This is a genomic window from Franzmannia pantelleriensis, from assembly GCF_900102875.1.
In the GTDB taxonomy this organism is placed as follows: domain Bacteria; phylum Pseudomonadota; class Gammaproteobacteria; order Pseudomonadales; family Halomonadaceae; genus Franzmannia; species Franzmannia pantelleriensis.
The window spans coordinates 1-57,671 of record NZ_FNGH01000004.1 but is presented as its reverse complement, the minus strand read 5'-3'; the positions used below and the strand labels follow the sequence as shown (position 1 = coordinate 57,671).

General features: G+C 65.3%; 43 protein-coding genes (1 of these 43 running past the window's edge). 24 read left to right on the top strand and 19 right to left on the bottom strand.

Annotated elements, in window-relative coordinates; genetic code table 11:
* The 5 genes from BLT16_RS05990 to doeA form a co-directional block, all read right to left on the bottom strand.
* Window positions 1-1,130, bottom strand: partial view of a biotin carboxylase gene (locus BLT16_RS05990; protein ID WP_089657633.1) — the 5' portion only. 337 nt of this gene lie to the left of the window's left edge; 1,130 of the gene's 1,467 nt are visible here — the first part of the coding sequence; its start codon is at window positions 1,128-1,130; the stop codon falls past the left edge of the window.
* 174 nt (window positions 1,131-1,304) lie between these two features.
* Window positions 1,305-2,180, bottom strand: coding sequence for a carbon-nitrogen hydrolase family protein (locus tag BLT16_RS05985; protein ID WP_089657632.1), 876 nt, complete (start codon window positions 2,178-2,180; stop codon window positions 1,305-1,307).
* A 197-nt stretch (window positions 2,181-2,377) separates the two neighbouring features.
* Window positions 2,378-2,848, bottom strand: a complete 471-nt coding sequence (locus tag BLT16_RS05980) for an Lrp/AsnC family transcriptional regulator (RefSeq protein WP_089657631.1) — start codon at window positions 2,846-2,848, stop codon at window positions 2,378-2,380.
* Window positions 2,849-2,875: 27 nt separating this feature from the next.
* The gene (gene doeB / locus BLT16_RS05975; RefSeq protein WP_089657630.1) at window positions 2,876-3,889 is read right to left on the bottom strand and encodes a N(2)-acetyl-L-2,4-diaminobutanoate deacetylase DoeB; all 1,014 of its coding nucleotides are present in this window, start codon (window positions 3,887-3,889) and stop codon (window positions 2,876-2,878) included.
* A gap of 238 nt (window positions 3,890-4,127) precedes the next feature.
* A complete protein-coding gene (gene doeA, locus BLT16_RS05970) occupies window positions 4,128-5,327 on the bottom strand; it encodes an ectoine hydrolase DoeA (RefSeq protein ID WP_089657629.1) in 1,200 nt (399 codons plus the stop codon).
* A gap of 327 nt (window positions 5,328-5,654) precedes the next feature.
* On the opposite strand from doeA, the gene BLT16_RS05965 reads away from it, so the two are divergent.
* The 5 genes from BLT16_RS05965 (at window position 5,655) to BLT16_RS05945 (ending at window position 10,447) form a co-directional block, all read left to right on the top strand.
* Window positions 5,655-6,581: a 2-hydroxyacid dehydrogenase gene (locus BLT16_RS05965; RefSeq protein ID WP_089657628.1), complete on the top strand. Its 927-nt coding sequence runs from the start codon at window positions 5,655-5,657 to the stop codon at window positions 6,579-6,581.
* A 105-nt stretch (window positions 6,582-6,686) separates the two neighbouring features.
* Window positions 6,687-7,247, top strand: coding sequence for an isochorismatase family protein (locus tag BLT16_RS05960; RefSeq protein ID WP_245701504.1), 561 nt, complete (start codon window positions 6,687-6,689; stop codon window positions 7,245-7,247).
* A complete protein-coding gene (locus BLT16_RS05955) occupies window positions 7,244-8,596 on the top strand; it encodes a nicotinate phosphoribosyltransferase (protein ID WP_089657626.1) in 1,353 nt (450 codons plus the stop codon). The genes BLT16_RS05960 and BLT16_RS05955 overlap by 4 nt, the downstream gene beginning before the upstream one ends.
* 102 nt (window positions 8,597-8,698) lie before the next feature.
* On the top strand, window positions 8,699-9,388 hold the full coding sequence (locus BLT16_RS05950; protein ID WP_143025046.1) for a hypothetical protein: 690 nt from the start codon (window positions 8,699-8,701) through the stop codon (window positions 9,386-9,388).
* Between the two features lie 132 nt (window positions 9,389-9,520).
* Window positions 9,521-10,447, top strand: coding sequence for a LysO family transporter (locus BLT16_RS05945; protein ID WP_089657624.1), 927 nt, complete (start codon window positions 9,521-9,523; stop codon window positions 10,445-10,447).
* A gap of 144 nt (window positions 10,448-10,591) precedes the next feature.
* Here the strand turns inward: BLT16_RS05945 and BLT16_RS05940 are convergent, their stop codons facing one another.
* A complete protein-coding gene (locus BLT16_RS05940; protein ID WP_089657623.1) occupies window positions 10,592-12,076 on the bottom strand; it encodes a carbohydrate porin in 1,485 nt (494 codons plus the stop codon).
* A 453-nt stretch (window positions 12,077-12,529) separates the two neighbouring features.
* Between BLT16_RS05940 and BLT16_RS05935 the strand changes: the two genes are divergently transcribed.
* The 11 genes from BLT16_RS05935 to BLT16_RS05885 all read left to right on the top strand — a co-directional run bounded on the left by BLT16_RS05935 (window position 12,530) and on the right by BLT16_RS05885 (window position 27,260).
* Window positions 12,530-13,801, top strand: a complete 1,272-nt coding sequence (locus tag BLT16_RS05935; RefSeq protein ID WP_089657622.1) for an ABC transporter substrate-binding protein — start codon at window positions 12,530-12,532, stop codon at window positions 13,799-13,801.
* A gap of 15 nt (window positions 13,802-13,816) precedes the next feature.
* On the top strand, window positions 13,817-14,797 hold the full coding sequence (locus BLT16_RS05930) for a carbohydrate ABC transporter permease (RefSeq protein ID WP_089657621.1): 981 nt from the start codon (window positions 13,817-13,819) through the stop codon (window positions 14,795-14,797).
* Entirely contained in the window at window positions 14,794-15,636 is an 843-nt protein-coding gene (locus tag BLT16_RS05925) for a carbohydrate ABC transporter permease (RefSeq protein WP_089657620.1), read from the top strand. Before BLT16_RS05930 ends, BLT16_RS05925 begins: the two co-directional genes overlap by 4 nt.
* Window positions 15,637-15,861: 225 nt before the next feature.
* Window positions 15,862-17,481 carry an alpha-glucosidase family protein gene (locus BLT16_RS05920; protein ID WP_089657619.1) on the top strand — a complete coding sequence of 540 codons (1,620 nt, stop codon included), beginning with the start codon at window positions 15,862-15,864 and terminating at the stop codon, window positions 17,479-17,481.
* A gap of 81 nt (window positions 17,482-17,562) precedes the next feature.
* Window positions 17,563-18,663 (top strand): ABC transporter ATP-binding protein, encoded by a 1,101-nt coding sequence (locus tag BLT16_RS05915; RefSeq protein ID WP_089657618.1) that lies wholly within the window; start codon window positions 17,563-17,565, stop codon window positions 18,661-18,663.
* 115 nt (window positions 18,664-18,778) lie between these two features.
* On the top strand, window positions 18,779-19,828 hold the full coding sequence (locus tag BLT16_RS05910) for a LacI family DNA-binding transcriptional regulator (protein ID WP_176817173.1): 1,050 nt from the start codon (window positions 18,779-18,781) through the stop codon (window positions 19,826-19,828).
* A 124-nt stretch (window positions 19,829-19,952) separates the two neighbouring features.
* Entirely contained in the window at window positions 19,953-21,212 is a 1,260-nt protein-coding gene (locus BLT16_RS05905) for an efflux RND transporter periplasmic adaptor subunit (protein ID WP_089657617.1), read from the top strand.
* A complete protein-coding gene (locus BLT16_RS05900) occupies window positions 21,212-24,310 on the top strand; it encodes an efflux RND transporter permease subunit (protein WP_245701502.1) in 3,099 nt (1,032 codons plus the stop codon). Before BLT16_RS05905 ends, BLT16_RS05900 begins: the two co-directional genes overlap by 1 nt.
* Window positions 24,310-25,755, top strand: coding sequence for an ATP-binding protein (locus tag BLT16_RS05895; protein ID WP_089657615.1), 1,446 nt, complete (start codon window positions 24,310-24,312; stop codon window positions 25,753-25,755). The genes BLT16_RS05900 and BLT16_RS05895 overlap by 1 nt, the downstream gene beginning before the upstream one ends.
* A complete protein-coding gene (locus BLT16_RS05890) occupies window positions 25,739-26,437 on the top strand; it encodes a response regulator (RefSeq protein ID WP_089657614.1) in 699 nt (232 codons plus the stop codon). The genes BLT16_RS05895 and BLT16_RS05890 overlap by 17 nt, the downstream gene beginning before the upstream one ends.
* A gap of 109 nt (window positions 26,438-26,546) precedes the next feature.
* Complete coding sequence (locus tag BLT16_RS05885) at window positions 26,547-27,260, top strand: hypothetical protein (protein WP_089657613.1); 714 nt, start codon at window positions 26,547-26,549, stop codon at window positions 27,258-27,260.
* 87 nt (window positions 27,261-27,347) lie between these two features.
* On the opposite strand, the gene BLT16_RS05880 is transcribed toward BLT16_RS05885, so the two are convergent.
* From BLT16_RS05880 to BLT16_RS05870, 3 genes are all read right to left on the bottom strand, one after another.
* A complete protein-coding gene (locus BLT16_RS05880; RefSeq protein WP_089657612.1) occupies window positions 27,348-28,667 on the bottom strand; it encodes a TRAP transporter large permease in 1,320 nt (439 codons plus the stop codon).
* Entirely contained in the window at window positions 28,664-29,260 is a 597-nt protein-coding gene (locus BLT16_RS05875; RefSeq protein ID WP_089657611.1) for a TRAP transporter small permease subunit, read from the bottom strand. Before BLT16_RS05875 ends, BLT16_RS05880 begins: the two co-directional genes overlap by 4 nt.
* A gap of 98 nt (window positions 29,261-29,358) precedes the next feature.
* A complete protein-coding gene (locus BLT16_RS05870; protein ID WP_245701500.1) occupies window positions 29,359-30,573 on the bottom strand; it encodes a TRAP transporter substrate-binding protein in 1,215 nt (404 codons plus the stop codon).
* A gap of 531 nt (window positions 30,574-31,104) precedes the next feature.
* Here BLT16_RS05870 and betT point away from each other — a divergent pair.
* The 3 genes from betT to dauA all read left to right on the top strand — a co-directional run bounded on the left by betT (window position 31,105) and on the right by dauA (window position 36,280).
* The gene (gene betT, locus BLT16_RS05865; protein ID WP_089657610.1) at window positions 31,105-33,135 is read left to right on the top strand and encodes a choline BCCT transporter BetT; all 2,031 of its coding nucleotides are present in this window, start codon (window positions 31,105-31,107) and stop codon (window positions 33,133-33,135) included.
* A 152-nt stretch (window positions 33,136-33,287) separates the two neighbouring features.
* A complete protein-coding gene (locus tag BLT16_RS05860; protein WP_218124417.1) occupies window positions 33,288-34,355 on the top strand; it encodes a L,D-transpeptidase family protein in 1,068 nt (355 codons plus the stop codon).
* Between the two features lie 146 nt (window positions 34,356-34,501).
* A complete protein-coding gene (gene dauA / locus BLT16_RS05855; RefSeq protein ID WP_089657609.1) occupies window positions 34,502-36,280 on the top strand; it encodes a C4-dicarboxylic acid transporter DauA in 1,779 nt (592 codons plus the stop codon).
* A gap of 82 nt (window positions 36,281-36,362) precedes the next feature.
* Here dauA and exaC read toward each other — a convergent pair whose 3' ends face one another.
* Window positions 36,363-37,883, bottom strand: a complete 1,521-nt coding sequence (gene exaC / locus BLT16_RS05850; protein ID WP_089657608.1) for an acetaldehyde dehydrogenase ExaC — start codon at window positions 37,881-37,883, stop codon at window positions 36,363-36,365.
* Between the two features lie 166 nt (window positions 37,884-38,049).
* Between exaC and BLT16_RS05845 the strand changes: the two genes are divergently transcribed.
* Together BLT16_RS05845 and BLT16_RS05840 are read left to right on the top strand one after the other, a co-directional pair.
* Window positions 38,050-38,691 (top strand): response regulator, encoded by a 642-nt coding sequence (locus BLT16_RS05845; RefSeq protein WP_089657607.1) that lies wholly within the window; start codon window positions 38,050-38,052, stop codon window positions 38,689-38,691.
* Window positions 38,692-38,830: 139 nt separating this feature from the next.
* A complete protein-coding gene (locus BLT16_RS05840) occupies window positions 38,831-40,114 on the top strand; it encodes a PQQ-dependent sugar dehydrogenase (RefSeq protein ID WP_245701496.1) in 1,284 nt (427 codons plus the stop codon).
* A gap of 28 nt (window positions 40,115-40,142) precedes the next feature.
* Here the strand turns inward: BLT16_RS05840 and BLT16_RS05835 are convergent, their stop codons facing one another.
* The 3 genes from BLT16_RS05835 to BLT16_RS05825 all read right to left on the bottom strand — a co-directional run bounded on the left by BLT16_RS05835 (window position 40,143) and on the right by BLT16_RS05825 (window position 44,469).
* Window positions 40,143-41,657 carry an ATP-binding response regulator gene (locus BLT16_RS05835; protein WP_089657605.1) on the bottom strand — a complete coding sequence of 505 codons (1,515 nt, stop codon included), beginning with the start codon at window positions 41,655-41,657 and terminating at the stop codon, window positions 40,143-40,145.
* Entirely contained in the window at window positions 41,596-42,774 is a 1,179-nt protein-coding gene (nosP, locus tag BLT16_RS05830) for a nitric oxide-sensing protein NosP (RefSeq protein ID WP_245701494.1), read from the bottom strand. The genes BLT16_RS05835 and nosP overlap by 62 nt, the downstream gene beginning before the upstream one ends.
* 66 nt (window positions 42,775-42,840) lie before the next feature.
* The gene (locus BLT16_RS05825) at window positions 42,841-44,469 is read right to left on the bottom strand and encodes an alpha/beta hydrolase (protein ID WP_089657604.1); all 1,629 of its coding nucleotides are present in this window, start codon (window positions 44,467-44,469) and stop codon (window positions 42,841-42,843) included.
* Window positions 44,470-45,197: 728 nt separating this feature from the next.
* Here BLT16_RS05825 and BLT16_RS05820 point away from each other — a divergent pair.
* Complete coding sequence (locus tag BLT16_RS05820; RefSeq protein WP_089657603.1) at window positions 45,198-46,880, top strand: methyl-accepting chemotaxis protein; 1,683 nt, start codon at window positions 45,198-45,200, stop codon at window positions 46,878-46,880.
* A 96-nt stretch (window positions 46,881-46,976) separates the two neighbouring features.
* On the opposite strand, the gene BLT16_RS05815 is transcribed toward BLT16_RS05820, so the two are convergent.
* From BLT16_RS05815 to ptsP, 4 genes are all read right to left on the bottom strand, one after another.
* Entirely contained in the window at window positions 46,977-47,555 is a 579-nt protein-coding gene (locus BLT16_RS05815) for an antibiotic biosynthesis monooxygenase (protein WP_176817172.1), read from the bottom strand.
* A gap of 267 nt (window positions 47,556-47,822) precedes the next feature.
* A complete protein-coding gene (locus BLT16_RS05810; protein WP_089657602.1) occupies window positions 47,823-49,565 on the bottom strand; it encodes a PTS fructose-like transporter subunit IIB in 1,743 nt (580 codons plus the stop codon).
* Window positions 49,562-50,536, bottom strand: coding sequence for a 1-phosphofructokinase (pfkB, locus tag BLT16_RS05805; protein ID WP_089657601.1), 975 nt, complete (start codon window positions 50,534-50,536; stop codon window positions 49,562-49,564). The genes BLT16_RS05810 and pfkB overlap by 4 nt, the downstream gene beginning before the upstream one ends.
* The gene (ptsP, locus tag BLT16_RS05800; RefSeq protein WP_089657600.1) at window positions 50,536-53,403 is read right to left on the bottom strand and encodes a phosphoenolpyruvate--protein phosphotransferase; all 2,868 of its coding nucleotides are present in this window, start codon (window positions 53,401-53,403) and stop codon (window positions 50,536-50,538) included. Before ptsP ends, pfkB begins: the two co-directional genes overlap by 1 nt.
* Before the next feature lie 264 nt (window positions 53,404-53,667).
* On the opposite strand from ptsP, the gene cra reads away from it, so the two are divergent.
* Entirely contained in the window at window positions 53,668-54,678 is a 1,011-nt protein-coding gene (cra, locus tag BLT16_RS05795; protein WP_089657599.1) for a catabolite repressor/activator, read from the top strand.
* A gap of 133 nt (window positions 54,679-54,811) precedes the next feature.
* Window positions 54,812-55,717: a cation diffusion facilitator family transporter gene (locus BLT16_RS05790; RefSeq protein WP_089657598.1), complete on the top strand. Its 906-nt coding sequence runs from the start codon at window positions 54,812-54,814 to the stop codon at window positions 55,715-55,717.
* On the opposite strand, the gene BLT16_RS05785 is transcribed toward BLT16_RS05790, so the two are convergent.
* Window positions 55,712-56,416, bottom strand: a complete 705-nt coding sequence (locus tag BLT16_RS05785; RefSeq protein ID WP_176817171.1) for a response regulator — start codon at window positions 56,414-56,416, stop codon at window positions 55,712-55,714. The two genes, BLT16_RS05790 and BLT16_RS05785, sit on opposite strands and share 6 nt — an antisense overlap.
* A gap of 34 nt (window positions 56,417-56,450) precedes the next feature.
* Window positions 56,451-57,569 carry an ISAs1 family transposase gene (locus BLT16_RS05780; protein ID WP_089657596.1) on the bottom strand — a complete coding sequence of 373 codons (1,119 nt, stop codon included), beginning with the start codon at window positions 57,567-57,569 and terminating at the stop codon, window positions 56,451-56,453.
* Window positions 57,570-57,671 lie beyond the last annotated feature (102 nt).

Here is a 57,671-nt window from a genome sequence, read left to right as displayed (position 1 = left end):
AGCAGGTCAATGCTCTCGTCAGTGTGCTTGATGACCAGTTGGCTCCAGCTGTCGATGCTGTCGGGATGCGCCCAGCGCTCGTTGATCTCGGCAATGTCGATATCGAAGTCGACGTCAGAGAACTCCAGTAGATGAAACAGGAACAGCGGTACGTCAGAGTGGGCGAAAGCCGCGACGTTGGTCAGCGAGCTGGCGCCGGTGACGCGCGGGTTGAGCTCACCGAGGTAGACCTCCTCGGTGTCCATGTCGATCAGGAAATCGAGCTCGAAGTAGCCGCGATAGCCCTCCTCACGCAGCGCCTCACCGAACTTGAAGGTGTAGTCGCGGGCCTTGTCGCGAACGTCCTGGCTGAAGGCGCCGGCAAACATCTCGTTGCCACACCAGCCGCCCTTGTAGGGGGTCAGGGTCTTGAAGCCCACCAGCTCGGTCATCAACGGGCCGACCACGGTGCCGCAGCGTGTGGTACAGGCTTCAATGGCCGAGCCGCGGCAGTTGATACGCTTCATGATCTTGACCTCGGGCTCGGCCTCGATCTCCTCGGCATACTTGTAATACTCATCCTCGTTGGAGACGAAGAAGGTGGTGTGCCCGGAATCCCCGTAGGCGGACTGGATCACCAGATCCTGGGTGCCCAGCTCGGCGCTGACCTCCTGCAGATGCGCATAGCTGTCGACCTTGGCAAGGACGTTGGGCACGCTGGGCACGCCCACCTTGTTGCCGATGCGCACGGTCTCGATCTTGTTGTCCATGCGCGAGCGCAGCGCCGCCGGTGGAAACGCCACCTTGAGACCGAGCTGCTCGCACACCTCCTCGGTGTGCTCGTCGAACATCAGAAAGGTCGCGGTACCCTCACCGCCGCGCGACTTGAGGAAGTCGATGACCTCCTTGTGCTCGAGCAGGTAGTTGTTGATGTCCTCGATGCTTTCGAAGTCGCGGGGAAACTTCTGCTTGGGCACGAAGACATTCTTCTGACGCCCGTCGAAGCAGTCGATGTAGTTGATATGGCGAAAGTTGCCCACCCAATCGCCGATGCCGAGCAGATTGAAGTTGGTCGCCGAAATGAAGTAGATCGGCGTCTTGTTGTTGTGAAAATAGCGGCGAACATCGGAAATGCTTGTGATCTTGTTCATTTCTCTTGCTCCTTGGGGAGGATGCTCCCTGTGCGTGGGCGACTCGGCCGCGGCCGACGGCGAGTCCTGGCGGCCGCCCCCCTGAGCGGACAGCCGCATAAACAGTTGGCGCAGCTGGCGAATCATTCTTATCAGCATCGAGTGGCTCTCCCTGCTGCAGCGCCAGCGGCGCAATCAGATATCGTGATGGCCGTTGTCAGGCCGACGTGGCTTGACCAGTGGCCCTAGCGTATCGAGGAACGGCGCTGGCGCGTTCTCGCTGCGATAGACGCCGAAGTCGACGCTGCGGTCGCGAAAGCTCTTGAGCGGCTGGCCGAGCCCACGCAGGCCCACCTCGCGCTCGCGGCGCACCCGGTTGAGATCGATCTCCAGCGGGATGATCTCCTCACCGATACCGGCCTGGTGAATCACGTCGCCGGCCGGGCCGACCACGATGGAGCGACCATTGCCCATGGCACCCGCGCCGTTGATATCGAAGAAATAGCACTGGTTGATCGCCGCATTGGTGCGCGCGATGGAGAGCTCGATATCGCGGTCGATGGTATCGGTCATGGTCGGATGCAGGATCACCTCGGCGCCCATCGCGGCCAGGGTGCGGGTGGTTTCGGGGAACCACATGTCGTAGCAGATCGAGACCCCGAAGCGTCCCACCTGGGGCACATCGAAGACCACGAATTCAGTACCCCCCTCGACACCCTCCTCGAAGGGGCGGAACGGGAACATCTTGCGAAAACGGGCTACCACTTGCCCCTGGGGGTTGATCACGCTGAGGGTGTTGTAGATCTTGTCGCCTTCGCGCTCGAACATCGAGCCGGGAATCAGCCAGATGCGATGCTCCTCGGCAAGCTGACAGAACATCGCCTCCATGTTGCTGGGCATCGGCTCGGCGGTATGAGTAGAAGCGCCGGTGGCTACCAGCTCGCTGAACAGCACCATCTGCACGTTGGGAAAACGCCCCATCAGCAAGTTGATGCGGTGGCGCATGGCATCGGTATTGTCACCGTGGTGAAGGGCATGCAGCTGTACCCCGGCAATCGTGAAATAGGACATGCAGTTCCTCTCGAATGGCGAACGCCCGGTAAAAAATGACATCGTTGGGGCTTGGCCCCTGCAAGGCGGAATCGCCACAGCTCGCGTACCTGAATCAGCTTATGCCAAATTCAACGGGCGTGTAACCAACGTTAACCACTTGACGTCGGGGCGAGGCTGGGCTTTACCTACAGGCGACATCGGACATCGCCGCCGGTTTAGCGGCTATCCACTTGAATCGGTGGGGCTTGTTGCTTGACCGTCTTGGTGACGATATAGGTGAAATAGCGCTCGATGCCGATATCCGAGACCAGCCAGGCGTCAATCAGGCGTTGATAGGCATCGATGGAATCGGCTTCGACCTTGAGCAGATAGTCGACGCCGCCCCCCACTGCCACGCATTCGGTGACCTCGGGGGTGGCGTGAACCAGCGCTTCGAAGCGCTGAAAACTCTCGGCACTGTGCTGCTTGAGTTCGACCTGCACCCACACCGGCGTGCGCTTGACCAGCACCCCTGAGTTGATGCGCGCCACATAGCCCTCGATGACCCCGGCCTTCTCGAGGCGGCGCACCCGCTCCCAGCAGGGGCTGACCGAGAGATTAATGGCCTCGGCCAGCTTCGACTTGGTGATACGGCCATCGCGGGCCAGAATCTCGAGGATTTTCAGATCGTAGCGATCGAGCTTCATGCGCCTTCCAGGGTGGAGTTGAGTACTTCAGCCGAGCGAGTCGACGATATCGGCGATTACCGCAATGGTATCACCCATGTTGACCAGCGACGGATGGCGGCGCGCCGCCAGCACACCGCTGCGACTGGCGTGATACTCCACCGGGGCACTGCCGCTGCGGGTCATGTCGTAGACCCGCGCCACCACCTCGCCCTTCTCGACCGGCTCGCCCAGTGCAAAACAGAGCTCCAGCACGCCGGAGTGCTCGCTCTGTACGTAGCAGCTGGCGTCGGGCATATCCAGGTAGACCTGCGGCTCGGCAGGCATTTCTATCTCGCCGGCCAGCAGGCCGTAGTGGATCAGAAAGTTGCGCACGCCGCGCTCGGTGATGGCCATGCTCTCAGGGGTGGAGGTGCCACCACCGCCGAGCTCGGTGGCGACGAATATCTTGCCCTGGCTCTCGACGGCAGTGTCGAACAACGCCGCGGCGTCGAGCTCGAACATCATCATCGCGTAGGGCGCACCGAAGGCCTTGGCGCCTTCCAGGGCACGCCGCTGCTGCTCGGGGTCATCGAGCACGTGAGAGGCGCCGAAGGGGATGATATCCAGGGTGCGCCCGCCGGAGTGCAGATCGAGTACTACGTCACACAGTGGTGTGATCACTCGGGTGAAATAGTCGGCGATCTTTTCGGTGACGCTGCCGTCGGGGTCGCCGGGGAAACTGCGGTTGAGGTTACCGCCGTCGAGCCCCGAGGTTCGCTTGCCGGCCATCACCGCCGGGGTGTTCATGCACGGCACGATGATCACCCGACCCGACACGTCTTCGGCGCGCAAGCTGCTGGATAGCTTGAGCAGCGAGGTGATGCCCTCGTACTCGTCGCCGTGGTTGCCACCGGTAAGCAGCGCGGTGGGGCCGTCGCCGTTCTTGACCACGGTGACGGGGATCATTACCGCCCCCCAGGCAGAGTCGTCCACGGAGATCGGCAGCTTGAGGAAACCGTGCTGGACGCCGTCGGCGTCGAAGTCGACGGTGGCACTTATCGGGCTAGGGCGCTTGGACATAGGTACTCTCCTTGTGCTTGTACGGGTTGCTGCGTTGCAATTCTCGAGGCTGCTCCTGCGGCAACTCCCAGCGCTCGGAGCTGATCAGACGGGACGCCTACATCGCCCGGGCCTTTTCTGGCGGCAAGCCTATGAGGAGGCGCTGTAAATACATCCCTGTACGCTACTTATGCCTTCCCTGGCAAAAACCTCCTCTTCGGCTTGCCCCCAGCGCCCCTTCGTTGGTGGTGTATCGACATCAGCGCACGAATAGCTGGCGCGGGAAATCGGCCAGGGTCTCGCAGCCGGTTTCGGTAATCAGGATGCTCTCGGTGATCTCCAGCCCCCACTCGTCCTCCCACAGGCCGGGCATGAAGTGGAAGGTCATGCCCGGCTGCAGGATGGTCTCGTCCGAGGGACGCAGACTCATGGTGCGCTCGCCCCAGTCCGGCGGGTAGGAGATGCCGATCGGGTAGCCGCAGCGCGCGCCGCCGCGGTCGAAGCCGTACTTATCCATGGCCGCGCCCAGCGCCATGGCGATATCCGCAGTGCGATTACCGGGCTTGGCCACCGCCAGGCCGTTATCAATGCCCTCGAGCAGCGCCGACTCGGCGCGTACGAAGTCCCTGGGCGGCTTGCCGAGAAACACCGTGCGCGACAGCGGCGCATGGTAGCGCTTGAACACCCCAGCGATCTCGAAAAAGGTGCCTTCACCCTCGCGGAACGGCGTATCGTCCCAGGTCAGGTGCGGCGCGGCCGCGTCCTTGCCGGTGGGCAGCATCGGCACGATGGCGGGATAGTCGCCGCCGTACACCTTACCGTGCTCGTCGACCCAGCCTTCGATGCCAACGCGGTAGATCTCCGAGACCAGCTTGCTCTTCGGCAACCCCGGCTCGATCACCTCGAGAATGCGCGAGTGCATGCCCTCGACGATCTTGCCCGCCACCCGCATATAGGCAATTTCCTGGGGCGACTTGATCGCCCGGCACCAGTTGACCAGCGCATTGGCATCCATGAAACGTGCATGGGGCAGTTCACGCAGCAGACTCTGGTACGCCTTGGCCGAGAAGTAGTAGTTGTCCATTTCCATGCCCACCACGCCCTGGTGCCATCCGCGGTCAGGCATGATCGACTGGGCCAGGTAGTCCATGGGGTGCATGTCCGGATTCTGCACATAGTAATCCGGGTAGTAGGTGATGTTGGACGGGTCGATCCAGCAGGTGCGTAGCGCACCGTTGGCGTCCATGCGCCGCCCGTACCAGACCGGCTCGCCTTCCAGTCCCAGCAGCACGCACTGGTGGACATAGAACGACCAGCCGTCGTAGCCGGTGAGCCAGGCCATGTTGGAGGGGTCGCTGATGATCAGCACATCGATGCCACGATTGGCCATCTCCGCACGCACCTTCCATACGCGGCTGGCATACTCTTCACGAGTGAAAGGCAGGGTTACCTGAGTCATGTGGCCACTCGCCATTACCGAAAATCACCAAAACCGGCACTTTTCACGCGGAAAAGACCGAGCCTGAGCATTGACCTGCTTGCGCTACCTGCGTCGGACCGCTGTTCGAGCACTGTTGGCAAGACAACCGGTGACCGCGGCGAGGGCTCCCTGCCGGCGGGCACGATATCGGAGGGGGTTACGCCCCATCAACATCCTGGCGACGATACTAGCACCATCGCCAAGCCCGCCGTCAAAGGCTTTATTGACCGAACCGGCGCGGCGACTTTACTCCATGCACCGACCCGGCCGATGATGCCTGTCAGACACCGTGACTCAGGAGACATCATGCGCATTCTGGTACACATCGACGATGCCGCCGGCTGGCAGGCCGCCCTCCAGCAACGACTCCCCAACGCCGAGGTCTTCACCAGCGATCAGACGGTCGAGAATATCGACTACCTGGCGGTATGGAAGCCGCCCGCCGAACTGCTGGAACGCCACGCCGGAGCCCGTGGCATCATCAACCTCGGTGCCGGGGTCGACGCCCTGCTCAGTAACCCCGGATTGCCAGCGAATACGCCAATCGTCAAGCTGCGCGACGCCGGCATGGGCGAGCTGATCGCCGACTACTGCCTCTACGGCCTGCTGCACGTGCAGCGCGACTTCGACCGCTACCGCGACCAGCAGGCTCGCGCCGAGTGGCGAGAGCACCAGGTAATCGACAAAAGCGACTGGCCGGTGGGCGTGCTGGGGCTGGGCGCCATTGGTCGCCACGTCGCCGGGCGCATCGCCACGGCGGGCTTTCCCGTCCACGGCTGGAGCAGGTCGCCCAAGACCCTCGACGGCATCAGTTGCCATCACGGCGAAGAGGGCCTCTATGACCTTCTCGGCCAGGTGAGCACGCTGGTCACCCTGCTGCCCAACACCCCCGAGACCCACCACCTGATCAACGCCGAGACGCTGGCTGCCCTGCCCGACGGCGCCAGCCTGATCAATCCCGGCCGCGGCACCCTGATCGATGAGACCTCGCTGCTCGAGGCGCTTGGCGACGGTGAGCGCGAAGGCCGCCTGCGCAGCGCTCTGCTCGACGCCTTCCCCAGCGAGCCGCTGCCCAGCGACAGCCCGCTGTGGCAACACCCGCGGCTGTTGATCACCCCCCACATGGCGGGCCCAACGCCGCTGGGTGCGGCCCTGGACCAGGTGGTCGAGACGCTCGAGGCCTGGGACGCAGGCAACGAGGTGCCGACTATCGATCGCGACGCGGGCTACTGAACTGCACCTGGGCCTACTCCTGTGCGGCCTAGGCTTCACCATCGCGACGTGGAAGACTAGGCTGCAAGCTACCACTCACTGATCGTGGCGAGGTAGGCGATGACCATGCACATCGATTACGGCCCCAACGACGCCCTGCTGGTGGTCGACATGCAGAATGACTTCTGTGAAGGCGGCGCCCTCGCCGTGGCCGGCGGTCGCAGCCTGCTGCCAGGCATCAACGCCGAGATCGCCGCCGCCGATGCAGCCGGCGCTATGGTGGTCGCGTCCCGCGACTGGCACCCGGTCGACCACGCAAGCTTTTCCCATCGCGGCGGCACCTGGCCGCCCCACTGCGTTCAGGATACCCACGGCGCCGCCTTTCACCCTGACCTGGCACTGCCCGGCGAGGCGATTCGCGTCAGCAAGGCCACCGCCTTCGACGTTGATGCCTACTCGGCCTTCGATGCCACTGGCCTGGCCGGCTACCTGAATGAACGAGGCATCACCCGAGTGGTGATCTGCGGCCTGGCGCTGGACGTCTGCGTTCGCGCGACGGCCCTCGATGCCCGTCGCGCCGGCTTCGCCACCCTGCTGCTGGCGCCGCTGAGCGCCGCGGTCGAGCCAGACCAGGCCGAGGCCTGTTTGGCCGAACTCGAGCACGCCGGGGTCGAGGTACGCCGATGAGCGATGCCCCGTCGCTGCAGGTTGCCGACGATGATCTGGCGCTGCTGACCGACCTCTACCAACTGACCATGCTGCAGGCCTACTGGAAGGAGGGCTTGGGCGCGCGTGCCACCTTCAGCCTCTACTTCCGCAAGCTGCCCGACAGTCGCCGTTTCATGCTCGCCTGTGGCCAGCAGCATGCCGCCGACGTGGCCAGCCGGCTACGCTTCCGCGCGCACCACCTCGAGCAGCTGGCCAAGGCCGGTCCGTTCGAGGACGCGTTCCTCGACTGGCTCGGCGAGTGGCGCTTCAGCGGCGATATCTGGGCGTTGCCTGAAGGCACCCCGGTGTTCCCCAATCAGCCGCTGATGGAGGTGGACGCACCGATCGCCGAGGCCCAGCTGCTCGAGAGCCTGATCATGAACCTGGTGCAGCTCGAGACCCTGCTGGCGTCGAAGGCGGTTCGCCTGGTGCTAGCCGCCGACGGTCGCCCAGTGGTCGACTTCGGGATGCGCCGCATGCACGGCGTCGATGCCGCCGTGCGCGGAGTACGCGCCTATCGCAGCGCCGGCCTGGCCGGTACCAGTAACGTGCTCGGCGGGCTGCGCCACGACCTGCCGCTGCGCGGCACCATGGCGCACAGCTATATCCTCGCCCACGACAGCGAGCGCGAGGCGTTTCGCGCCTTCCTGCGCCACTACCCCGGCACTACCCTGCTGGTGGATACCTACGACACCCTGGACGGCGTGCGCGACCTGATCGCGCTGCTGGACGCCGAACCCGAGCTGCGCCTGGGCGCCATCCGTCTCGACTCAGGCGACCTGGGCGCGCTGGCCAAGGCCTCGCGTCGCCTGCTCGACGACGCCGGTCACACCCAGGTCAAGATCGTCGCCAGCAGCGGCCTCGACGAACACCAGATCGCCGCGCTGGTGGCGGAAGCGGCGCCCATCGACGTATTCGGCGTCGGTACCCAGTTGGGGGTCTCCGCCGACGCCCCGGTCATCGATCTCTCCTATAAGCTGGTCGAATACGCTGGGACGCCTCGCGCCAAGCGTGCACCGGGCAAGCTCAACCTGCCCGGCCGCAAGCAGGTCTACCGACGCTACGATGACGCCGGGCAGCTGGCAGGCGACACCCTCGCCCTGCGCGACGAAACGCCGCCGCCCGGCATGCCCCTGCTGGCACCGCTGGTCGAGCGCGGATGCCTCGATGCCAGACAGATGGCCCTCGCCGAGCAGGCACCACAGCGGGTCGCCGAGACGCTGCCGCGGCTGCCGATATCATTGAGCAGGCTGGAGAACGGCGAATCCGGCTATCCCCTGACGCTCGCCCCCGAACTGGCGCGTCTGGCCGAACGCTATCGCCACTGAGCCCAACATCGCGCAAACATTGCGCAACCCCACTGCCAGCGGGAACCTGACGCCAGCGCGGTGCTCTCAGAACGTGTCGTTCATTATTCCCGGGAGTCCCAGGTGTCGAGCCTCCGCGTTTTACATGTCGTGCTAATCACCTCGCTGCTGGCCGGCGCAAGCGCCAGCGCGAGCGCCGCACAGGGCCTCCCCGAGCCTACCCCGTTCACCGCGCACTACCAGCTGCAGATCAGCGGCTGGCCCAACGCCCGTGTCGAGCACCGTCTGAGCCAGCACGGTGAACAGTGGCAGAGCGATATGCGCGCGGCGATCGCCGTGGCTCGTGGCAACGAGCGCAGCCGCTTTCGCGTCAACGCCGACGGGGTGCGGCCCAGCGCCTATTCCAGCGGCTACTCGCTGCTCGGCATCGGCGGCGACTATCGCCTGGGCAGCAGTGAGCTAAGCTCACTGCCCGACCGCCAGGCGGCGTTGTTCGACCTATCGCGACGCAGCGCAGTGCCAGGTAACTGCGAAGGCCAGGAGGCCACCCCCTGCGAGCTGCGCTTCGTCGACCACAAGGGCGAGCGCGAGACGCTGCGCTATCGCGTATTGGAGCGAGGGCAGGTGGAGAGTCCCGCCGGTACCTTCGATGCCGTCAGCGTCGAGACCTGGGATCCAGAGACGCCAGAGCGTCTGCTGGTGTTCGACTTCCACCCCGACCTGCCCGGCCTGCTGCTCGGCGTCGATTATCACCGCGATGGCGAACGCCGCAGTCGACTGACGCTCAATGCCCTGGAAACCGCCACACCCTGAGCATCGATGCCGCTAATGCAGCATCAGCGAAAATGGCTTCCCCGCCGCCCGACCAATCCGTAAAGTACCCCCGGCAGCCTACCTGGCTGCCTTTTTATTGCCCTGCCCGCCCGTCGATGGAAAAGGAACGCCATGTTCACCGGCCTGCTGATCGTTCTCCTCCCGCTACTGCTGGGTTACCTGGTACCGGTGCGCCATGCCGGCGCCATGGCGCTGATCAACCGCGGGGTCAACGCGTCGGTCTATCTGATCCTGCTGCTGATGGGCGTGAGTCTGGCTGGGCTCGACAACCTCGCCGGCCAGCTGTCGCAGATGGGCGTTCAGGCCGGCATTCTGTTCACCATCACCGCCAGCCTCAACCTGGTCGGGCTGATATGGCTGTCGCGCCGCCTGCGGATGAACGTCAGCGGTTCGCCGGTGGTGGCCAATGCGCCGACTAGCAAACTTGCCGCGATGCTCGGCTCGCTGGCGTTGGTTGGCGTAGTCGTCGCCGGGGTGCTGATCGGCCTGCTGCTCGGCTGGCTGGTCGGTGAACCCGCCTATACCTGGGCCGAGCAGCTCGCCGAGTGGGCGCTGTATGCGCTGCTGGCACTGATTGGCTGCCAGCTGCGCAACTCTGGCATGTCGCTCAGGCAGATCCTGCTCAACCGCTTCGGCCTGGCGATCGCCACCACCGTCGCCGCCTGTTCGTTGCTGGCCGGTCTGCTGGCCGCGCCGCTGCTGGGGTTGAGCTGGAATCAGGGCCTGGCGATGGCCTCGGGGTTTGGCTGGTACTCGCTGTCGGGGATTCTGATCGGCGACCAGCTCGGGCCTCTGCTGGGCGGCGTGGCCTTCTTCAACGACCTGGCCCGCGAGCTGCTGGCATTCGTGCTGATCCCGCTGCTGATCCACCGCGCCACGCCGCTGGCGATCGGCTACGGCGGCGCCACCTCGATGGACTTCACCCTGCCGGTGATCCAGCAGCATGGCGGCGTGGCCTGCGTGCCCATCGCCGTGGTCAGCGGCTTTATCCTATCGCTGCTCTCGCCGCCGCTGATGCTGTTCTTTCTGTCGCTTTAGATAGTGCTTCCCCCTATGCCATCACCAGCCTGGTGAGCCGGATCGCAACCAAGCCGGTGGACGTATCTGAGGCAAACACAAAGAGCCCGCGTCGAGAGACGCGGGCAAGGATCGAAACGGCTAGCGGGGGTTGACGAGCTACCCTCAGAACCACACCTCGGTCTGTACGCCAAAGCTCCACTGACCTCCGGTGAAGCCCTCCTCGCCGAAGCTGCCACCGAAGTGGTTGAGGTCCTCGTCCCAGTCGGTATAGGACGCAAACAGGCGAATCTCGGGGCGCTGCCAGAAGCCCCCCACCTGGGGCTTGAAGGTGGGCGCCACGGTGAACTTGCCGAAGTCGCCCTTCACGGCGCTGCCGCCCTCCCCCTGATCGAGGTCCATGTACTGGTAGCTGGCCTCATACTGCATCTCGAAGTTCTGGGTAATCTCGTTGGCCAGACGCACGTTGAGGCCCGCCCAGTTGAACTCATCACCCTGGACGTAGCGATCCTTGCTGGTCTCGGCCAGGAGCGAGGGCGCCACGCGCCAGGTCGGCGCCAGGTAGGTGGTACCGTACAGGCCGAGGCGGGTCGCCTCGGCGTCATCGGTGAGGTTGCCGTCGGCACCCAGTACCTTGGCCTCGGCGCCAAGGCCCTGGCCGTGGATAAGGGCCGCCTTGAAGTTGCCCTCACCGAGGCCGAAGAAGCTGTCGCCGTGGTATGCCACCATGGTGTGAAAGCCGCTGTCGGCGGCGGTCTGGCCGGCGGCGATGTCGCGTTCATCGTTATCCGCCGCGGAGAGGCCGCTGAGCATGAACTGCCAGTTACCGACGTAGTTGTTGGACGTCAGGATCAGACTATCGGTGCTACCCGGATCTTCGCTGCCAATGATCTCGAAATCGCTGAAGCTACGGCCGTAGAGTGACAGGTTGGAGGTCCAGTCGTCGGCCAGCTGCATATCGTAGATCCCCGCCCCGGTGCCGGCCAGGAACACAAAGTCGCTATCGATCCAGTGGATGTCGAAGTTGTCGCGATCGAAGCGCTTGCCGGCCCAGATCGAAGCGTTCTCGAACACCCCGGTGAAGCTCGGCAGATCGCTGAATTCCGCGAAGACCTGGCGCACGTTAAGGTTCGACTCATCGGCGGTCCAGTCGTTACTGGTGCTGACGGAGTCAGCCAACATCATGCGATAGAGGGCCCTGGCACCGTTGTCGTAGCGCGTGCGGTAGTTGAAAATGCCCTCGACATAGGTGTCCCCTTCGTTGCCCAGACGCCCCACGGCACCACCCAGCGAACCGGCGGGCGTCACATAGGGGCCTCCCGGAATGCTCTTGCGGTCTTCGCCGAGCAGCAGCCCTGAGCGAGCATAGGCACCGAATGAAAAGCCCTCCTCGCCGCTGGCCTGGCGCTCGACCTTGGCCAGACGCTCCTCCACCGCATCGCTGGAGAGGCGCGCCTCGGCCTGGGCCTCAGCGAACTCGGCACGCTGTTCAGCGGCGTCGGCACGCTCCTCGGCAGCAGCGATACGCGCCTCGAGATCCGCCAGGCGTGACTCCAGATCGGCCGACTGGGCGCTGGCGGTACCGGCAAGGGCCATACCAGCGGTCGTGATCGCGATGGCAAGCGGTGTCCTGAAGGTGGTGGGATTCATCTTGGTTAATTCCCCTATTGTTGTGTTTGATGGTGTGCCATGGAAATGCCTGTGACGCCTCCCCAGCGTCGTCGACGGGCGCCTTCACCTTCCTAACGGCACGCCCGGTGACAGCGCTTGGCGAGTGAACTGTATCGTTTAAGTCCAACGACCCATTGCGGGCCTGGGAAGGCGAAGCACTCGGCCGAAACTTAATCGTTTAAGAACCTCCTCTCAACGCCAATCGAGAAAATTTCGACCAATGTCTATGCACTAACGGCTGGCTGGCACAGCTTGAAGACGCTCGATGAAGGGAGATGAAGGGATAGGCACGCCCCTGGGCAGGCACTCAGCGTGACGATAGACAAAAGTCTAGGTTGATGAGGCCAAGACAGTGGTTTTAACTAAGCCCCGAACTTAATCGTTTAAGATTGCTGCTTCATAACAACAACACAACAACCGCGAGGACCCCAAATGCTCAAGAAATCTCTGCTCTCCGCCATCGCCATGGGTTCCGCCGTCATGGCCGGAGCCGACCAATCTCAGGCCGCCGACCTGACCATCTCCTGCGGCGCCGTGGGCGCTGAGCTAACCCTCTGCCAGGAGGGTGTCCACGCCTGGGAGGCGGCGACCGGCCACAGCGTGGATATCGTTTCCACCCCCAACTCCTCCACCGAACGGCTGTCGCTCTACCAGCAGATCCTCTCCGCCAATTCCAGCGATATCGATATCTTCCAGATCGACGTCATCTGGCCGGGCCTGTTGGCCAATCACCTGCTCGATCTCGCCGACGTATTGGGCGAAGACGCCGCGGAGGGCCACTTCCCGGCCATCATCGAGAACAACACCGTGGACGGCCGCCTGGTAGCCATGCCCTGGTTCACCGACGCCGGGGTACTCTACTACCGGACCGACCTGCTGGAGCAGCACGGCTTCGAGCCCCCCGAGACCTGGGAACAGCTAACCGAGATCGCCCGCGACATCCAGGACGCCGAGAGGGCAGCCGGCAACGAGCGCATGCACGGCTTCGTCTTCCAGGGCCGCGCCTACGAGGGCCTGACCGTCAACGCCCTGGAATGGGTGGCCAGCCACGGCGGCGGCAGCCTGGTGGAGCACGATGGCGAGATCAGCATCAACAACGCGCGTGCTGCCGCAGCGCTGGGCCTGGCCGCCAGCTGGATCGGCGAGATCACCCCGAACGGCGCGCTCAACTACACCGAGGAGGAGGCCCGCGGGGTCTTCCAGGGCGGCAATGCGGTGTTCATGCGCAACTGGCCATACGCCTGGTCACTTGCCCAAAGCGAGGGCAGCGAGGTGCGCGGCAAGGTGGGTGTGACCCAACTGCCGGCCGGCGCCGAGGGCGCCAGTGCTGCCGGCCTGGGCGGCTGGAACCTGGCGGTCTCCCGCTACAGCGACAACCCCGAACTGGCTGCCGAGCTGGTGGCCTTCCTCACAGGCCTGGAGGAGCAGAAGCGTCGCGCCATCGAAGGCGCCTACAACCCCACCCTGGCGGCCCTCTACGAGGACGCGGAAGTGCTCGAGGCGGTGCCCTTCTTCGGCGAGCTCTACGACACCTTCGTCAATGCCGTGGCCCGCCCCTCGGCGGTCACCGGCGATGCCTACGGCCGGGTCAGCAACGCCTTCTTCAGCGCCACCCACGACGTGCTCTCCGGCAGCCGGAGCGGCGAGCAGGCGGTGGCCGATCTGGAACGCAACCTGTCCCGCGTCAAGCGTCGCAACTGGTAACCCGGGAGCCCTCCCATGAGTACGACCCTCGACGATAGCGCGCCCACCGCGGCGCGCCTCCCGGCCAAGGCCTACCGCAGCACCAAGGTGCGTCGTCAGCGGGTCAAGGCCGCCTGGCTATTCCTGGCGCCGATGCTGGTAGTCCTTGCCATGGTGGCCGGCTGGCCGCTGCTGCGCACCTTCTACTTCAGTTTCACCGACGCCTCGCTTTCCGATCTCAGCGATATCCTCTTCATCGGCCTGGAGAACTACCTGGTCTATGACGACGGCCGCTGGTACGGGGTGCTCGCCGACCCCATCTGGTGGCGCTCGGTGTGGAACACCTTCTACTTCGCCATCGTCTCGGTATCGCTGGAGGTGGTGTTCGGGGTGATCGTGGCGCTGATCCTCAACGCCGAGTTCAAGGGCCGTACCTTCGTGCGCGCCGCAGTGCTGATACCCTGGGCGATTCCCACCATCGTCTCGGCACAGATGTGGGCCTGGATGCTCAACGACCAGTTCGGGATCATCAACGAGATCCTGATGGCGCTTGGCATCATCGGCGACCCTATCGCCTGGACCGCCGACGCCGCCTACTCCATGTGGGCAGTAATCATGGTCGACGTCTGGAAGACCACCCCCTTCGTGGCCCTGCTGGCGCTGGCCGCCATGCAGATGCTGCCCAAGGACTGCTACGAGGCCGCCGAGGTCGACGGTATCCATCCGGTCAAGGTGTTCTTCAAGGTGACCCTGCCGCTGATCACCCCGGCGCTGATGGTGGCGGTGATCTTCCGCCTGCTCGACGCCCTGCGGGTGTTCGACGTCATCTATGTGCTGACCTCCAACTCCACCAGCACCATGTCGATGTCGATCTACGCTCGCCAGCAGCTGGTGGAATTCCAGGACGTGGGCTACGGCAGCGCCGCCTCGACCCTGCTGTTCTTGATCATCGCGCTCGCCACCATCGCCTACCTCTACCTGGGCCGAAAGCAACTCAACCTGGGAGGTGACGCATGACCTCGCGCCAGTTCAACAAGCTCGCCACACGCATCGGCTTCTGGCTGCTGGTGGCCTTCGTGACGATCATTGCGGTGTTTCCCTTCTATTATGCCGTGATCACCTCCTTCACGCCCTCCAGCGACCTATTCCGGATCGAGCTGTGGCCTAGTACCTGGAGCCTTGCCAACTATGTCCAGGTGTTCACTCAGAAGAGCTTCCTGCAGGCGATCTTCAACTCCATCCTGATCGCCACCAGCGTGGTGTTCATCGCCCTGCTACTGGGTATCACCGCCTCCTACGCTCTGGGTCGGGTGCGCTTCCGCGGCCGCACCACGGTGCTGCTAGTGATCCTCGGCGTCTCCATGTTCCCCCAGGTGGCGGTGCTCTCAGGGCTGTTCGAGGTGATTCGCGCGCTGAACCTCTACAACAACCCGGGCGGCCTGATACTGAGCTACACCATCTTCACCCTGCCCTTCACCGTCTGGGTGCTGACCACCTTCATGCGTCAGCTGCCGATGGAGCTGGAGGAGGCAGCAATCATGGACGGCGCCACGCCCTGGGTGACCATCACCAAGGTATTTCTGCCCCTGATGTGGCCAGCCATGGCGACTACCGGGCTACTGGCCTTCATCGCCGCCTGGAACGAATTTCTGTTCGCCCTGACCTTCACCCTCACCGACAGCCAGCGCACCGTGCCGGTCGCCATTGCCCTGCTCTCCGGCGGCAGCGCCTACGAGCTGCCCTGGGGCCCGATCATGGCCGCCTCGGTGGTGGTTACCGTGCCCCTGGTGGTGCTGGTGATCATCTTCCAGCGGCGCATCGTCTCCGGCCTCACCGCCGGCGCCGTGAAGGGCTGATTCCACCATCATCAGCATCGGGCCCGAGCCTCTGAGGGACGCCGAGGGCAGGTCGAAGCGAAGGTCTTTTGCCATGGATGGCAAAAGTAGCGCCCAGGGAAGGGTTCACAGCGCCTTCGCGATGGTCCGGCACCCCGGGGCCTGCCGTCGGATCAGTCCCGGTGTCGGGAAACTGATGGCGACCTCAATGAATACCAAACGCTTTCCATGACCCAAGGATTCAAGATGCAAGACAACACCCTATGGTGGCGCGGTGGCGTCATCTACCAGATCTACCCGCGCAGTTTCATGGACGCCAATGGTGATGGGATTGGTGACCTGGCCGGTATCACCGCGAAGCTCGACTATGTGGCGAGCCTCGGCGTCGACGGCATCTGGCTGTCGCCCTTCTTCACCTCGCCGATGCTCGACTTCGGCTACGACGTCAGCGACTACCGCGATGTCGACCCGATGTTCGGCACCCTGGACGACTTCAAGGCGCTGCTGGCCCGCGCCCACGCACTCGGCCTCAAGGTGATGATCGACCAGGTGATCAGCCACTCCTCGGACCAGCACCCCTGGTTCCAGGAGAGCCGCGCCGATCGCCACAATGCCAAGGCCGACTGGTACGTCTGGGCCGACCCCAAGCCGGACGGCACCCCGCCCAACAACTGGCTGTCGATCTTCGGCGGCCCGGCCTGGACCTTCGATTCACGGCGGCGCCAGTACTATCTACACAACTTCCTGACCAGCCAGCCGGACCTCAACTTCCACAACCCTCAGGTCAGAAAAGCCCAGCTCGACAACATGCGTTTCTGGCTGGCGCTCGGCGTAGACGGCTTCCGCCTCGACACCGTCAACTTCTACTTCCACGATGCCGAACTGCGCGATAACCCCCCGGTACCGGCGGGAGAGGCCAAGACCCTGGGCGCTCCAGACACCAACCCCTATACTTGGCAACGCCACGTCTATGACCTGAGCCGCCCGGAGAACCTCGACTTCCTGCGCGACCTGCGCGCGCTGATGGACGCGTTCCCCGGCACCACCACGGTGGGCGAGATCGGCGACGATAATCCCCTCGAGCGCATGGCCGAATACACCGAGGGCGGCGACAAGCTGCACATGGCCTACACCTTCGACCTGCTCAACGCCCCCCACTCAGCGGCCTATATCCGGGAAGTGATCGAACGCTTTCAGCGCCTGGCCGGCGACGCCTGGCCGTGCTGGGCGCTCTCCAACCACGACGTGGTGAGAAGCGCCACCCGCTGGGGTGCGGACGAGGACCCGCTGGCTTATCCCAAGGTGGCGCTGGCCATGCTCTTCTCGCTGCGCGGCAGCGTCTGCCTCTACCAAGGCGAGGAGCTGGGCCTACCCGAAGCCGAGGTGCCCTTCGAGCGCATCCAGGACCCCTACGGCAAGGTACTGTGGCCGGAGTTCAAGGGCCGCGACGGCTGTCGGACCCCCATGCCCTGGGAGAACGCCGAGCATGGCGGCTTCAGCGCCGCGGGCGTCGAGCCCTGGCTGCCAGTGGAAGCCCGCCAGCTGCCGCTGGCCGTGGCCGAGCAGCAGGACGATCCGGCCTCGGTGCTCAGCGCCACCCGTCGCCTGCTGACCTTCCGCACCGCCCATCCGGCCCTGGTCGATGGCGACCTCGCCCTGGTGGACGTCGGCAACGACCTGCTCGGCTTCGTGCGCGAGCAGGACAACGAGCGCATCCTGTGCGTCTTCAACCTGTCCGGCGAGCCTCAGGCGGCCCAGCTGCCCATGGCGATCCAGGCTCCACTGGCGGGCCATGGCTTCGCGGCCGAGCTCGACGGCGAGACCCTGCGCCTGCCGCCCTACCAGGCCGCCTGGTTCGCGCTCTGAGTCACACTCATCTCAGCACTCATAACAACAGGCCGGCCCGCGGCGAGCCCCTTTCTCACCGGGCCGGCAAGGAGACACCCCATGGCAAGTGTTACCCTCGACAAGGTCAACAAGGTCTTCGGCAGCACCCACATCATCAAGGATGTGGACCTGAACATCGGTAACGGGGAGTTCGTGGTCTTCGTCGGCCCCTCCGGCTGCGGCAAGTCGACCCTGCTGCGGCTGATCGCCGGGTTGGAGTCGATCAGCGACGGCGAGCTCTGCATCGGCGACAGCGTGGTCAACGAGCTACCACCCCGGGAGCGCGGCGTCGGCATGGTCTTCCAGTCCTACGCCCTCTATCCGCATATGACGGTCTACGAAAACATGGCCTTCGGCCTCAAGCTCGCCAAGATGGTCAAGGAGACCGTCGACGATCGCGTCATGGCCACCGCCCGCATCCTGCAGCTCGAGGAGTTGCTGCAGCGCAAGCCCAAGGAGCTCTCAGGGGGCCAGCGCCAACGCGTGGCCATGGGACGCGCCATGGCCCGGGAGCCGCGCATCCTGCTGTTCGACGAGCCGCTCTCCAATCTCGATGCCTCACTGCGCGTGCAGATGCGCAACGAGATCGCCCGCCTGCACCAGCGCCTCGAGTCCACCATGATCTACGTCACCCACGATCAGGTGGAGGCCATGACGCTGGCCGACAAGATCGTGGTACTCAATGCCGGCCGCATAGAGCAGGTCGGCTCGCCCCAGGAACTCTACCAGCGTCCTGCAACCAAGTTCGTGGCGGGGTTTATCGGCTCGCCGACCATGAACTTCATGCCCGCAACGCTGGCCGCCAGTGGCCGCGAGGGGTGCCGGGTACATAGCCCGGGCCTCCATGAGCTGGCCCTGCCCCAGGACGCCACGGACCATGCCGACGGCGCCGCCCTGACCCTGGGCGTGCGCCCCGAGCACCTGCGTCTGGACGAGGCCTGCGGCGACAACGCCTTCGAGATCGTCAACGTCGAGTACCTGGGCAACGAGGTCTATGTCTACCTCGAGGCCGGCGATACCCTGCTGATCCACCGCAGCGAGGCGCCCAGCAAGTGGCAGACCGGCCAACGAGTGGCCCTGACGCCGGATCCCGAGCACGTCCATCTCTTCGACGCCCAGGACCGTGCGCTACCGGCAATGCGCACCCGGGCGGCGGCGTAATACCCTGGACGCCGCCTCACGTGGGGCTGCGTCCATGGTCGCACTGGCCAAGGAGCACTACCGAGCCTATGATAGCAAGCTAACTGAATCGATAAAGATGGCGAAGGAAGCGCTCGTGTCCGTCCCCCACCGCATCACGCTGAAAGACCTGGCGCTAGAGCTTGGCGTCTCCACGGCGACCATCTCCAACGCCTTCAACCGCCCGGATCAGCTGTCGCCGGCCCTGCGCGAGCGCATTCTCGGCGAGGCCAAGCGCTTGGGCTATCGCGGGCCCGACGCCAAGGCGCGCAGCCTGCGCACCGGTCGCTCGCGAATCATCGCGGTAGTACTCGCCGAAAGCCTGACCTACAGCCTCAACGACGCCGTGGCCAGCGAGTTTTTGTCCGGCGTTGCCGAGGTTCTCGATGCCCACGGCCACACCATGCTGCTGCTTCCCGGGCGTGAGCACGCCTCCCAGGCGCCGGGGTCGGCCAACATCGCCGACGGTTTCATCGTCTACGGCCTGATGCCGACCCTGGCCCTGCTCGGTGACCTGCCGGCCCAGCGGCCGCTGGTGGCGGTGGACTTCGATATCGAAGGGCGTCCGGCGGTGCACGTCGACAACCAGGCAGCGAGCCGGGCCATCGCCCACCACGCCCTGACGACGCCGACCCAACGTCCGGCGGTGATCAATCTGCGCCTCACCGCCGAGCCCTGCAATGGCCGGGTCACCCCGGAACATACCCTGCTACCGGGCAACCGCACCATCACCCGCTCGCGGCTCGACGGTTTCTACCAGGCGCTGGAGGAGCGAGGTTTCACCCCCGCGGACGTGCCGCTGTGGAACGTCGAGGAGAATACCTTCGAGGTCTGTTCGCCGGTGATCGAGGCGATCCTCGACCTGCCCGACGCCGAGCGTCCCGACCTGCTGCTGTGCATGTCCGACCGCATCGCCCTGACCGCCCTGACGCTGGCCGAGCAGCGTAGCCTGCGGGTACCCGAAGACCTGCGCCTGGTCGGCTTCGACGGCATCGCCGAAGGCCAGTACCGCGCGCCGCGGCTGACCACGGTGCGCCAGGACAGCGTCGAAAAGGGGCGCATCGCCGCGCGCATGATCCTGGGTCTGACGCCGGCCGTCGACAGTCTACTGTCAACCGAGCTGATGATAGGCGAAAGCTGCCCATAGTCGCGGCGCCAGGGTCGGTATCGACAGTTGCCAACGCTTGCACCTTGCTTGCACAGTTCATGACCAATAGCTGCATCCCCTACGGCGATGCTGTGTGCTGCCACTCTCTCGTCATGAGCCGTCCATGTCCGTCACTTCAGTTCCCCCCAGCTCGACCCAACGCCTCCGCCAACGGGGGCGTATTCGGCTGGGGGCAAGCGCGGCACTGCTGGTGTTGGCGGTCGGCCTGGGCGTCGCCTACTGGCTGATCAGCCAGCCGCCGCGGGTCGAGCGGCGTCCGCCACCCGAGGTGCCGCCGCCTGTGGTCGACGTGATCGAGGCCACTCGCGGCCCGGCCGCGCCGCAGATCCACGGCTACGGCCGGGTCCTGGCCGAACGCGAGACCTTCCTCTCGAGCCGCGTCGCTGGCCACCTCGACGCCTTCGCTCCAGGGGTGGTTCCCGGCCGGGTGGTGGCGGCCGGCGAGCCACTGCTGGCCATCGACGATAGCGACTACCGCCTGGCGCTGCGCGCCGCCCAGGCCGAGCTCAGCCAGGCCGAAGCCGAACTCGCCACCGAGCGTGGCGAGCAGCTTCGCGCACAGAGCGAGTACCAGTCGTTCGGTCGCGAGCTACCCGCCGAACGCCGCGCCCTGGTACTGCGCGAACCGCAGCTACGCGCCGCCGAGGCCGGCGTGGCACGCGCCCGGGTAGCCCTGGAGCAGGCCGAACTCGACCTGTCGCGCACCCAGTTGACCAGCCCCTACCGCGCCATGATTCAGGCGCGTCTGGTAGGGAGCGGTAGCGAAATTTCCGCCGGCACCGAGCTACTGCACCTGGTCGATGTCTCGCACTTCTGGGTCCAGCTCTCGCTGCCCGGTGAGGCCCTGAGCTGGATCGATGCCGGACAGACCGAAGACGACGCAACCAGCGGTGCCGAGGTGCGCCTGACCAGCCGCGGCTGGCCGGCGGGGGCAGAGCGCCGCGGCCGAGTGCTGTCGGTGCTGCCGGCGCTCGACGAGGGCGGCCTGCAAACCCAACTGCTGGTGCAGGTCGACGACCCGCTGGCGCTGGACAGCGACGGCCCGGCACTGCGCCTTGGCGATCTACTGCGCGCCGAGATCATCGCCAGCCCCCGCGACGACCTGTTCGCGCTGCCGGCCCAGGCGCTTCGGCCCGGCGACGAGGTGTGGCAGCTCGACGACGAGGACCGCCTGCGACGCGCGCGGGTCGAGGTACTCCACCGCGGTGAGGACCAGATTCTGATCAGCGCCGGGCTCGAAACCGGCGAGCGGATCGTGGTCTCCAATCTCGGTCAACCCCGTGACGGCATGCGGCTGCGGCCGCGCACCCTGGGCAGCACCGAGCTTGCCAGGCAGTTCGGTGAAGCGGGGGACGAATCGTGATGCGGCGCGGCCCGATCGCCTGGATGGTGCACCACGGTGTAGCCCCCAACCTGCTGATGCTGCTGTTGATCGTGGGCGGCCTGATGGCCTCGCTGACGATCAAGAAGGAGGTGTTCCCCAGCTTCGATATCGAAGTGGTGCAGATCTCGGTCAGCTACCCCGGGGCCACTCCCGAGGAGGTCGAGCAGAGCATCCTGCTGCCGGTGGAGGCCGAACTCGCCGACATCGAGGGCATCGACGAGGTCACCGCCACCGCCAGCGAGGGCAGCGCCAGCCTGCGCGCCACCCTGATCGACGGCGTCGAGGTGATGCGCGTCTACCAGGACATCCAGCAGGCGGTGAACGCCATCACCACCCTCCCCGCCGCCGCCGACCCGCCGCGTATCAACCTCGCCGGACGCTCGCGCAGCGTGCTGCGCCTGCAAGTGCACGGCAACGTCAGTGACCGCGCCCTGCACGACGCCGCCGAGGAAGTGCGTGCCGAACTGATCGCCAGCCGGGGTATCGCCAAGGCCGAACTGTCGGGCAACCGCGAGCGCGAGATCCAGGTGTGGCTCGACGAAGAGGCGATGCGCCGGCTGGGCATGACCCACAGCCAGCTCGCCGCACGTATCGGCGAGGAGGCCCTCGACCTGGCCGGCGGGCGGCTCTCGACCCAGGAAGGCGAGTGGCTGATCCGCTACCAAGGGCGTCGCGACGATGCCGTGGCGTTCGCCGAGCTGCCGGTGGGCAGCACCGCCAACGGCGGCACCATTCGCCTTGGCGATGTCGCCGAGGTGCGCGACGGCTTCGCCGAGAGCGACCGCGAGGTCCAGTACAACGGCCAGCCGGGGCTGACCATCGACGTCTACCAGATCGGCGACCAGACCCCGCTGGGCATCTCCGAAGCGGTCCACGCCGAGCTCGACCGGCTGATCGCCAACCTCCCCGAGGGCGTGACCCTGAGCGTTGCCCGCGACAGCTCCGAGGTCTATCGCGACCGTCTCGACCTGCTGCTCAAGAACGCCTGGCTGGGTCTGGCCATGGTGATGGTGATGATGGCGCTGTTCCTCGAAGCACGGCTGGCATTCTGGGTCACCCTCGGCATCCCTACCGCCTTCCTCGGCGCCATGCTGTTTCTGCCGTGGATCGGCGTATCGATCAACATGATGTCGATGTTCGCCTTCATCATCGCGCTGGGCATCGTGGTCGACGACGCGATCATGGTCGGCGAGAACATCTACAGCTACCGCGAACAGGGGCACTCGCTGCGCGAAGCGGCGGTTCGCGGCGCCCGTGAGCTGGCCACGCCGATCACTTTCGCCATTCTCTCGAATATCGTCGCCTTCCTGCCGCTGCTGTTCCTGCCCGGCTTTCTGGGCATGATCTTCGCCATGGTGCCGCTGGTGGTGATCACGGTGTTCGTGATGTCGCTTGTCGAGGCGCTGTTCATCCTGCCCGCGCACCTTGCTCACGGCGCCAGCCGACGCCCCACACCGCGCTGGCAGCAGCCGCTGGAACGCGTGCGACGCAGCCTGCAGGGCGGCCTGACGCGATTCACCCAGCAGCGCTTCGCCCCGCTGCTCGAGCGCGCCCTCGACCAGCGCGCGCTGACCATCAGCCTGGCGGTGGCGATACTGGCGGTGGCGCTGGCCTACGCCATGAGCGGGCGGCTGGGCTTTTCGCTGATGCCGCGGGTCGAGTCCGACCAGGTCCAGGCCAGCGTGACCCTGCCGGTGGGTAGCCCGATGGCCGACGATCGCCGCGTTCGCGACCAGCTGCTGGAGGCCGCCGAACGCCTCGGCGAACGCGACGACGGGCCACACTTTACCGGCACCCGTACCCGGCTCGACGGCGACAGCCTGGAGGTCCTGCTGCAGCTCGACCCCGCCAGCCTCGACGCCTGGCCGCCGTCGCGGGTGGCCCGGGAGTGGCGAGAACTGACCGGCGAACTGACCAACGTCCAGGCCGCGCGCTTCGAGTCCGACGTCGGCGGGCCCGGGCGCGGCGCCGGCCTGACCCTGCGTCTGTCGCATCCCGACAGCAATGTACTCGAAGCGGCCTCTCAGCGGCTCGCCGACGAACTCGGCCAGTTCGGCGGCCTCACCGATATCGATAGCGGCCTGGGCGATGGCCTGCCGCAGCTCGACGTGCGCCTCTCCGCCGAGGGTCGCGCCCTGGGACTGAGCGGCAGTGACCTGGCCGCCCAGCTGCGTGGGCCGCTGCAGGGCGTCACCGCCGTGGAGCAGCACGCCGGGCGCACCTCGGTGAGCGTCGAGGTGCGCCTGCCGCCGCAGTCCCGCGACAGCTTGAGCGAGCTCTATCAGCTGCCGATCCGTACCGCCGAAGGACGCGAAGTGCCGCTGTCGCGGGTCGCCGATATCGACATCGGCCGCGCCTCCACCACCCTGCGGCGTACCGACGGCCGACGCGACATCACCGTGACCGCCGACCTCGAAGGCGATGCACAGGTCAATCAAGTGCTCGCCACCCTGCAGGAGCAGGTCTTCCCCGGCGTCGAGGCCGCCTACCCGGGCCTCGAGATCGGCCTCGGCGGCCGTCAGCAGGACACTGCCGACAACCTCGCCACGCTCAGGACCGCGATGTGGCTGACCCTGGCGGCGATTTACTGTCTGCTGGCAATCCCGTTCCGCAGCTACCTGCAGCCGCTGCTGGTGATGGCGGCGATCCCGTTCGGCGTGATCGGCGCAGTAGGCGGCCATCTGATCATGGGCTTCGGGCTGTCGATCGTCAGCCTGCTCGGCATGCTGGCGCTGTCCGGGGTGGTGATCAACGATGCGCTGGTGCTGATCGACTACGCCAACCGTCGCCGCCGCGAGGGCATGGGGGCCCGAGAGGCGATTGTCGCCGCCGCCACACGCCGCCTGCGACCGATCATGATGACCACCATGACCACCTTCCTGGGACTGGCACCGATGATCTTCGAGACCTCGCGCCAGGCGCGCTTCATGATCCCCATGGCCATTTCGCTGGGCTTCGGCATGCTGTTCGCCACGCTGATCCTGCTGATTCTGGTGCCGGTGCTGTACCTGAGCCTCGAGCGTCTGCGCGAGCGCCTAGCCCACCCTGCCGCCGCCCACTCTCAGGAGGCCCACTGATGCCCGCCTACTCATCCCGTCGCCGCCCGGTGGTGTCGCGCCTCGGCGTCAAGCTGTTCGTGATCATCCTGGTGGTCAACGTGCTGATCGCCGGTCTGGTGTTCCTGGCCGTCTCGCGCAGCATCGACCGCGGCTTCATCGACTACCTGGAAACCACCCAGACCACCCGCGCCGAGACCCTCGCCGAGGGCCTCGCCGAGGAGTGGCAGCGACGCGGCGACTGGCAGTGGCTGCGCGACGACATGAGTGCCTGGCAGCGGCTGGTACGCCGCCAGCTGTGGCCCGGCGACGGCCCGCCGCCGCAGGGTATCGACCGCCGCCTCGGCGACCCGGATGACTTCGTACTCCACGACGCCAACGGCCTGCCGGTGATCGGCCTGCGACCCGCCGACGAGGACCAGCAGAACGGCTCCGAGCTGCACTGGCTGCCGATCATCAGCCAGGGCGAGCAGGTCGGAGCACTGGGCTACCGCCCGCCGCAGCAGTTGATGGCGCGCATGGACCGCATCTTCCTGTCGCGCCAGCAGCGCAACCTGGGCATCATCGTCGCCTCGCTGTCGCTGGCCTCGCTGCTGCTGGCCGGTGGCTTGTCGTGGTGGCTGGGCGGGCGTACCGGCCACATGGCACTGGCCACCCGGCGCCTCACCGAAGGCGACTACGGCATTCGCCTGCCGGAGCACGGCGGCGACGAGCTGTCGCGACTATCCCATGACTTCAACGTACTCGCGGCGACACTGGAGGCCAATCGCGAAGCGCGCCAGCGCTGGGTCTCGGATATCGCCCACGAGCTACGCACGCCGCTGGCGGTACTGCGCGGCGAGATCGAGGCGATGCAGGACGGCATTCGCCCGATGAACGACGACAACCTGGGCTCACTGGCCCAGGAGGTCGGCCAGCTCGAACGCCTGGTCGCCGACCTGCGGTTGCTGGCCCAGAGCGATGCCGGGGTCCTCGACGTGTCGCTGGCCCCCCTCGATCTGGCCGAGACGCTGGCATCACGCCTCGAGGAGCGCCGCAACTGGCTAGCCGACCAGGGAATCACGCTCGAGCTAGAGGTCACCGGCCAGGCGCCGATCCGCGGCGACCTTCAGCGACTGCGACAGCTGTGGCATAACCTGCTCGACAATACCTGCGCCTATACTCAGCCACCCGGTCGACTACGCGTCAGCCTCGAATGCGACGCGGATATCGCCCGTATCACCTGGGAGGACACCGCCCCCGGAGTGCCCGAGCAGGAGCTCGTCCATCTCACCGAGCGCCTCTACCGAGTCGAGGGCTCGCGCAATCGCGCCAGCGGCGGCAGCGGGCTCGGCCTGTCCATCGCCACCGCTCTGGTGACCGCCCACGGCGGCAACATGCGGGCCTCGAATTCCGCCCTCGGCGGGTTATGCTGGACCCTCGAATTTCCACTGCTCAGGGAGGACGTGCATGAGCACCGCGTCTAAGGAAACCGTTCTGATCGTCGAGGACGAGCCCAAGATCGCCAGTCTGGTCGCCGACTATTTGGAGGGCAGCGGCTTCGCCTCGCATCACCTCGACCACGGCGACAGCGTGGTGCCATGGCTCGAGCAGCAGCGTCCCGACCTGGTGCTGCTCGACCTGATGCTGCCCGGCACCGATGGCCTCACCCTGTGCCGCCAGCTACGCGAGCGCTGGCCGCGGCTACCGGTGATCATGCTCACCGCGCGGGTCGAGGAGGTGGACCGCCTGCTGGGGCTGGAACTGGGCGCCGACGACTATATCTGCAAGCCGTTCAGCCCCCGCGAAGTGGTCGCGCGGATCAAGGCGGTGCTGCGCCGCAGCCGCGCCGCGGAGGTACCGGGCAGCACCGATGGCGCCGCACTGAGCCTCGACGACGACGGCTGGCGGGCGCTGGCCGACGGCCAGGACCTGGGATTGACCGCAGTGGAGTTCCAGCTGCTCAAAGTGCTGATGAACGCACCGGGGCGGATCTTCTCCCGCGACCAGTTGATGGACCATATGTACCGCGATCATCGCATCGTCTCCGAGCGCACCGTCGACAGCCACATCAAGAAGCTGCGCAAGAAGATCAGCGACGTGTGGCCCGAGCGCGAGATCATTCGCTCGGTCTACGGCGTGGGCTACAAGTACCAGCCGGAGGAGTGACCCATGCCGTGCAGTGCTTGCCTTGCGCGATGGTTGCACCCTTGCTGCAACCTGATTGCACGGCAGCGGGCGACAGTGTCAGCGTCCCACTTAGGAATCAGGAGTCACCATGATGCGAATGACCGTACGCAAGTCGCTGATGCCGGCGCTGATGGCGCTGGCCATCGCCCCGCTATCGCTGGCCGCCTCGGCGGGCAGCCACAGCGACGATGCCATCAAAGGCGAGCGCTATCAGCACAAGCACGCCGAGCACCTCGACGCCATGCAAGAGCATCTCGGCTTCGACGATGACACCCGTGCCGAACTGGAAGCCGCCCACGCCGAACTGCGCGACGCCCACCGCGAGCTCAAGGCACACGAGTTCGCGTCCCGCGACGAGCGCCACGAGGCCTACCACGAACTGCATGAACAGCACCGCGCCGCCCTCGACGAGATTCTCACCGACGAGCAGCGCGAGGAGCTGCGTAGCGCCATGCGCGAGAAGATGCAGGAACACCACGCTGAGCGCCGCAAGGCGATGCAGGAGCGCCTCACCGCCCTGGTCGACAGCTGGGAGTTGAGCGACGACGAGCGGGAGGCCCTCACCGAAGTGCGCGAAAGCCTGTATGCCGATATGCGCGAACTGCGCGAGCAGGCGTTCGACTCCCGCGAGGAGCGCCGCGACGCCTACCGTGCACTGCGCGACGAGCATCACGCGGCGCTGGCCGAGCTCCTTGACGAGCAGCAGCTGGAAGAGCTCAAGGCCACCATGCAGCCCAAGGGCCGCAAGCACGGCCATCGCCACCACGGCACGCGTGGCCATCACCCAGAGCGCAACGCCTGACGGACGCGACGCCGCTGATCCCGTCAGCGGCGCCGCGTTAGGCTATCCCCCATACGCCCGACACGCGCTGTCGGGCGTTGTCGTCTATCAGCCGTAGAGGACCCCCGGCAGCCAGAACACGATACCCGGCACCATGTAGAGGATGAACATCGCCACGAACACCATCAGCAGGAACGGCGCGATACCGATAAAGATATCGTTGAGCTCGATCCCCTTGGGCGATATGCCCTTGAGGTAGAAGGCCGACATCGCCATCGGTGGCGTAAGGAAAGAGGTCTGGATATTCAGCGCCACCAGCACCCCGAAGAACAACGGATCGATGCCGAACATGTGCAACAGGGGCAGGAAGATCGGCACGAAGATGATGATGATCTCGGTCCACTCCAGCGGCCAGCCGAGGATGAAGATCATCAGCTGGGCGAGCAGCAGGAACTGCAGCGGCGTCAACGACAGGCTGCTAATCCAGTGCTCGATCAGCGAATGACCGTCTAGCAGCGAGAACACCGACGAGAAGATCCACGAACCGACGAACAGCCAGCACACCATGGCGCTGGTGCGCGCGGTGAGAAACACCGCCTCGCGCAGCCGCGCGAAGGTCAACTGGCGGTAGGCCGCGGCCAGCAGGATCGCCCCCAGGGCGCCGATACCCGCCGCCTCATGGGGCGTGGCGAGGCCAAACAGAATCGCTCCCAATACCGACATGATCAGCACGAATAGCGGCACGAAGGAGGTCAGCAGTCCCCAGTAGACCCTACCCAGCGGCACATTCAACTGCTCGACCGGCAGCTTCGGCGCCACCTTGGGGTTGAGCATCGCACGCCCCATCACGTACAGGATGTACAGCCCGGCCAGCAGCAGCCCGGGTATCAGCGCCGCGGCATACAGGCGCACGACCGAGACCCCGGCCATGGCGCCATACAGGATCAGCATGATGCTCGGCGGGATCAGGATGCCCAGGCAGCCGCCGGCACAGATCACACCACTCGACATGCGCTTGTCGTAGCCGGCATTGAGCATCGCCGGCAAGGCCAGCAGCCCCATCAGGGTAACCACCGCACCGACGATGCCGGTGGCCGTAGCGAACAGCGCGCAGGTGATCAGACTGGCCACCGCCAGTGAGGCCGGCATGCCCCGTGCCGCCAGCTGCAAGCTGGAGAACAGTCGGTCGAGAATATTGGCCCGCTCGACCATATAGCCCATGAACAGGAATAGCGGCACGGCGATCAGCACGTCGTTGGACATCACGCCATAGGCGCGCTGTACCAGCAGCGAGAAGATGATGTCACCGATGGCGAAATAGCCGAAGGCGATGCCCATGGCGATAAGCGTGAAGGCGATGGGGAAGCCGAGCATGATCAGTAAGACCAGCATGCCCAGCATCAGGATACCGATTTCCGGTTCGCTCATTGCCGATCCTCCGGAGGTGTCTGCTGGGCAGAAAGAATCTCATCCTGCTTGTTGATCGGAATGGCGATCTCCTCCACGTCGCCAAGGCGGCGCGGCCATTTGCCGTGCTTGAGGCACAGCACGCAGCGGCTGACCTCGGCCAAGCCCTGCAGTGCCAGTAGCGCCGAACAGGCGGGGATCACGAACTTGTAGGGATAGACCGGCGGTCCGCCAGGCGTGTAGGAGCTGTGTTCGTTTTGGCGGTAGGAGAGTGCAAAGAAATCCCAGCCGTAGAACAGCAGCGCCAGGATGCCGGGGTAGAAGAACACCAGGTAGAGCGCCAGATCCATGCCCGCCTGCACACGCACCGGGAAGTAGCGCGACACCACGTCTGCCCGCACGTGCGCGTTATGCGCCAGGGCATAGGCCCCGGCCATCATGAACAGGGTGCCGTAGAGCATGTAGCTGGTGTCGTACGCCCAGGTGGTCGGTGCGCCCATCACATAGCGCATGAACACCTCGTAGCTGACCACGAAGGTCAGGATCAGGATGGACCAGGCAAATACCTTACCCATCCAGGTACTGATATGGTCGATGAAGAAAATGACGCGCATGACAACCTCTCACCATGGGCGGCACTGCCACATCATGGGCAGTGCCGCCGATCGACGTCCCCCTGCCTCCTGGCAGCGGGTGAGTAGGGCCCGCAGGCCTAGAGGATGGTCGAGGTGTCGGTGGGTTCCTTGCCGTAGAAGTGGCGGTAGGCGGGTTCCTTGGGTGTGGTGTGCTCGAGGTGGAAGCCGACCACGCGATCGCAGTATTCACGCTGGTGCTCGACGACACGGCGGAATAAGTCGTCGTTGGCCGATTCGCGCTCGATGACCGTATCCCAGGCAGCCAGCTGCGCCTCGAGCACCGAATCGGGCGTAATATAGGTTTGCACGCCCTGCTCCTCGCGCATCGCCTGAAGGTCTCGCGGATAGCGTTCCATGGCCTTCCAGTACATCTCGGACGAGGCCGCCTTGGCGGCATACTGCAGGATCGCCTGGAACTCCTCGGGCATCTCATCGTGCCGACGCTTGTTGAGGATGATCTCGAAAGATTCGCAGTCCTGGTGGTAGCTGCGCAGCATCCATGTCTTACTGACATCGGGGAAGCCCAGCAGGCGATCCGACGACGGGTTGTTGAACTCGGCCCCGTCGAGCAGGCCGCGGTCCATGGCCGGCACGATGTCGCCGCCCCCCATGATCGTCACCGCCGCACCGAACTCGTTCATCAGATCGGCGGCCAGGCCCACCGTGCGGTACTTGAGCCCGCGCAGGTCGTCGGCGCTGCGAATCGGCTCTTTGAACCACCCCAGCGCCTGAGTCGGCATCGGCCCGGTGAGATAGCCGACCAGCGGCAGCTCCATCTGTTCGAGCAACTCGTTGTAGAGCGCCATGCCACCACCGTTCCAGAACCAGGCCAGGAACTGATGGGCATCCCAACCAAACGGCGGCGGCGTGCCGAACAGCGAGAAGGCCTTATGCTTGCCGTACCAGTAGGCGGAAACCCCGTGGCCGCCGTCGAGGGCACCGGAAATCACCGCATCCTGCATCTGCAAGGCGCCAACCACCGCACCGGCGGGCAGCAGGTTGAGCCGCAGGCGGCCACCGGACATCTCATTGACGATGCGCACGTAGTCCGCTGCGAACTCATGGAAGATGTCCTGGTTGGGCCAGGTGCTCTGGAAACGTAGCGTGGTGGTCTGGGCCACGGCGATGCTGGGAAAGCCCACTGCGGCGGCGGCACCGACAGCCGCTGCCGAGCCGGTCAGAAAACGTCGCCGTGACGTGTTGAGTGATGTGCTGGCGGAATCGGAAGATGGCGTCGTGGTGGCTGTTTCCACAGACGATGCAGCAGCATTCTTGGACGTATCGTGAGTCATTGGGTTCTCCAACGAGGCGTTATCGTTATTGGTATGACCTTCGCTGAACCGGGTCTCCTTCCCCAGAGGAGCGGTCTGGCTACCGATCGCTCGTCGCCGGGGCATCCCGCACCCATCGCCTGACATATCACGATCAGTTACATCAGGTATAGCCGGGTAAACCCGGATTGCAAGGCGCCCCCCACGCCTAGCGTTGAATTACAGTCAAGCCTGGCAATCCCCCACCAAGGGTTGAAGGTGTTGCTCGAGTCGCGTATTTTATTTTGAACAATCAATTAACAAAACGACCCTGTCTGCTATCGCCTGGCCACGCTCGGATAGCGACGGCCAGCGCATCGCGACCTCGTGCACCCTAAGTGCCAAAAACGTCTCGCAGCATGTCCCAATGCGGCATGCACCGCGTCCTTGGTGGGCAAGCGAAGGCTATTGGCGTTATTTTAATTGCTCAAGCAATCAAAATAACAGCAGCGTCACATGCCCCATACGCCGCGCCGCGAGAATCATGCCAACAACCCTCAGGGAGTCTGCCCCATGGCGCATGACACACATACACCCGAACGACGCGACCGGCTCAACCCGGCCGTATTCCACGGCTCGGTAGCCGGTATCCTGGTCTTCCTGGTCATTACCATGACCTTCACCGAGCAGGCCGGCGCCTTCTTCGATGCTGGCCTGGCCTGGGTCAGTGCTACCTTCGGCTGGTACTACATGCTGGCGGTGGTGGCCTATCTGGTATTCGTGGTGCTGATCGGCTGCTCGCGATTCGGCAGCATACGCCTCGGCCCCGACCATTCGCGGCCCGAGTTCTCGCTGCTCTCCTGGTCGGCGATGCTGTTCGCCGCCGGCATCGGCATCGACCTGCTGTTCTTCAGCGTCGCCGAACCGGTGGCCCACTACCTGGCGCCGCCCGACCTCGACCCCGAGAGCCAGGCGGCGATGCGCGCCGCCGTGGTGCAGACGTTCATGCACTGGGGGCTTTCCGGCTGGGGGTTATACGTGCTGATGGGCATGGCGTTGGCCTACTTCAGCTATCGCCACCGGCTGCCACTGGCGATTCGCAGCGCACTCTATCCGCTGCTCGGCAAGCGCATCTACGGCCCCATCGGCCACGCGGTCGACATCACCGCAGTGATCTCCACGGTGTTCGGTATCGCTACCAGTCTCGGCATCGGGGTGATGCAGCTCAACTACGGCCTGACCTATATGTTCGACGTGCCTGAGAGCCTCTCGGTGCAGGTCATCCTGATCGCGCTGGTAGTGGTAATGGCGACCATCTCGGTGGTCAGCGGCGTCGAGAAGGGCATTCGTCGGCTGTCCGAGTTCAATATGCTGCTGGCGCTGGCACTGCTGCTGTTCGTGCTGTTCCAGGGCCATACCCTGCAACTGCTCGATATGGTGGTCAACAACGCTGGCGACTACCTGTCCGGGTTCATCGCCAAGAGCTTCGATACCTACGCCTTTGCCGGTGAAGAGGCCCAGGAGTGGAAGATGTGGTGGACGATCTTCTTCTGGGGCTGGTGGATCGCCTGGACGCCGTTCGTCGGCCTGTTCCTGGCGCGCATCTCGCGCGGCCGTACCATCCGCGAGTTTGTCGCCGGTGCACTGGGCATCCCGCTGGCGTTCATGATGGTATGGATGTCTGTGTTTGGTAACAGCGGCATCGAACTGGTCGCCAACCAGGGCGTCGCCGAGCTCGGCGAGCAGGCCCTGAGCACCCCACAGACCACCCTCTACACCCTGCTCGAGCACTACCCCTGGGTGGGCCTGACCGCCGCGGTGGTCACCGTGCTCGGCATCGTGTTCTTCATCACCTCGGCGGACTCCGGTGCGCTGGTGCTGGCCAACTTCACCTCGATCCTCTCCGACGTCAACCACGACGCACCGGTGACCCTGCGCATCTTCTGGTCAGCGGTGATCGGCCTGATCACCATTGCTCTGCTGATGGCCGGTGGGCTGGCGGCGCTGCAGAGCGCAGTGGTCATCACTGCCCTGCCGTTCTCGCTGGTGATCTTCGCGATCATGGCCGGTATGTACCGGGCGCTGCGCATGGAAGGCGACAAGGCCGACGCTCGCCGCCGCATCGCCGGCACCGCCCCCGGCGGCGACTGGCGCGAGCGTCTCGACCGCGCGCTGGACACCTCCAACCGCGCCGGCGCTGCGGCGACCATCGAGCACTCGATTCGCCCGGCGATGACCCAGTTCGCCCAGGAACTGGAAGGTCGTGGCCAGGTCGCTAACGTCAGCGAGGAGCAGGTCGAGGACGAGCCGCTGCCGCGCTTGACGCTGCAGGTCGAGCTCGAAAATGCGCCGCACTTCGTCTACCAGGTGTGCCCGCACCGCCTGCGCACTCCGAGCTTCCTGCCGGTGGACGACGACTACTATGTGCGCCTCGACGTCTACCTCGCCGAGGGCGGCACCGGCCAGGATCTCAACGGCTATACCCGCGGCCAGGTAATCGGCGACGTACTCGCCGAGTATGAGCGCCACCTGCACTTCCTGGCGCTGGCCGGCGAGAACGGCAGCGTTCCCGCCATGCCTGGCGCGGTGGGCGACACGCCCTGACCTGATCCACGCATAGCAGCAAGCAAGCGGCGACTCTTCGGGGTCGCCGCTTGCGTTGGCCAGCATGTCACCGACAGTTGCACCCCCGCAAGCTGCGTGGAACACTGTTCGGCAACCTTCTTCCACGGCCACTGGCCGATACTCGGACTATCGTGACGACATCATTTTCCGCATCACCCCGCCCCCTGTGGCTCGCCCCGCTGGCACTGAGCATCGCGCTGGCCAGCGGCTCGCTGCTGGCCGACGACGATAGCGACTGGCCGCTGGGCCACTATCCGCTGCCCGAGGACGGCAACATCGTCGGCGAGCGCTACACCGTCGAAGTCGAGGGCGACGAGACCCTGCTCGATATCGCCCGGGCCAACAACGTGGGTTATGAAGAGATCCGCGCCGCCAACCCCGATATCAGTATCTGGATCCCCGGTGACGGCACCGAGGTGGTGATCCCGGCCAAGCATATTCTGCCCGATGCCCCGCGCGAGGGCCTGGTGGTCAATCTCGCCGAACTGCGGCTCTACTATTTTCCGCCTACCGGCAACGGCGAGACGCCGCGGGTCGAGACCTACCCCATCGGCATCGGCCGTGAGGGCTTCAACACCCCGCTGGGCACCACCGAGACCACCATGCGCCTCGAGGACCCGGCCTGGTATCCGCCACGCTCGATGCGCGAGGAGGCCGCCGAGCGCGGCGAGCCGGCACCCGCCGTGGTGCCCCCGGGCCCCGACAATCCGCTGGGCCGGCATGCCATCCTGCTCGACATCCCCGGCTATCTGATTCACGGCACCAACATGCCCGACGGTATCGGCATGCGCGCCAGCCGCGGCTGTATCCGCATGTACCCGGAGGATATCGAGCACCTCTACGGCAATATTCCCAACGGTACCGCGGTCAATATCATCGACGACCACTTCAAGGTGGGCTGGGAGGAGGACACCCTCTATGTCCAAGCCTTCGCCCCTGCCGAGCAGCGTGACGATGCCCTGACCCACCTGCTCGATCCCTTCGATAGCCTGCATCGAGCGCTGGGCGATGACCTGCCAGACATCGACTACGGTCAGCTGCGCGAGATCATGGAGGCCGCCAATGGCGACCTGGTGGCCGTCTACCCGCCGCCGGAGCCGGTCGAGGAAGAGCAGCCCGAGGCGCCCGAGCCGGGCGGCATCTATCGCCAGGTACTGGATGCCCCGGGCGGCATGTATCAAGAGCTGGTGGCCGGCTGAGCCGCCGCCTGCAAACGTCATGAAGACTATGCAACGGCGCCCCCATGAGGGCGCCGTTTTTTTATCATCATTGCCTGCGGTTCACTTGTGGCAGTGCGATAGGCAGGAGTAACGTTAGGGATATCTAAATCGACTTCGGCACCCCTATGTCACGACGACACAAGCGATCCCGCTACTCCCTGCCGCAACCCGGAAGTGCGCTGTTGACCAGCTGGCGCCTGGGCTATGGGTTGACAGAGCTCAAGCGCGACCTACTGGCCGGCCTGACCATCGGCATCGTCGCGGTGCCACTCTCCATGGCCCTGGCCATCGCCACTGGCGTACCGCCCCAGCACGGCTTGTACACTGCTATCGTGGCGGGAGCCATCATCGCCCTCACCGGCGGCTCGCGTTTCAATGTTTCCGGCCCTACCGCGGCCTTTGTGGTTATCCTGTTCCCCATCGTCGCCAGCCATGGCCTTGGTGGCCTGCTGATCGCCACGCTGATGGCGGGACTGATTCTGGTCGCGCTAGGGCTGGCACGGCTAGGCAACCTGATCCAGTTCGTGCCCTATCCGGTGGTACTGGGCTTCACCGCCGGCATTGCCGTCGTCATCGCCTTGTTGCAGTTGCCCGACTTCCTCGGGCTCGCGGAGGTCGACATCGGCGATAGCACGCTGCACAACCTAGCCGCCATCGCCCATGCCGCGCCCTCGTTGGCCCCTGCCGAATTCGGCATCGGCTTGTTGACGTTGGCCAGCCTGATCCTGTGGCCACGACTGAAGACACCCGTGCCGGCACCGCTGGTCGGGCTGGCGGTAGGCACCCTGGCGACACTGGCGATCGCGCCGCTGGGCGTAGAGATCGACACCATCGCCTCGCGCTTCAGTTGGGAGCATCAGGGCCAGACCGGTAGCGGCATCCCCCCCTTCGCCCCCACCCTGCTGCTACCCTGGCGCCTGCCTGGAGCGGATGGGACACCGCTGACGGTGGACTTCGCCCTGATTCGCGAACTACTCGGCCCGGCACTGGCCATCGCCATGCTGGCGGCCATCGAGTCACTACTCTGTGGGGTAGTCGCCGATGGCCTGACCCGCACCCGACACGACCCCAATGCCGAGTTGATCGGCCAGGGACTCGGCAATATCGCCGTACCTTTTTTCGGCGGCATCACCGCCACCGCCGCGCTGGCGCGCACCGCTACCAATATTCGCAGTGGCGCCTGCTCGCCACTGGCCGCAGTAGTCCACGCGCTGGTGGTACTGCTGGCGGTGGTAGCGCTGGCCGAGGTACTCGCGCTGGTGCCGATGGCAGCACTTGCCGCGCTGCTATTCGTGATCGCCTGGAACATGAGCGAGGCGCGCCACTTCGTGCACACTCTGAAGAGCGCACCGGGCAGCGACGTGGCGATCCTGGTGATCTGCTTCCTGCTCACGGTGGTATTCGACATGGTGCTGGCGGTGGCAGTGGGCATCGGCCTTGCGGCGGCACTGTTCATCCGCCGCATGGCCCACCTTACACACGCCCGCCGTCTTGAACCCGACAGTGACGAACAGACCCGGGATCTACCCCCCCAGGTGGCACTCTATGACATCAACGGCCCGCTGTTCTTCGGCGCCGCGGAAAAGGCCGTGTCGACCCTGCGGGTAGTAGACCCCGAGGTACGCGTGGTGATGCTCGACATGCGCGATGTCCCGAGCCTGGACGCCACGGCGATCGTCGCCCTGCAGTCGCTGGTCGAGGAGCTGGCAACGCGCCAGGTGGGGCTGATCTTCATCGGCATGCCGGCACGCATGGTGCTCAAGCTCAAGCGCGCCGGCGTCAGGCGTCAGGCGGGCCACCTGGCCGCCGTGCGTCATCCGCCACAGGCCAGGCGGCTGGCCAAGCGCTGGCTGGTATCGACACCTGACATCTCAATGGGGGAAACTCGCCGCCTGGCCGAATGAGTTCTGAGGGATACACCACTCTCGGCATGTTCAGCATGTGCCGCCCGGCAAGACCGGGCGGCGCAGTTCACGGCAAGCAGGCTTAGAAGAAGCCGAGTGGGTTGATGTCGTAGCTGACCAGCAGGTTCTTGGTCTGCTGGTAGTGCTCCAGCGCCATCTTGTGGGTTTCGCGACCGACGCCGGATTTCTTGTAGCCGCCGAAGGCAGCGTGGGCCGGGTACTGGTGGTAGCAGTTGGTCCACACCCGTCCGGCCTGAATGGCACGCCCCATGCGGAAGGCAACATTCATGTCGCGGCTCCAGAGCCCGGCGCCGAGACCAAACTCGGTGTCGTTGGCGATCGCCAGCGCCTCGGCCTCGTCCTTGAAGGTCGTTACCGCGACCACCGGGCCAAAGATCTCCTCCTGGAATACCCGCATGCTGTTGTTGCCCTTGAGCAGGGTCGGCTGGATGTAGTAGCCCTTGTCATAGGCCGGATCGAAACGCTCCTTGTCGCCGCCGGTGAGGAACTCGGCGCCTTCATCGCGGGCGATATCCATGTACGACATGATCTTGTCGAACTGCTCCTGAGACGCCTGGGCGCCCACCTGGACATCGGTATCCAGCGGATTGCCCCGCTTGATCGCGCGGGTGCGCTCCATCACCTTGGCCATGAACGGTTCGTACATCTCCTCCTGGATCAGTGCCCGCGATGGGCAGGTGCACACCTCGCCCTGGTTGAAGAAGGCCAGCACCAGCCCCTCTACCGCCTTGTCGATGAACTCAGGCTCGGCGTTCATGATGTCGGCAAAGTAGATGTTAGGCGACTTGCCGCCCAGCTCTACAGTAGAAGGAATGATGTTCTCTGCGGCGCACTTGAGAATGTGCGAGCCCACCGGCGTCGAGCCGGTGAAGGCGATCTTGGCGATACGCTTGCTGGTGGCCAGCGCCTGGCCCGCCTCGGCGCCGTAGCCGTTGACGATATTGAGCACACCCGGCGGTAGCAGGTCACCAATCAACTCCATCAACACCAGAATCGAGGCTGGCGTCTGCTCGGCGGGCTTGAGCACCACGCAGTTGCCGGCGGCCAGCGCCGGGCCGAGCTTCCAGCAGGCCATCAGGATCGGGAAGTTCCAGGGAATGATCTGACCGACCACACCCAGCGGCTCATGGAAGTGGTAGGCCACGGTGTTGGCGTCGATATCGGCGGCGGTGCCCTCCTGGGCGCGGATGCAGCCGGCGAAGTAGCGGAAGTGGTCCACCGCCAGCGGAATATCGGCATTCAGCGTCTCGCGCACCGCCTTGCCATTATCCCAGGTTTCGGCCACGGCGAGCATTTCGAGGTTCTGTTCGATGCGGTCGGCGATCTTGAGCAGAATGTTGCTGCGTTCGGCAGCAGCGGTCTTGCCCCAGGCCGGCGCCGCCTTGTGCGCGGCATCCAGCGCCTTGTCGATATCCTCGGCGGTGGAGCGCGGAATCTCGCAGAACACCTCGCCGTTGACCGGGCTGACGTTGTCGAAGTACTGACCCTTGACCGGCGGCACGAACTCACCGCCGATATAGTTGCCGTAGCGCTTGGCAAAACTGACCTTGGCATCGGGCATGCCTGGGTTAGCATAGATCATGGCGTTACTCCTGTCGGTTGTGGCTATTGTCGTTATGGGTGATGCTCACTTCAGTGTTGGACAGGTCAGCACTTCGCGACATACTGCCATGGCAGGAGCCGGCCTCCTCCCTTGGTAGGAGGCCATTACCATCTCTCACCTGCCATGCACGAGGAGCGCGCCCCCCATGTACCGGCTGCTGGTCGCCGACGACCACCCCCTGTTTCGCGAAGCGATGGTTGCGGTGATCTCCCGCGGACTCAGCGGTAGCGAGACCCTCGAAGCAGCCAGTCTCGCCGCCGCCATTGGTGTCGTCGCGCAGCACGACGACCTCGACCTGGCGCTGCTCGACCTTGGCCTGCCGGATGCCGAGGGCCTCAGCGGCCTGGCGCAACTACGCCAGGCTGCGCCCTGGCTGCCGGTGGTGATCGTCTCCGCCGAGCAGCACAAGCAGACCATCCTCGAGGCGCTAAATCTCGGCGCGGTGGGCTATATCCCCAAGTCGACCCCGCGCGATGCGCTGCTCGCCGCCCTCCAGCAGGTTCTCGCCGGCCAGGTCTACCTGCCGCCTGACATCATGCGCGGCAGCCAACCGGGCAGCGCCGCACCGCCCCCCACGCCCAGTCAGCTGGCTTCGCTCACCGGCAAACAGCGCGAGGTACTGGCACATATGGTCAAGGGCGAGTCCAACAAGATGATTGCCTACCGTCTCGACATCGCCGAAACCACCGTCAAGACGCACGTCTCGGCGATCCTGCGCAAGCTCAGGGTCAGCAGCCGGGTACAGGCGATTCTCCTCGCCAGCGAGCGCGACGACGCCGTGCGCTAGCGTGTATGCCTACGACCGTCACCCGCCGACGTCATTGCATAGCCTGACGCTTGCAGGCCCGCAGCGGCTTTCCTAGGCTAATGGCTGGGCACGGATTGCCCGCGCCCGACACTTCATCGCCTGCAAGGAGCACTGCGATATGACGTTACCCGCCCCTCAAGATCGCTTTCCCAGGACACTCCCGCGGCTGGCGCTCGCCGTGATGCTGGCCTCGACCTACGCTGTGGCCAATGCCGAGGACAACGACGCCAATGGCCACGGCGAAGAGCGCGCCGACGCCAGCGTGACCGGCGACGAGGTCCTCAGCGACTACCACAGCGAGGAGGCCACGCTGCGCGTCACCCGGCTGGTCAGCGGCCTGGAACACCCATGGTCGATGGCCTGGCTGCCCGACGGCCGCATGCTGGTCACTGAGCGCCCCGGCAACCTCTACCTGATCGACGATGACGAAGTGACCGCACTCGGCAACCTGCCCGAGATCGACACCGACGAGGACCAGCTCACGGCGCCCGAAGGGGGAAATCAAGGCGGCCTGCTCGACGTCTCCGTGCACCCCGAGTACGACGACAACGGCTGGATCTACTTCACCTACTCCAGCCCCGGCGATGATGACGGTATAACCAGCGACGACGACTACGGCACTGCCACTGCCCTGGCGCGGGCGCAAATCGACGAAGAGGGCGGCGAGCTGACCGACGTCGAGACGCTCTACGCCCAGTCGCCGCGCACCGAGCCAGGCCGCCACTATGGCTCGCGAATCCTGTTGCCCGGTGACGGCAGCGTGCTGTTCTCGATCGGCGACCGCGGCCTGCGCTCCCCTTCCCAGGACCTCACCGACCCGGCAGGCTCGATGATCCGACTACTCGAGGACGGCGGCGCCCATCCCGACAACCCCTTCGTCGAGATGCCGCCGGGCAACCTGCGCCCGGAGATCTACTCCTTCGGCCACCGCAACAAGCAAGGGCTCGCTATTCAGCCCGACAGCGGTGAACTATGGGCCATCGATCACGGCCCCTCAGGGGGAGATCTGCTCTATCGACTCGAAGCGGGCGCCAACTACGGCTGGCCACAGGTCGCCTTCGGTAGCGACTACAGCACCGGCGAGTTCATCGGCATCGGCCAGGAAGCGCCGAGCGTGACCCCGCCGGCCCACTGGTGGGAAGACTCCATGGCGCCCTCCGGCATGGCGTTCTATACCGGCGACGATATCACCGAGTGGCAGGGCAATCTGTTTGTCGGCTCGCTATACCGCGCGCAGCTGCACCGGCTGGTACTCGACGGCGACAGCGTGGCCCACGAGGAAGTGCTGCTCGACGAGGAGTTAGGCCGCATCCGTGACGTGCGCCAGGGGCCAGACGGCATGCTCTACGTGCTCACCGACGAGTCCGACGGCGGGCTCTACCGCCTGTCGCCAGCCGATTGAGGCCGGCCGCCAGCGACATAGCCGCTGCTCAGCCAGAAGCGTCGCTTGGTGCCGTCGACACGCACTGCAGCAGCGCCATCTTCAAGCGCAGTGGCTTGAGCGGTTTGAGCAGGCAGCGATAGCCACGCTCTCTCGCGAGCGCCTTGAGTGTCGCGTCGTGATTAGCGGTAATCACCACCACCGGCAAACGTGGAAAACGTCGTTGCAGCATCGCTGCCACCTCGAACCCATCGGGCTGATGCTCGTCGAGGTGGTAGTCGACGATCAGCGCGTCGGCACCGCTGGCCAGTGCACCACTGCGTGTCAGCGCTGCCAGCGAGTGCCCCGTGGCCACGTCACACCCCCAGCCTGCCAGCAGCGCCTGCATCCCCTCGCAGATCGCCGGGTCGTTGTCGATCACCCAGATTCGGGCGCCAGCCAGCGGCGCCACTCCCGGCAAGGCTTCCGAAGCGCCGTTGGACGCGGGCGTTGGCCGCTGGCCATAGGGCACCAGAATCGAGAAGCGCGAGCCGCGGCCCGGGGTGGAGGCCAACGCCAGGCGGTGGCCAAGCATGCCACTGATGCGGTCGACGATCGCCAGACCCAGGCCCAGACCGCGGTCGCTCTGCTGCTGGCCCGCTTGGCCGCGGCGAAATTCGAGAAAGATCTCATCGCGCTGGGCGTCCTCGATGCCGCTGCCGGTATCGGCGACCACGATCTCGAGCCCCTCAGGACGGCGGCGGCAGCCAAGCAGGATGGAACCTCGCTGGGTATAGCGAATGGCATTGCTGAGCAGATTGCGGACGACCCGCGCCAATAGCGCCAGGTCGGAATCGATCACTGCCGAGGGTGCTACGTAGCGCAGCGTCAGGCCGCGAGCCGCGGCCACCTGACGGTACTCATCAGCCAGCGCGTCGAGCAGTTCGGTCGCCGCAAAGGGCGCCACATCGGGCTTGAGCACGCCGGCGTCAAGCCGCGAAATATCCACCAGCGTCCCCAGCAGCGTCTCGACGTCCTTGAGCGAGCGGCCGATGTGGCCCACCAGCCGCCGCGACTCCGCCGGCAGCGCAGGGTCTTCGAGCTGATCGCCCAGCGCCGTGGTGAACAGCCGTGCCGCATTGAGCGGCTGCAGCAGATCGTGGCTGACAGCGGCCAGAAATTTGGTCTTGGAGAGGTTGGCCGCTTCCGCTTCGGCCTTGGCGTCGCGCAGCCGCCGCTCGGTCTCGCCGCGCACCGTAATCTCCTCGCGCAGCTTGGCATTTACCGAGCCCAGCTCGGCGTTGACCTGGCTCAGCTCGTCGAGGGTACGGTGCAGGGTTTCAGTGCGCTCGCGCACCTGCTCGGCCAGCAGCACGGCATGTTCGAACGCTGCGTAGGGTGCCCCCCCGGCCACCCCGCTGGACTCGACGCGTTCGATCAGCGCCGCACACACCTTGCGCAGCCGGGCGTTCTCCTCGGCCAACGCCTGCTCATTGGCTGACGCCGGCGACGCCGCGTCGGGTTCAGCCGGCCCCGGGGCGCCCAAGCACAACCCCGGTGAAGGTCTGGTTGATGTGCATGCCATGGTGCTGCTCCCCGTAGGTATTGAAGCCAATCACGCGCTGGCGCCGCAGCAGCGCCGAGGCCGCCTGGCGTCGATCCAGCGATTCGATCTCCAGTCGCCGCAGGAAGCAGTCGAGACCGATGATCAACTCGGGTTCGCCGAGCCGCGCCGTCAGGTCGTCGAACACCGCCTCGAGGTCCGGCAGGATCGGCGCCGGGGTCATGGCGGTCAGCACGATGCCGTTCTCCACCGCACAGTAGAAGCTCAGGCTGCCGTCGTCGTTGACGCGCTGAATCGAGCGCACGAAGTAGCTGTCGCCGATCCGCACCGCCAGCGGGTAGCGGGCAAACACCTCATCATCGAGGGCCTCGCGGGAACAGCCTACCAGCCGCGCATACTCGTCGGCGGCCGGCGCGGCGTTGAGCTCGATCACACGACGCCGTTCGCGATCGGCATGGGTGACCACCAGCTTTTCGCTGCGCGGTCGCAGATGGTGGGTGGTGAAGACCTCGAACGGCAGCCGCGTGGTGAACATCACCACCACCGCGGCCTGGTCATGAAAGCGACCGGCGCTGTAGACGTGGGTATGCGCCAAGCGGTTGTCGTCGCCGGCGGAGCCACCGAAGCTGGGAATGCTGCCCAATGCCGCATCGAGGGTCGCCAGCACCTGTTCCTCACAGCTAGAGAGACCATCGAGCAGGGTCAGCGCGAAGTGCTCCCCGCCCGGCAGCGGCTGACCGCGTGCCTCGGCCAGCAGACCATCGGTAACGCGCTGGGCGCGCACCAGGTCGAAGCCCTCCAGCTCATCGATCAGCGCCAGCCCCACCGTGAAGTAGCGGGCATCGAAACCGACGGCGACGATGCAGCCGCGGTCATAGCCCTCGGGGGTAATCTCACCGGCGGTGGTACAGCCGCTGATCGGCACCCCGGCAAAGGCCGCATCCAGGGCCTCGCCCAGCGGCGCCAGCGTATACTCGGCGCTGACGAAGAACAGCACGAACCCCAGCTGCGGATGGCGCAGCGCAGCGGCGAGTTCCGTGGCGGCACAGCGGGGGTCACGGGCGTGGCTGACCGCGGTGCGCACCGCGGCCTGACGCTGATCGGCGGCAGCCGGATCCACACGTGGCATATCAAGCATGGCGGCGATCCTGCACGGGTTTTCCTGCAGTGTATGTCGCCACTATCGTGCTCCACAACGCCGTTGCTAACGGCGCGCGGCAAACAACGCCGTGAGACGCTCCACGTCCTCCGCCGACCAGCCCTCGGGCTCGATCAGCGCCAGCCAGGCCTCGATGTAGTGCTCGGCGGCGATCTCGTGGCCATAGCCGGGCGGCGCCGTCCCCGCCGCAAGGTCGGCCAACAGCTGTAGCCCGGTCACTACCGGGTACCAGGTCAGGTCCTGAGAGACATCCGGTCCGCGCGGGGCCTGCAACCACTCCGGCTCTCGATAGAGCGCCTCGGGCTCGAAGAAGGTCACCGGATCACTGGCATATTGCAGATAGGCAATGCGGAAGTCGCCCCACGCCGTCTCGCCGTCGTCGAGGCCCCCGTCCTGATTCATGAAACGCACCACGGCACCGTCGCGAAATCGCGGCAGCCAGGCCGGCGAGCCTTCATCACGGTCACGGGTCATGCTGCGCCAGGTAGGACTACGAAATGGCGGGCCGCTCCACAGCGCGCCATCGAAAGGATCATCGATGATGTCGTAGATATCGAAGGAGCGGTCAGAATTGAGCGCCCCGAGACTCAGGCCGTGAAGATACAGCGCCGGGCGCTGGTCCTCGGGCAGCGAGGTCCAGTGACCGTATACCGCCTCGAACAGGGCGCGGGCGGTTTCTGCGCCGTACTCGCCCTCCACGATCAAGGCCAGCGGACTCGGCAGGTAGGAGTACTGGGCCGTCACCGTGGCAATATCGCCGCGGGTCAGATACTCCAGGGTGTTCTGCGCAGCCGGGTCAAGCCAGCCTCGCCCGGTAGGCGTAGCCAGTAGCAGCAGCGAGCGCTCGAAGGCACCCACCCGCTTGAGCTCATCGAGCGCCAGCTGCGCCCGCTGCTTGGGGGTGTCGGCGGCATTCAGGCCGGCATAGACCCGCAGCGGCTGCTCGGCGGACTCCCCCAGGAAGCCCTCAATATCAGCGGCCGAGGGCCCGGCCGTGACGAAGCGGCGGCCGCGCAGTCCCAAGCCTTCCCAACTGATCAGTGACGCCTCGCTGCCGGCCACCTGCGGGTCGCTGGGTGGCACCAGGTCGTCCGGCATCAGTACGTCGACCTGCTGATAGGAGCGATCCAGGGTGCGTAGCGTCAGGCTGAAGATGATGCCATCGATGACCGACCAGAACAGCGCCGCTGCCGCCACCACGCCCACCACATGGGAAACCCGGCGTGGCACGATGCGCTGCAGCCGGCGGGCAAGGAAGCGGAAGGTGCGCCGAAACAGCCTGGCCAGCAGCAGCAGCAGCGCAAAGATGACCAGCGCGATCAGTGCCACGCTCAGCGGCCGAGTACCAGTGGTGGGCTCCATCTCCATCAATACCCGGACCGAATCCTGCCAGTCCGAGGCGCGCCACAGGAATGCGCCGGCAATCACCACGCAGACGCCTGCGGCGATGCGCTTGATGCTCAGCGAGCCGCGCGGCCCGGGTACCGGCAGTTCGAGGTAGGCCCACAGCCAACGTGCCATGACGCCCAGCGCATAGCCGGCGGAGAACGACAGCCCCGAGATCACCCCCTGAACGACGAAGGTGCGTGGCAGTAAGCTCGGGGTCAGCGAAAAGGCAAACAGCAGCGTTCCCAGCAGCAGCCCGAGCGCCGAAAACTGTCGTAGCACCTGCATGGCGTTTTTCTTCCCCCTTCAAGCGGCCAATCGCATCTAGCCAGGCCGAGCATCGAGTCGTAAATTGGGCAGGTTAACTAGAGCATTTCTCCACGTCCAACCACCAGCCTTCTCTTTTAGCACCATCCGCGAAGTGGTCGAGTCGGTGAAGCGCGTCAACGACATCATAGATGAGTTCTCCGCCGCCTCACTGACAGTACTTCGCCCGTGTTATGTCCTGCGCTGACCACCCAAGCGGCCAGCTCCCACGGCCAAGCCACTTACGGTCGACTCAGAGCCCAAAGCCAAGGCCGGAATGGAGTCGGTCTCCTTCACATAACAGGGGGCCTGCCTTCCTACTACATCACTCGGGCGGCCTAGCGACAGGCCTCTTTCTTCGTTAATCCCCTGCACTGGCACCTCGGCGTCGGCGCTCAAAACACTGCGGATACACTCAGCAACCCACCAAGCGCTACAGCATGCCGACTCACTGTATTGTTAAAACTTCCAATAACATAGATTAAGTTACAGAAAATATATTTATCCGGCTCTTGGCTAAAGCTTTTCTCTATCCTTCCGATAAAACACTTAGGAAGTAGATACAAACACCTAGACCGTACGGGCAGACACCTGCATAGCGGCACTCAAACGATTATTTAAGCCTTAAGCCGCCACCAGAGCGGCAAAGCTCCCCATACCCTTTTATTGCCTGCGGACAGTTACCACGCTCTGCATTGAGGACCCGATACATGAATCGCTTGATGAACAACCTCTCGGTCAAAGCCAGCCTGACCGGCGTACTAACTATCTTTATTGTGCTGATTTTGGTGGTAGCCGGCCTGGGCTACCAGGGCGGTCGCCTGGGCGGTAACGCTCTCGCAGAGCTTGACCGCACCGCCCTGGACAGGCTGAACTACTTGAACCTAAGCCGGATCGCCGTCAGCGATACCCAGCTCCACTATCAGAACTACTGGGACGCTCTCGACGAGAACAACAGGTCACTCGCCGCCGAAGAGAAGTCGCTAGCCGAGCAGCGCCTGGATACAGCCCAGCAGCACTTTGCCATCTTTGACTCCCATCAAAGTGACGCAGATAGCGCCATGAGTGAGGCTGTGGCGGCTGACTTTACTGCGCTGGTCGATAACGTACTCCTTCCTCAGCAAGCTGCCCTCGAGCGAGGCGACGAAACAGCCTATCTCGACCTGCTGACCACAGCTCGCGAACATAACCAAGCCTTTGCCGCGTCGAGCAGTGCCTACGGCGATTACAGTTACGAATACGCCAACCAACTGGTGACCGACTACCGGTCGCAGATGTGGCTATACGGCGTTATCGATATTGCTGTGCTGATCCTCGCCGCACTGATTGTGCTGATCGTACGAGTCGCCCTGGTGGGCAGCATCGTCAAGCCGCTCGAAGAAGCGGTCGATCACTCGGAGCATATTGCCAAGGGCAACCTCTCCCAGCCGATCCCCGAGCTCGGGCGCAATGAGCTGGGCCGCCTCTTCTCGGCCATGCAACATATGCAGGCTAGTCTGGCCAAGACCGTGGCAAGCGTGCGTGACAGCAGTGGCTCGATTCATATCGGGTCGCGGGAAATTGCCAGTGGTAACAGCGACCTGTCATCTCGCACCGAGGAGCAGGCCGCCTCGCTACAAGAGACCGCCGCCAGCATGGAGCAGCTCACTGCCACGGTGAAACAGAACGCCGACAACGCGCGCCAGGCCAGCACCCTGGCCAATGACGCCTCGACCACCGCAGGCCGAGGCGGCGAGGAGGTCGACCGGGTGATCGCCACCATGCACGGGATTGCCGACAGCTCTAAAAAGGTGGTGGATATCATCGGCGTGATCGACTCGATCGCCTTCCAGACCAATATCCTGGCCCTCAACGCCTCGGTGGAAGCGGCACGCGCCGGTGAACAGGGCCGCGGCTTCGCGGTAGTGGCCAGCGAGGTACGTAACCTGGCCAGCCGCAGTGCCGATGCCGCCAAGGAGATCAAGTCACTGATCGAGGCCTCTGCCACCCAGGTCAAGGATGGCTCCGAGCTGGTCGAGAGCGCCGGCAGCACCATCCGCGAGGTGGTCGCCTCGGTGAAGCGCGTCAACGACATCATGGATGAGATCTCTGCCGCCTCTCAGGAGCAGAGCTCGGGCATCGAGCAGGTCAACCAGGCCGTGTCGCAGATGGACGAAGTCACCCAGCAGAACGCGGCGCTGGTCCAGCAGGCCTCGTCGGCCGCCGCCTCGCTGGAGGAGCAGGCTGCCAGGTTGGAATCGGTGGTTTCCACCTTCAAGATCGCCGACAGCGCCTCGCCCATGTCACGCCCCGCGCTGAGCGGCCAGGCGACTAGCGCGCCCGCCAAGCCACTTGCGGCTCCCACCGCGCCCAAGGCCAGCCAAAAGGCCGAGCTGGAGTGGGACTCATTCTGACAATGCCGTGAGGCAATACCGCTAGCTGCCAGACTTAGCTAGCGCTGACTCTCGACCCCCTTTCAAGCGGCCTGGCAACAGGGCCGCTTTTTTCATTCATGCACGACCTAGGTGCAACATACGCCCCAACTGCTCGCGCACGGTGCACTCGCCGCGCAGCCAGGGCGCCAGCAGCCGAGTCGACAGGGGAATGAACAGAAACACCATCAGTGGCGTCAGCACCAGGGTGCTGACCAGCACCTTGGCGACCAGCGGCAGCGTGGCCAGCACCCCGCCCGCCAGCAGTTGAAAGGCCAGCGACACGGGAAAGAACGCCAACCAGATGGCGACCGCCTGCTTCCAGCGCGGCGGCGTCTTTCCGCTGGCGTCGGCGAACCAGCGATCGAGCCCGGTGGCGCGGTGTTCATGGGGCGCCTCGAACAGGCCGGAACCGCGCACCAGCCAGGCACGCCGCGAGGCGGAGTGCTCCCAGGCGGCAAGGGTCGCGGCATCGCGGAAGCGGAAGATGATCTGATACTCATTGTCGCCGGGCGGTGGCGCCAGCACGCCGGAGCCAAGGTAGCCGGCGAAATCGGCGGCCAGCTCACGGCCTTCATTGAGCCAGGCGATAAAGGCGCGGTAGCGGCCATGGGCTACGCGGCGCGCCACCATCAGGGTCACGGGGGCAGTAGACATCGTGTATCTCCTGTTACCTCAGCGGTGCGGGTAGCGCCGCCGAGCGAACGAACGGCCCGGGTAAGGGCCTCCGTAATACTAGGCAAAAACTACACCATCTTCCTCAAAAACACTATCAGACCATTATCTACCTTACATGCCAGAAGAACGATCATCTTTCTGGATATATAAGGAATATTCCCCTAGCAAGATGCCATCATGCCCGACACCGCCCCCCATAAAAAAACCGGCACCCGTGGGTGCCGGCCAGTCCATGCAAGGAGGAGATCAATTGGTCGCGGCCACCGCCACCGGCGCGGCGCCGCGCTTGATGGCCGCGTAGCCCAGCCCGGTGATCAGTGAGCCGATCACGATTGCCGCCAGGTAGAGCAGCACCGGGGTGATGGCGTTGGGAATCAGCAGCACGAAGATGCCGCCGTGAGGGGCCATCAGCTGAGCGCCGACCAGCATCGACAGCGCCCCGGTCACCGCACCGCCGGCGATGCAGGCGGGGATCACCCGCAGCGGGTCCTTGGCGGCAAACGGAATCGCCCCCTCGCTGATAAAGCACAGGCCGAGAACGAAGGAGGCCTTGCCCGCTTCGCGCTCCGGCTGCGAGAACTTGTGGCGGGCAGCGAAGCTGGCGATGCCCATGCCGATCGCCGGCACCATGCCGGCCGCCATGATCGCCGCCATCGGCGCATAGGTCTGCGAAGCCAGCAGGCCAACGCCGAAGGTGTAGGCGGCCTTGTTGACCGGCCCGCCCAGGTCGAAACACATCATGGCGCCAAGCAGGATGCCTAGCAGCACCGCATTGGTGGCGTCCATGCCAGCCAGGAAACTGGTCAGGCCGGAAAGGATTGCCGCCACCGGCTCGCCGATCACGTAGATCATGGTCAGGCCGGTGACCAGACTCGCCACCAGTGGAATGATCAGGATCGGCTTGAGCGACTCGACGCTCGACGGCAGCTTGACGTATCGCGCCACCGCCAGCGCCACATAGCCGGCCAGGAAACCGGCCAGGATGCCGCCAATGAAACCGGCCTCGATCTCGGCAGCCAGCATGCCGCCGATCATGCCCGGCGCAATACCGGGTCGATCGGCAATCGAGTAGGCGATATAGCCGGCCAGTACCGGAATCATCAGCGCGAAGGCGGTACCGCCACCGATCTGCATCAGCGCCGCCGCCAGGGTGCCCTCCTGCTCGAAGGCATCGATACCGAACACGAAGGAGAGGGCAATCAACAGACCGCCGGCCACCACCATCGGCAGCATGAAGGAGACGCCGGTGAGCAGGTGCTTGTAGACGCCGACTTCCTTGAGGCTCTTCTTGGCCTCGGCGCCGGCAGCGGCACGTCCGGCCTCTTCCACCGCGGCATTGGCCAGCGCCGCCTCGATGGTTGGGCGAGGTTTCTTCAGGGCGTTGCCGGTGGAGGTGCGATAGATGCGCTTGCCGGCAAAGCGGGTGGGATCCACTTCGATATCGCAGGCCAGCAGCACCACGTCGGCGGCGGCGATCTCCTCCTCGGTGAGCTTGTCCTGGGCGCCTACCGAGCCCTGGGTCTCGACGCGGATCTGATGCCCCAGCGCCTTGCCGGCTTCGCTAAGCGCCTCGGCCGCCATGAAGGTGTGGGCGACCCCGGTCGGACAGGCGGTGACGGCCACGATCTTGCTGCCGCCAGACCCCGCTGCTGCCTGGGGCTGCGGCTCCGCTGCCGGCTGAAAGTCCCGGGCCTCGCGGCTAGCTCGTTCGAGGAAGGCCTCCGGGTCAGGCAGCGCTTGGTCGATGGGCGCCTGGTAGAGGCGCTTGCCGGTAAAGCGCTGCGGCTCGGGGACCCGCTCGGCGGCTACTACGACCAGGTCGGCGGCGGCGATCGCGTCAATGCTGACCGGCGTCAGCGGCTCGAGCTGGCCATGCATCTCGACGCTGACCTGCCACTGGCGGCGAACGGCGGCCTGCTCCAGGCGGCGGGCGGCGAGGAAGGTGGTCGCCATGCCGCTGGGACAGGCGGTGATCAGGATGATGTTCATGCGAGCGCTCCCCCTGTATCGACGTCGTCAAGGCGACGCACACGGGTCTGTTGTTGGAGAGAAGAGAGATCCTCGGCGTGGACGTTGCCCACCCCGAGGTGGCGAACCGATTCGGCCGATAGTGCCGTAGCGAAGCCCAGGGCTTGGGCGGGCGCATGGCCTTCGAGCAGGCCGTGCAGCATGCCGGCGACCAGGGTGTCGCCGGCGCCCACGGTACTGGCCACCGTGACGCGGGGCGGCGTGGCCAACCAGCTGCCGCGACGACTGACCCACAGCACCCCATCCGCCCCGGCGGAGATCAACGCCTCCTCGACGCCGGCGGCGTGCAGCCGCAGTGCCGCGGCGAGGCGTTCGGCCCGCGTGTCCAGGGCCCGCCCAGCCCAGTCGGCAAGCTCCATTTCATTGGGCTTGACCGCGGTGGGCCCGGCTTCGATGGCGGCCTTGAGCGCCGCCCCGCTGGTGTCGATCCATACCGGCAGGCCGTGACCGCGCAGCCGCACCACCAGCGCGGCCAGATCCTCGGCGGCGATGCCAGGCGGCAGGCTACCGCCGATCAGAACCGCATCGGGACGCTGGTCTGGATCACTGGCCAACGCATCGAGGCGTTCGACCAGCGTGCTGAAGGCGGCGGCATCGACCTGCAGCCCTGGCCCGTTGATGTCGGTGACCCGCCCGTCATGCTCAGCGACCTTGGCGTTGATGCGCGTTTCGCCGGCCACCCGCAGGAAGTCGTCGGTGACCCCCATGGCCTCGAAAGCGCGCAGGAAGGGGCCATCGTTGGCGGCTCCAAGAAACCCCGAGACGCGCACGCGATGGCCAAGCGCGGCCAGCACCCGCGCCACGTTGACGCCCTTGCCGGCGGCGTCGAGATGAGTCGCGTCGGTGCGATTGACCTGCCCCAGCGCCAGACGTGGCAGATTGATCGCCAGGTCCAGCGCCGGGTTGAGGCTGAGAGTGAGCACCTTGGCCATCAGCGAACCTCCAGGGCGTCGCGTACCGCCTCGCTGGTGGCCTGCGCCAGCGCCAGCTCGGCTTGGGCTCGCGACTCAGCCAGGTCGACATCACGCAGCCGCGCCTTGACCAGCGGCACCTGGCGCGCGCTGACCGACAGCTCATCGACACCCAGACCGACCAGCACCGGCACCGCCATGGCGTCGGAGGCCAGTTCGCCACATACCCCGACCCACTTGCCCTGAGCGTGGGCGGCATCGACGGTCATCTGGATCAGGCGCAGTACCGCCGGATGCAGGCCGTCGGCCTGGGCCGAGAGCTCGGGATGGCCGCGGTCGATGGCCAGGGTGTATTGGGTCAGGTCGTTGGTCCCCACCGAGAAGAAATCCACCTCGGCGGCGAGACTCGGCGCCAGCAGCGCACAGGACGGCACCTCGATCATTACCCCGAGCTGTACGTCGGTGGTACGCTCGGCGACGGGAATCTCGGCCAACAGGCGGTCGTAGATCGCCTTGGCCCGACGAAACTCGGCGACGTCCTTGACCATCGGCAACATGATCCGCAGCGGTGCCCCCTGCGCGGCCATCAGCAGCGCACGCAGCTGGGTCTCCAGCACCTCCGGCTGGGTCAGCGCTAGACGGATCCCTCGCAGGCCTAGGAAGGGGTTGTCTTCCTGGGGTACCGGCCAATACGGCAGCGGCTTGTCGCCTCCGACGTCAAGGGTACGCGCTACCAGCGGCCGCCCCTCCAGGGCAGTGATCGCCTCGCGATACTCCTCGATTTGCGTCGCCAGATCCGGCGCTGACGCATGCGCCATAAACAGGAATTCGGTTCGCAGCAGGCCGATACCCTCAGCCCCACGTTCCACCGCGTCCGCGGCGTGGGCGGTATTGCCAAGATTGGCGGCGACCTCGACGCGATGCCCGTCACGGGTCTGCCCCTCCTCGAAGCGCGCCTCCCATGCCGCATGCTCACGCGCCTCGCGCTCCTTGAGGCGCAGCTCGGCGCGGCTACGCCGCTCCGCCGACGGGGCCGGAATCACTCGCCCACGCTCGCCGTCGAGGATCATCTCGAGGCCGTTGTCGAGGGTCAGCACGCGCGCACCGCCGCCGACCACCGCTGGAATCCCCAGCGCCCGCGCCAGGATGGCGCTGTGGGCAGTGGCGCCACCGCGGGCGGTCAGCAAGCCGCGCACCCGCCCGGTGTCGAGGCGCGCGACATCGGACGGTCCCAGATCGTCTGCCACCAGAATATAAGGGTGCGCCGGCGGCTCGGGCATCTCCACCTGACAGAGAATACCGAGCACGCGGCGTCCGACGTCACGCAGGTCGGCAGCGCGCTCAGCCAGCAGCCGGTCGGCGAGCATCTCCTGGGCATGCGCCGCAGTATCGATGGCCTCCCACCAGGCCCCCTCGGCGGACAGGCCGTCGCGAATACCGTCGCGGGCCGCCTGGTGCAGCTCGGGGTCGTCGAGCATCTCCTCGTGCATGGACAGGATCTCGGCGACCTCACCGCCCGGCGCGCGCTTGACCAGCTCCTCGAGCTGCGTCTGGCCATCGGCGATGGCCTGCTCGAGGCGTGCGGTCTCGGGCCCCTCGCCGCAGCCCTGGCGCGGGTAGTCGAAGCGCGGCGTCCGCATCACGAATAGCGGCGCGATTGCCAGACCCGGCGACGCCGCCACCGCCAGATGCGGGGTGTCAGCCGGCAGCGGTTCCAGTGCAGGCGTCTCACCGGACGTTACGACGGCGTGTTCGCGCCCCTCATCGAACGACGCGACCTTCTCCCCAAGCCCGGCGCTGACCGCCTCGCAGACAGCCGTCAGCGCCGCTTCGGCACCCACGCCTTCGGCCGAGAACAGCAGCTGTTGCCCGCGCCGCGCACCGAGGCCGATCACCTTGGTCAGGCTGGCCGCCGACACCGCAGCACCGCCGCCGTCGGCCAGTCGTACCTTGATCGCCAACGGCTGTGCCCGCGCCACCTGCACCAGCTGTTTGGCCGGCCGCGCGTGCAGCCCGTGGGCGTTGAGTACGCGAACACTGGCGGTCTGGGCGCTGGCCGACTCGCCGGCCAGGCGCGCCAGCACCTCGGCTTCGCTCAGCGCCGCCAGACTCTCGCCGGCACCGCTGTCGAGCAGCGCCACCAGACGCTCCAGCAGCGGGCGATGCGCATCACCCTGGGCCGCCAGGCAGAACACCCCGTTGACCGGGCCGTTCACCGTGGTCAGCGGCGCCTCGGGGGTCGCCAGCGCCAGCGCCGGCTGGTTGACACCCCGCTCCCCGCTGGCCAACCACAGCCCCTGTCCCAGCGACTGGGGCGTGGCGGTGGCCATCGCCGCGACGAACTCGCTCTCCACACATCCCGTCTGGCGCAGACGTGCCGCGCCGGCCAGCGCCAGCTCAGCGGCATCCGCGGCAGGGAATCCCAGGCACAGCGTGTCGGCATCGAGGCGCGCCTCGACGACGGCCTTGGAGAGCAGTGCAGCGACCTCATCGGCCGCATTCGCCGCCGCCAACCGCTCGGCGACACCGTCACGGTCGAGCACATGGGTCAACTGGCGCAGGATATCGAGGTGCTCGTCGTTCTGGGCAGCGATAGTGACCAGCACGTGGATGCGGTTGCCGTCGTGCCACTCCACACCGCGGGGAAACTGCAGTACCCGCACCCCGGTGCGTTTGACATGCTGACGGCTATCCGGGGTGCCGTGGGGAATGGCAATGGCGTTGCCGAGAAAGGTCGACGACTGCGCCTCGCGGGCATGTAGCCCCTGGCGGTAGCCGGTATCGACCAGCCCCGCCGTCTCCAGCGCCTGGGCGGCGGCATCGAGCGCCTCGCGCCAGTCACTGGCCTGGCAATCGAGAAGGATATCGTCCTGGCCGAGTGTCAGCATGAGCTGCCTCCTGGTCGTGCCTCGCCCGACACGGGCGAGGGGCAATAATAGGCGTGCGGCAGGGCGGCATTTGACGGGCCGCGCTTCAGTCACTAAATCTTACAACCACGCGCTGAATCGTGTCACCATGCACTAACGACAATGCTGGATCGAGAACACGCTTTTATCAAGCCACAGCGTCTACGACTTTGGCAGGGGGCCGAAGCCCGTGCAGCTGGCGTAGAATGAGGAAGCCGACGAATGCCCAAGCCAAGGAAATCCGTCATGACCCTAGCCGAAATCGCCCGCCTGGCCGGCGTCTCGCGTACCACGGCGAGCTATGTGATCAATGGCCGGGCCAAGGAACGGCGAATTAGCCAGGACACCGTCGATAAGGTCATGGCCGTGGTCGAACGCCATCACTATCGCATCGATGCCCAGGCTGCCGCACTGCGCCGCGGTGCCAGCCGCACCCTGGGATTGATCATTCCCGACCTGGAGAACGCCAGCTATGCGCGACTCGCCAAGCGTCTCGAACGCGGCGCCCGTGAGCGCGGCTACCAGCTGCTGATCGTCGGCTCCGACGACGATCCCGAGAGCGAGCGCGAGCTGGCAAGGGCACTACGCGCTCAGCGCTGCGACGCCTTGATCGTCGCCAGTTGCCTGGCCATGGATGACCCTTTCTACGCCGACCTGATGGCGGGCGGCCTGGCCGTGATCGCCGTCGACCGTGCCATGGATCCGGCGCACTTCGTCAGCGTGGTCAGCAACAACCAGGCGGCGGCCCACGCCCTGACCCGCTCAGTGCTATCACCCGAGGTTGAACGTATCGCCTGGCTGGATGCGGTGCCGCGACTGTCGATCAGCGTTGAGCGCCGCGCCGGCTTCCAGCAAGCCTTGGCCGACTCCGCGACCCAAGCGGTGACCTACAGCGCCGCGCGCTATGACCGCGGCGAAGGGGCGCGTCTAATGCGCCAGCTGCTCGACGATCACGGCCTGCCCGACGCCCTGGTTACCGCGTCCTACACCCTGCTAGATGGCGTCTTCGACGTCCTGCTCGAACGCGGCCACCTGCCCCAGGGGCTGCGCCTGGCCACCTTCGGTGATGATCGGCTGCTGGATTTCCTGCCATTAGCGGTCAATTCACTGCCCCAGGATCATGCTCGCATCGCCGAACTCACCCTCAACCGTGCCCTGGCGGCCTGCCAGGACGACTATCGCCCAGGTCAGGACGTCGTCGAGCGCAGCCTGCGGCGACGCCTGCCACAGCTGACAGGCCACCCCGACATGGTATAGAATATTCAACACTCGGACGCCGCGGCGACAGCGTCTCGCGAGGTTATACCACGATCCACCGCCCGGATTTCATCGATCCGGGCGGTGGATTTTTTGATATAGGGTCGCCGATCACTCAGCACAGGTAACCGTAATGAATGCCTATCTTGAACAGCGTGCGCTGAAAATCTCTACCGCCACGACGCTGGTGGTGGCGAGCCTGGGGGTGGTGTTCGGGCTGCTCTCCGGCTCGCGCTCGATCCTCTTCGACGGCGTTTTCTCGACCATCGATGCCGCCATGTCGCTGCTGGCGCTGTTCGTTTCACGGCTGGTCATGAAGGAGTCGAGCCGGCGCTTCCAGCTTGGCTACTGGCACTTCGAGCCGATGGTCGCCGCGCTCAACGGCTCGATCCTGCTGCTGCTGTGCTTTTATGCCTTCTTGAACGCCATCAGTGGACTGATGGAAGGTGGCCGCGAGCTGGCCTTCGACGTGGCGATCGGCTATGCCGTGATCGTGTGTGCGGTCTGCTATGCGATGTACTTTTACGAGCGCCGCCTGAATCGCCGTGCCCACTCGGAGTTCGTGCGCATCGATACCCAGAGCTGGCTGATGGCAGCGCTGATCACGACGGCGCTGTTGGTGGCCTTCGCGGCCGGGCTGCTGATGCAGGAGACGCCGCTGGCACACTGGACGCCCTACGTCGACTCGGCGCTGCTGGCGGTGTTGACGCTGTGCTTCATGCCGGTGCCGATCGGCATCGTGCGTCGCGCCATGCGCGAGGTCATGATGATCGCGCCGACAGCGCTGGACGCCGAGGTACGTGCCGCAATGGCGCCCGTCATGCGCCACGAGGGGTTGCTGGAATACGCCAGCCACGTGGCCAAGAGCGGCCGCGTGCACACCATCGAGATCCACCTGCTGACCACCCCCGAGTTCGCCCGCGACGCTGGAGTGGCGCGGCTCGATGAGGTCCGCGAGGAGATCGCCTCGCGGCTTAGCATCCCCGGCGAGCAGCGCTGGTTCACGCTGTCGTTCACTGCCGAGCGGCGCTGGCTATGAGGGTTCACCCTGCATCCAGCGCTGTTCCAACGCCGCCAGCGACGGCGCCAGCCGCTGCCGCAGCGACGCCAGTGCCGCCTGACAGGATGCACGCTGCGAGGCGGCCTGCTCGAGGCGCTGTGCCGCTTGCATCAACTGCCTTAGCCCGAGGCTTCCGGCCTCACCCTTGATCAGATGGGCCAGCTGCGCGATGTGCTCCATATCCTCGGCAGCGTGGGCTGCGCTCAGCTCGTCGAGGCGTGCCGGCATATTGGCCTGAAACAGTGAAAGCAGCGCCTGACGATCTGGCAGCGGCAAGCTCGCCTCGAGTTCATGCAAGGCGGCGGTATCTAGCCACTGCGGCGTCGGGTCATCAGCGTCGGTCGGCGCCATCGCAGTGGCTGGTGGCTCACCGGGCAGGTGGCGTTCCAGCACCGCCAGCAGCGTCTCACGAAACAGCGGCTTGGCCAGGTAGCCATCCATACCGGCCTCGCGGCAGCGCGCCTGATCGCCATCCAGCGCCCCTGCGGTCATCGCCACAATCGGGACATCCCGGGTCCAGCCATCACGCTGACGCAGTTCCCGGGTCACCGCCAAGCCATCCATGTCAGGCATCTGCACGTCCATGAAGATCAGCGCAAAGCGCTGTGCCTCACAGCAGGCCAGCGCTTCGCTACCGCTGGCCGCTACCGTGACCCGACAGCCCAGCCGCTCGAGCATGGCCACCGCCACCAGGGAAAACGCATGAAAAATCCTACACCGCGAGAACGTCGGCCAGATAGGTCTCATCCAGGGCGGCTTTCTTCTGCTTCCGCCGGATTCCGCCTTTGAAACGCGTCTCCCCTTTGAGGTAATTCAAGGCGATATGACGCACCCTGGCGAGATTTTCAGCGGCCTGACCGCGATGGATTTTGCAAGCATCCTCGCGGAGCGCCACATCCAAGGACCAGTGGAGCTTATTCTCGACAAACCAATGCTGGCGAGCCGCTTCGGCGAGCTTCTTGGCGCTCAGTTCGGCAGAGCTGATGTAGTAACGGATCATTGGCGCCTCTGGTGCGTCATCACCTTGCTGGCGGAAACTCATCACCACGCTCACCGTTTTCAGGCCTGGCCATTCATAGCTAAGCTCCTGAAACTCTTCAGTAACTTCGCTGACAATATGGTACCTCGTCTCTTTTCGGCCACGGTTCTTCTCATCTGTGACATAGGCGTCACCCTCGAAGCTGACTACCTTGGCCATAGGAAACGCGGCCTCGAAGGCGTCTGCCAGGGCCGGCTGATTGTCCTTCACGGACAGTAGGTAATCGGCGCCCTTCTGCAGGACCTGTGTGGCGATCTTCTTCTGGCATCCCATGGCATCGATCGTCACCAGGCAGCCTTGCAGATTGAGAAGCTTGAGCAGCTCGGGAATCGCCGTGATCTCGTTGGACTTTTCGGCCGTCTTGACCTGGCCCAGCACCACACCATTCGCCGCACTGAAGGCACTGACCATGTGGATCGCCCCTTTGCCCTTCCCTCGGCAGTACGACCCACGCAGCGTCTTGCCATCGATGGCCACCACCGCGCCCTCCGTCACATCGTGGCAGGCCTTCATCCACTCGGCGAATGCGCTTTGCAGCTGCTCGGCATTCACCAGGGCCATGACCCTAGCCAAGGTGTCATGGCTCGGCACGCCAGCTTCAAAATCGCCGTACTGGCGCAGAAAGTCGAGCTTTGCGTGGCCAAAATCCTCGATTTCGTCCCAACCCTCGGCACCACAGATCACCGCACAGACCGTCAGAAACAGGATATCCGACAGCTGATGCTGCACTTTCCAGGCCTGGCGGAAGTCGGGAACGATCGATAAATGGTGCATAAGCGATGGTGTCAGCATGAGGTCATCTATGAGCAAAAGCCGTTAGATGACCACATTAGCTCCTACTGGTAAAGCGCTACGAGGCCCGTCGTAGAGCGGTTTTTCATGCGTTTTCCCTGC

Coding starts and splice junctions, on each gene's coding strand:
- BLT16_RS05930 (WP_089657621.1), top strand. CDS start 13,817: ATGAGTACGACCCTCGACGATAGCGCGCCCACCGCGGCGCGCCTCCCG.
- BLT16_RS05880 (WP_089657612.1), bottom strand. CDS start 28,667: ATGAGCGAACCGGAAATCGGTATCCTGATGCTGGGCATGCTGGTCTTA.
- BLT16_RS05920 (WP_089657619.1), top strand. CDS start 15,862: ATGCAAGACAACACCCTATGGTGGCGCGGTGGCGTCATCTACCAGATC.
- BLT16_RS05890 (WP_089657614.1), top strand. CDS start 25,739: ATGAGCACCGCGTCTAAGGAAACCGTTCTGATCGTCGAGGACGAGCCC.
- BLT16_RS05875 (WP_089657611.1), bottom strand. CDS start 29,260: ATGCGCGTCATTTTCTTCATCGACCATATCAGTACCTGGATGGGTAAG.
- exaC (WP_089657608.1), bottom strand. CDS start 37,883: ATGATCTATGCTAACCCAGGCATGCCCGATGCCAAGGTCAGTTTTGCC.
- BLT16_RS05945 (WP_089657624.1), top strand. CDS start 9,521: ATGTTCACCGGCCTGCTGATCGTTCTCCTCCCGCTACTGCTGGGTTAC.
- BLT16_RS05780 (WP_089657596.1), bottom strand. CDS start 57,569: ATGCTGACACCATCGCTTATGCACCATTTATCGATCGTTCCCGACTTC.
- BLT16_RS05885 (WP_089657613.1), top strand. CDS start 26,547: ATGATGCGAATGACCGTACGCAAGTCGCTGATGCCGGCGCTGATGGCG.
- BLT16_RS05925 (WP_089657620.1), top strand. CDS start 14,794: ATGACCTCGCGCCAGTTCAACAAGCTCGCCACACGCATCGGCTTCTGG.
- dauA (WP_089657609.1), top strand. CDS start 34,502: ATGTCACGACGACACAAGCGATCCCGCTACTCCCTGCCGCAACCCGGA.
- BLT16_RS05905 (WP_089657617.1), top strand. CDS start 19,953: ATGTCCGTCACTTCAGTTCCCCCCAGCTCGACCCAACGCCTCCGCCAA.
- BLT16_RS05915 (WP_089657618.1), top strand. CDS start 17,563: ATGGCAAGTGTTACCCTCGACAAGGTCAACAAGGTCTTCGGCAGCACC.
- BLT16_RS05835 (WP_089657605.1), bottom strand. CDS start 41,657: ATGGCATGCACATCAACCAGACCTTCACCGGGGTTGTGCTTGGGCGCC.
- cra (WP_089657599.1), top strand. CDS start 53,668: ATGACCCTAGCCGAAATCGCCCGCCTGGCCGGCGTCTCGCGTACCACG.
- doeA (WP_089657629.1), bottom strand. CDS start 5,327: ATGACTCAGGTAACCCTGCCTTTCACTCGTGAAGAGTATGCCAGCCGC.
- betT (WP_089657610.1), top strand. CDS start 31,105: ATGGCGCATGACACACATACACCCGAACGACGCGACCGGCTCAACCCG.
- BLT16_RS05980 (WP_089657631.1), bottom strand. CDS start 2,848: ATGAAGCTCGATCGCTACGATCTGAAAATCCTCGAGATTCTGGCCCGC.
- BLT16_RS05815 (WP_176817172.1), bottom strand. CDS start 47,555: ATGTCTACTGCCCCCGTGACCCTGATGGTGGCGCGCCGCGTAGCCCAT.
- BLT16_RS05900 (WP_245701502.1), top strand. CDS start 21,212: ATGCGGCGCGGCCCGATCGCCTGGATGGTGCACCACGGTGTAGCCCCC.
- BLT16_RS05895 (WP_089657615.1), top strand. CDS start 24,310: ATGCCCGCCTACTCATCCCGTCGCCGCCCGGTGGTGTCGCGCCTCGGC.
- BLT16_RS05810 (WP_089657602.1), bottom strand. CDS start 49,565: ATGAACATCATCCTGATCACCGCCTGTCCCAGCGGCATGGCGACCACC.
- BLT16_RS05870 (WP_245701500.1), bottom strand. CDS start 30,573: ATGACTCACGATACGTCCAAGAATGCTGCTGCATCGTCTGTGGAAACA.
- BLT16_RS05790 (WP_089657598.1), top strand. CDS start 54,812: ATGAATGCCTATCTTGAACAGCGTGCGCTGAAAATCTCTACCGCCACG.
- nosP (WP_245701494.1), bottom strand. CDS start 42,774: ATGCTTGATATGCCACGTGTGGATCCGGCTGCCGCCGATCAGCGTCAG.
- BLT16_RS05845 (WP_089657607.1), top strand. CDS start 38,050: ATGTACCGGCTGCTGGTCGCCGACGACCACCCCCTGTTTCGCGAAGCG.
- doeB (WP_089657630.1), bottom strand. CDS start 3,889: ATGTCCAAGCGCCCTAGCCCGATAAGTGCCACCGTCGACTTCGACGCC.
- BLT16_RS05825 (WP_089657604.1), bottom strand. CDS start 44,469: ATGCAGGTGCTACGACAGTTTTCGGCGCTCGGGCTGCTGCTGGGAACG.
- BLT16_RS05960 (WP_245701504.1), top strand. CDS start 6,687: ATGCACATCGATTACGGCCCCAACGACGCCCTGCTGGTGGTCGACATG.
- BLT16_RS05985 (WP_089657632.1), bottom strand. CDS start 2,180: ATGTCCTATTTCACGATTGCCGGGGTACAGCTGCATGCCCTTCACCAC.
- BLT16_RS05965 (WP_089657628.1), top strand. CDS start 5,655: ATGCGCATTCTGGTACACATCGACGATGCCGCCGGCTGGCAGGCCGCC.
- BLT16_RS05940 (WP_089657623.1), bottom strand. CDS start 12,076: ATGAATCCCACCACCTTCAGGACACCGCTTGCCATCGCGATCACGACC.
- BLT16_RS05820 (WP_089657603.1), top strand. CDS start 45,198: ATGAATCGCTTGATGAACAACCTCTCGGTCAAAGCCAGCCTGACCGGC.
- ptsP (WP_089657600.1), bottom strand. CDS start 53,403: ATGCTGACACTCGGCCAGGACGATATCCTTCTCGATTGCCAGGCCAGT.
- BLT16_RS05955 (WP_089657626.1), top strand. CDS start 7,244: ATGAGCGATGCCCCGTCGCTGCAGGTTGCCGACGATGATCTGGCGCTG.
- BLT16_RS05935 (WP_089657622.1), top strand. CDS start 12,530: ATGCTCAAGAAATCTCTGCTCTCCGCCATCGCCATGGGTTCCGCCGTC.
- pfkB (WP_089657601.1), bottom strand. CDS start 50,536: ATGGCCAAGGTGCTCACTCTCAGCCTCAACCCGGCGCTGGACCTGGCG.
- BLT16_RS05840 (WP_245701496.1), top strand. CDS start 38,831: ATGACGTTACCCGCCCCTCAAGATCGCTTTCCCAGGACACTCCCGCGG.
- BLT16_RS05785 (WP_176817171.1), bottom strand. CDS start 56,416: ATGCTCGAGCGGCTGGGCTGTCGGGTCACGGTAGCGGCCAGCGGTAGC.